Annotated in this window: 54 protein-coding genes, 1 tRNA gene and 1 riboswitch (1 of these 56 running past the window's edge); of the genes, 32 read left to right on the plus strand and 23 right to left on the minus strand. The window is 69.0% G+C overall.

Annotated elements, in window-relative coordinates; all coding sequences use genetic code 11:
- Positions 1-110 precede the first annotated feature (110 nt).
- The 4 genes from ddaH (at position 111) to K2F54_RS09495 (ending at position 6,556) form a co-directional block, all read left to right on the plus strand.
- Positions 111-944 carry a dimethylargininase gene (gene ddaH, locus K2F54_RS09480; protein ID WP_220605624.1) on the plus strand — a complete coding sequence of 278 codons (834 nt, stop codon included), beginning with the start codon at positions 111-113 and terminating at the stop codon, positions 942-944.
- 477 nt (positions 945-1,421) lie between these two features.
- Entirely contained in the window at positions 1,422-3,263 is a 1,842-nt protein-coding gene (locus K2F54_RS09485; RefSeq protein WP_220605625.1) for an ABC transporter ATP-binding protein, read from the plus strand.
- Positions 3,260-5,065 (plus strand): ABC transporter ATP-binding protein, encoded by a 1,806-nt coding sequence (locus K2F54_RS09490; RefSeq protein ID WP_220605626.1) that lies wholly within the window; start codon positions 3,260-3,262, stop codon positions 5,063-5,065. The genes K2F54_RS09485 and K2F54_RS09490 overlap by 4 nt, the downstream gene beginning before the upstream one ends.
- Positions 5,066-5,281: 216 nt before the next feature.
- On the plus strand, positions 5,282-6,556 hold the full coding sequence (locus K2F54_RS09495) for an NAD(P)/FAD-dependent oxidoreductase (protein ID WP_220605627.1): 1,275 nt from the start codon (positions 5,282-5,284) through the stop codon (positions 6,554-6,556).
- On the opposite strand, the gene K2F54_RS09500 is transcribed toward K2F54_RS09495, so the two are convergent.
- The gene (locus K2F54_RS09500) at positions 6,531-6,851 is read right to left on the minus strand and encodes an MGMT family protein (protein WP_220605628.1); all 321 of its coding nucleotides are present in this window, start codon (positions 6,849-6,851) and stop codon (positions 6,531-6,533) included. The genes K2F54_RS09495 and K2F54_RS09500 overlap by 26 nt on opposite strands.
- 2 nt (positions 6,852-6,853) lie before the next feature.
- Complete coding sequence (locus tag K2F54_RS09505) at positions 6,854-7,306, minus strand: GNAT family N-acetyltransferase (RefSeq protein WP_220605629.1); 453 nt, start codon at positions 7,304-7,306, stop codon at positions 6,854-6,856.
- Positions 7,307-7,470: 164 nt separating this feature from the next.
- On the opposite strand from K2F54_RS09505, the gene K2F54_RS09510 reads away from it, so the two are divergent.
- Both K2F54_RS09510 and K2F54_RS09515 read left to right on the plus strand, forming a co-directional pair.
- Positions 7,471-8,685, plus strand: coding sequence for an NADP-dependent isocitrate dehydrogenase (locus tag K2F54_RS09510; RefSeq protein WP_220605760.1), 1,215 nt, complete (start codon positions 7,471-7,473; stop codon positions 8,683-8,685).
- Positions 8,686-8,907: 222 nt separating this feature from the next.
- Positions 8,908-10,803 carry a heavy metal translocating P-type ATPase gene (locus K2F54_RS09515; protein ID WP_220605630.1) on the plus strand — a complete coding sequence of 632 codons (1,896 nt, stop codon included), beginning with the start codon at positions 8,908-8,910 and terminating at the stop codon, positions 10,801-10,803.
- 2 nt (positions 10,804-10,805) lie between these two features.
- Here K2F54_RS09515 and K2F54_RS09520 read toward each other — a convergent pair whose 3' ends face one another.
- Positions 10,806-11,054 carry a hypothetical protein gene (locus K2F54_RS09520; protein WP_220605631.1) on the minus strand — a complete coding sequence of 83 codons (249 nt, stop codon included), beginning with the start codon at positions 11,052-11,054 and terminating at the stop codon, positions 10,806-10,808.
- A 103-nt stretch (positions 11,055-11,157) separates the two neighbouring features.
- Between K2F54_RS09520 and K2F54_RS09525 the strand changes: the two genes are divergently transcribed.
- The 3 genes from K2F54_RS09525 to K2F54_RS09535 are packed head-to-tail and all read left to right on the plus strand — an operon-like array spanning position 11,158 to position 13,791.
- Entirely contained in the window at positions 11,158-12,426 is a 1,269-nt protein-coding gene (locus K2F54_RS09525; RefSeq protein ID WP_220605632.1) for an MFS transporter, read from the plus strand.
- Positions 12,427-12,471: 45 nt separating this feature from the next.
- Positions 12,472-13,344, plus strand: coding sequence for a helix-turn-helix domain-containing protein (locus K2F54_RS09530; RefSeq protein ID WP_220605633.1), 873 nt, complete (start codon positions 12,472-12,474; stop codon positions 13,342-13,344).
- Positions 13,345-13,398: 54 nt separating this feature from the next.
- On the plus strand, positions 13,399-13,791 hold the full coding sequence (locus K2F54_RS09535; RefSeq protein WP_220605634.1) for a DUF1761 domain-containing protein: 393 nt from the start codon (positions 13,399-13,401) through the stop codon (positions 13,789-13,791).
- A 3-nt stretch (positions 13,792-13,794) separates the two neighbouring features.
- Here K2F54_RS09535 and K2F54_RS09540 read toward each other — a convergent pair whose 3' ends face one another.
- Together K2F54_RS09540 and purU are read right to left on the minus strand one after the other, a co-directional pair.
- The gene (locus K2F54_RS09540) at positions 13,795-14,154 is read right to left on the minus strand and encodes a YrdB family protein (RefSeq protein ID WP_220605635.1); all 360 of its coding nucleotides are present in this window, start codon (positions 14,152-14,154) and stop codon (positions 13,795-13,797) included.
- A gap of 22 nt (positions 14,155-14,176) precedes the next feature.
- A complete protein-coding gene (gene purU, locus K2F54_RS09545) occupies positions 14,177-15,052 on the minus strand; it encodes a formyltetrahydrofolate deformylase (protein WP_220605636.1) in 876 nt (291 codons plus the stop codon).
- 209 nt (positions 15,053-15,261) lie between these two features.
- On the opposite strand from purU, the gene K2F54_RS09550 reads away from it, so the two are divergent.
- Positions 15,262-15,693, plus strand: a complete 432-nt coding sequence (locus tag K2F54_RS09550; protein ID WP_220605637.1) for a riboflavin kinase — start codon at positions 15,262-15,264, stop codon at positions 15,691-15,693.
- Positions 15,694-15,940: 247 nt separating this feature from the next.
- On the plus strand, positions 15,941-17,203 hold the full coding sequence (locus K2F54_RS09555; protein ID WP_220605638.1) for an MFS transporter: 1,263 nt from the start codon (positions 15,941-15,943) through the stop codon (positions 17,201-17,203).
- 99 nt (positions 17,204-17,302) lie between these two features.
- On the opposite strand, the gene K2F54_RS09560 is transcribed toward K2F54_RS09555, so the two are convergent.
- Positions 17,303-18,733, minus strand: a complete 1,431-nt coding sequence (locus K2F54_RS09560; protein ID WP_308287606.1) for an amino acid permease — start codon at positions 18,731-18,733, stop codon at positions 17,303-17,305.
- A gap of 261 nt (positions 18,734-18,994) precedes the next feature.
- On the opposite strand from K2F54_RS09560, the gene K2F54_RS09565 reads away from it, so the two are divergent.
- From K2F54_RS09565 to K2F54_RS09600, 8 genes are all read left to right on the plus strand, one after another.
- Positions 18,995-22,066 carry a Na+/H+ antiporter subunit A gene (locus K2F54_RS09565; RefSeq protein ID WP_220605640.1) on the plus strand — a complete coding sequence of 1,024 codons (3,072 nt, stop codon included), beginning with the start codon at positions 18,995-18,997 and terminating at the stop codon, positions 22,064-22,066.
- Complete coding sequence (locus K2F54_RS09570; protein WP_220605641.1) at positions 22,063-22,557, plus strand: sodium:proton antiporter; 495 nt, start codon at positions 22,063-22,065, stop codon at positions 22,555-22,557. The genes K2F54_RS09565 and K2F54_RS09570 overlap by 4 nt, the downstream gene beginning before the upstream one ends.
- Entirely contained in the window at positions 22,554-24,113 is a 1,560-nt protein-coding gene (locus K2F54_RS09575) for a Na+/H+ antiporter subunit D (RefSeq protein WP_220605642.1), read from the plus strand. The genes K2F54_RS09570 and K2F54_RS09575 overlap by 4 nt, the downstream gene beginning before the upstream one ends.
- A complete protein-coding gene (locus K2F54_RS09580) occupies positions 24,110-24,754 on the plus strand; it encodes a Na+/H+ antiporter subunit E (protein WP_220605643.1) in 645 nt (214 codons plus the stop codon). The genes K2F54_RS09575 and K2F54_RS09580 overlap by 4 nt, the downstream gene beginning before the upstream one ends.
- Positions 24,751-25,023, plus strand: coding sequence for an MrpF/PhaF family protein (locus tag K2F54_RS09585; protein WP_308287597.1), 273 nt, complete (start codon positions 24,751-24,753; stop codon positions 25,021-25,023). The genes K2F54_RS09580 and K2F54_RS09585 overlap by 4 nt, the downstream gene beginning before the upstream one ends.
- Positions 25,020-25,358 carry a monovalent cation/H(+) antiporter subunit G gene (mnhG, locus tag K2F54_RS09590; RefSeq protein ID WP_220605644.1) on the plus strand — a complete coding sequence of 113 codons (339 nt, stop codon included), beginning with the start codon at positions 25,020-25,022 and terminating at the stop codon, positions 25,356-25,358. The genes K2F54_RS09585 and mnhG overlap by 4 nt, the downstream gene beginning before the upstream one ends.
- 5 nt (positions 25,359-25,363) lie before the next feature.
- Positions 25,364-25,453: riboswitch (ZMP/ZTP riboswitch) on the plus strand.
- Between the two features lie 46 nt (positions 25,454-25,499).
- Positions 25,500-26,783, plus strand: coding sequence for a serine hydroxymethyltransferase (gene glyA, locus K2F54_RS09595; RefSeq protein ID WP_255576965.1), 1,284 nt, complete (start codon positions 25,500-25,502; stop codon positions 26,781-26,783).
- A gap of 164 nt (positions 26,784-26,947) precedes the next feature.
- The gene (locus K2F54_RS09600; protein WP_220605646.1) at positions 26,948-27,832 is read left to right on the plus strand and encodes a bifunctional methylenetetrahydrofolate dehydrogenase/methenyltetrahydrofolate cyclohydrolase; all 885 of its coding nucleotides are present in this window, start codon (positions 26,948-26,950) and stop codon (positions 27,830-27,832) included.
- Between the two features lie 179 nt (positions 27,833-28,011).
- Here K2F54_RS09600 and K2F54_RS09605 read toward each other — a convergent pair whose 3' ends face one another.
- Positions 28,012-28,545, minus strand: a complete 534-nt coding sequence (locus tag K2F54_RS09605) for a gamma carbonic anhydrase family protein (protein WP_220605647.1) — start codon at positions 28,543-28,545, stop codon at positions 28,012-28,014.
- Between the two features lie 231 nt (positions 28,546-28,776).
- On the opposite strand from K2F54_RS09605, the gene K2F54_RS09610 reads away from it, so the two are divergent.
- A complete protein-coding gene (locus tag K2F54_RS09610) occupies positions 28,777-29,259 on the plus strand; it encodes a YbaK/EbsC family protein (RefSeq protein WP_220605648.1) in 483 nt (160 codons plus the stop codon).
- Between the two features lie 22 nt (positions 29,260-29,281).
- Here the strand turns inward: K2F54_RS09610 and K2F54_RS09615 are convergent, their stop codons facing one another.
- The 3 genes from K2F54_RS09615 to galT form a co-directional block, all read right to left on the minus strand.
- Complete coding sequence (locus K2F54_RS09615; RefSeq protein WP_220605649.1) at positions 29,282-29,884, minus strand: hypothetical protein; 603 nt, start codon at positions 29,882-29,884, stop codon at positions 29,282-29,284.
- A gap of 113 nt (positions 29,885-29,997) precedes the next feature.
- On the minus strand, positions 29,998-31,155 hold the full coding sequence (galK, locus tag K2F54_RS09620) for a galactokinase (RefSeq protein WP_220605650.1): 1,158 nt from the start codon (positions 31,153-31,155) through the stop codon (positions 29,998-30,000).
- Entirely contained in the window at positions 31,152-32,342 is a 1,191-nt protein-coding gene (galT, locus tag K2F54_RS09625) for a galactose-1-phosphate uridylyltransferase (RefSeq protein ID WP_220605651.1), read from the minus strand. Before galT ends, galK begins: the two co-directional genes overlap by 4 nt.
- A gap of 85 nt (positions 32,343-32,427) precedes the next feature.
- On the opposite strand from galT, the gene K2F54_RS09630 reads away from it, so the two are divergent.
- The 5 genes from K2F54_RS09630 to K2F54_RS09650 all read left to right on the plus strand — a co-directional run bounded on the left by K2F54_RS09630 (position 32,428) and on the right by K2F54_RS09650 (position 37,299).
- A complete protein-coding gene (locus K2F54_RS09630; protein ID WP_220605652.1) occupies positions 32,428-33,255 on the plus strand; it encodes a DeoR/GlpR family DNA-binding transcription regulator in 828 nt (275 codons plus the stop codon).
- A 14-nt stretch (positions 33,256-33,269) separates the two neighbouring features.
- A complete protein-coding gene (locus tag K2F54_RS09635) occupies positions 33,270-34,235 on the plus strand; it encodes an aldose 1-epimerase family protein (protein WP_220605653.1) in 966 nt (321 codons plus the stop codon).
- 69 nt (positions 34,236-34,304) lie between these two features.
- A complete protein-coding gene (locus K2F54_RS09640; protein WP_220605654.1) occupies positions 34,305-35,618 on the plus strand; it encodes a DUF445 domain-containing protein in 1,314 nt (437 codons plus the stop codon).
- 64 nt (positions 35,619-35,682) lie between these two features.
- Positions 35,683-36,276, plus strand: a complete 594-nt coding sequence (locus tag K2F54_RS09645; protein WP_220605655.1) for a hypothetical protein — start codon at positions 35,683-35,685, stop codon at positions 36,274-36,276.
- 15 nt (positions 36,277-36,291) lie between these two features.
- Positions 36,292-37,299, plus strand: a complete 1,008-nt coding sequence (locus K2F54_RS09650) for a serine hydrolase domain-containing protein (RefSeq protein ID WP_220605656.1) — start codon at positions 36,292-36,294, stop codon at positions 37,297-37,299.
- A gap of 100 nt (positions 37,300-37,399) precedes the next feature.
- Here K2F54_RS09650 and K2F54_RS09655 read toward each other — a convergent pair whose 3' ends face one another.
- Positions 37,400-37,636: a hypothetical protein gene (locus K2F54_RS09655; protein ID WP_220605657.1), complete on the minus strand. Its 237-nt coding sequence runs from the start codon at positions 37,634-37,636 to the stop codon at positions 37,400-37,402.
- Positions 37,637-37,718: 82 nt separating this feature from the next.
- Here K2F54_RS09655 and K2F54_RS09660 point away from each other — a divergent pair, with 82 nt between their 5' ends.
- A complete protein-coding gene (locus K2F54_RS09660; RefSeq protein ID WP_220605658.1) occupies positions 37,719-38,195 on the plus strand; it encodes a MarR family winged helix-turn-helix transcriptional regulator in 477 nt (158 codons plus the stop codon).
- An 80-nt stretch (positions 38,196-38,275) separates the two neighbouring features.
- Here the strand turns inward: K2F54_RS09660 and K2F54_RS09665 are convergent, their stop codons facing one another.
- Entirely contained in the window at positions 38,276-38,551 is a 276-nt protein-coding gene (locus K2F54_RS09665) for a DUF6457 domain-containing protein (RefSeq protein ID WP_220605659.1), read from the minus strand.
- 4 nt (positions 38,552-38,555) lie between these two features.
- Complete coding sequence (locus K2F54_RS09670; RefSeq protein WP_220605660.1) at positions 38,556-39,380, minus strand: HesA/MoeB/ThiF family protein; 825 nt, start codon at positions 39,378-39,380, stop codon at positions 38,556-38,558.
- Between the two features lie 194 nt (positions 39,381-39,574).
- Between K2F54_RS09670 and fdhD the strand changes: the two genes are divergently transcribed.
- Entirely contained in the window at positions 39,575-40,423 is an 849-nt protein-coding gene (fdhD, locus tag K2F54_RS09675; RefSeq protein WP_220605661.1) for a formate dehydrogenase accessory sulfurtransferase FdhD, read from the plus strand.
- 49 nt (positions 40,424-40,472) lie between these two features.
- Here the strand turns inward: fdhD and K2F54_RS09680 are convergent, their stop codons facing one another.
- Together K2F54_RS09680 and K2F54_RS19555 are read right to left on the minus strand one after the other, a co-directional pair.
- The gene (locus tag K2F54_RS09680; protein WP_220605662.1) at positions 40,473-42,767 is read right to left on the minus strand and encodes an FdhF/YdeP family oxidoreductase; all 2,295 of its coding nucleotides are present in this window, start codon (positions 42,765-42,767) and stop codon (positions 40,473-40,475) included.
- Between the two features lie 80 nt (positions 42,768-42,847).
- A complete protein-coding gene (locus K2F54_RS19555) occupies positions 42,848-43,270 on the minus strand; it encodes a hypothetical protein (RefSeq protein WP_220605663.1) in 423 nt (140 codons plus the stop codon).
- 213 nt (positions 43,271-43,483) lie between these two features.
- On the opposite strand from K2F54_RS19555, the gene K2F54_RS09690 reads away from it, so the two are divergent.
- The gene (locus K2F54_RS09690) at positions 43,484-43,870 is read left to right on the plus strand and encodes a VOC family protein (protein WP_220605664.1); all 387 of its coding nucleotides are present in this window, start codon (positions 43,484-43,486) and stop codon (positions 43,868-43,870) included.
- Between the two features lie 42 nt (positions 43,871-43,912).
- Here the strand turns inward: K2F54_RS09690 and K2F54_RS09695 are convergent.
- Positions 43,913-43,985, minus strand: a tRNA-Lys gene (locus K2F54_RS09695).
- A gap of 137 nt (positions 43,986-44,122) precedes the next feature.
- Between K2F54_RS09695 and K2F54_RS09700 the strand changes: the two genes are divergently transcribed.
- The 4 genes from K2F54_RS09700 to K2F54_RS09715 all read left to right on the plus strand — a co-directional run bounded on the left by K2F54_RS09700 (position 44,123) and on the right by K2F54_RS09715 (position 47,631).
- A complete protein-coding gene (locus K2F54_RS09700) occupies positions 44,123-44,752 on the plus strand; it encodes a DNA-directed RNA polymerase subunit beta (RefSeq protein ID WP_220605665.1) in 630 nt (209 codons plus the stop codon).
- Between the two features lie 290 nt (positions 44,753-45,042).
- The gene (locus K2F54_RS09705) at positions 45,043-45,624 is read left to right on the plus strand and encodes a sigma-70 family RNA polymerase sigma factor (protein ID WP_255576941.1); all 582 of its coding nucleotides are present in this window, start codon (positions 45,043-45,045) and stop codon (positions 45,622-45,624) included.
- The gene (locus tag K2F54_RS09710) at positions 45,621-46,598 is read left to right on the plus strand and encodes an anti-sigma factor (RefSeq protein ID WP_220605667.1); all 978 of its coding nucleotides are present in this window, start codon (positions 45,621-45,623) and stop codon (positions 46,596-46,598) included. The genes K2F54_RS09705 and K2F54_RS09710 overlap by 4 nt, the downstream gene beginning before the upstream one ends.
- Positions 46,599-46,740: 142 nt before the next feature.
- Complete coding sequence (locus K2F54_RS09715; protein ID WP_220605668.1) at positions 46,741-47,631, plus strand: aminodeoxychorismate lyase; 891 nt, start codon at positions 46,741-46,743, stop codon at positions 47,629-47,631.
- A 106-nt stretch (positions 47,632-47,737) separates the two neighbouring features.
- Here the strand turns inward: K2F54_RS09715 and pstB are convergent, their stop codons facing one another.
- The 7 genes from pstB to mshD all read right to left on the minus strand — a co-directional run.
- Positions 47,738-48,517, minus strand: coding sequence for a phosphate ABC transporter ATP-binding protein PstB (pstB, locus tag K2F54_RS09720; protein WP_220605669.1), 780 nt, complete (start codon positions 48,515-48,517; stop codon positions 47,738-47,740).
- 49 nt (positions 48,518-48,566) lie between these two features.
- The gene (gene pstA / locus K2F54_RS09725; RefSeq protein WP_220605670.1) at positions 48,567-49,658 is read right to left on the minus strand and encodes a phosphate ABC transporter permease PstA; all 1,092 of its coding nucleotides are present in this window, start codon (positions 49,656-49,658) and stop codon (positions 48,567-48,569) included.
- Entirely contained in the window at positions 49,658-50,602 is a 945-nt protein-coding gene (pstC, locus tag K2F54_RS09730) for a phosphate ABC transporter permease subunit PstC (RefSeq protein WP_220605671.1), read from the minus strand. Before pstC ends, pstA begins: the two co-directional genes overlap by 1 nt.
- 152 nt (positions 50,603-50,754) lie before the next feature.
- Entirely contained in the window at positions 50,755-51,855 is a 1,101-nt protein-coding gene (gene pstS / locus K2F54_RS09735) for a phosphate ABC transporter substrate-binding protein PstS (RefSeq protein WP_374107283.1), read from the minus strand.
- 162 nt (positions 51,856-52,017) lie between these two features.
- Positions 52,018-52,959 carry an NUDIX hydrolase gene (locus K2F54_RS09740; RefSeq protein WP_220605672.1) on the minus strand — a complete coding sequence of 314 codons (942 nt, stop codon included), beginning with the start codon at positions 52,957-52,959 and terminating at the stop codon, positions 52,018-52,020.
- Positions 52,956-55,130: an RNA degradosome polyphosphate kinase gene (locus K2F54_RS09745; RefSeq protein ID WP_220605673.1), complete on the minus strand. Its 2,175-nt coding sequence runs from the start codon at positions 55,128-55,130 to the stop codon at positions 52,956-52,958. Before K2F54_RS09745 ends, K2F54_RS09740 begins: the two co-directional genes overlap by 4 nt.
- Before the next feature lie 56 nt (positions 55,131-55,186).
- Positions 55,187-55,988, minus strand: partial view of a mycothiol synthase gene (gene mshD / locus K2F54_RS09750; protein ID WP_308287599.1) — the 3' portion only. It continues 83 nt past the right edge of the window; 802 of the gene's 885 nt are visible here — the last part of the coding sequence; its start codon lies beyond the right edge, outside the window — the gene reads right to left on this strand; the stop codon is at positions 55,187-55,189.

Below are 55,988 nucleotides of genomic sequence, written 5' to 3' on the forward strand. Positions count from 1 at the left end.
ACAGTCGGCATCAACATCCCCAAAGAAACCGTCAATATCTAACCCAAGTGACTCCACTCAGCTTGACATCGCCCGTTTGGGAACAGTTGCTCGCTGGTTAGGCTGTCCGCATGGCAACCTCCAGCAACTCTCGGCGCCCTGCTGAGTCGACCGGCCCGACCTCGGCGAGCCTGCCGATCCGGCCCGGACGGCGGGCGCTCGTGCGTCGTCCGGTCGACAGCCTCGCCGAGGGCCAGATCACCCACATCGAGCGGATGCCGATCGACCTCGACCTCGCCCGCGCCCAGTGGGACGGCTACGTCGCCGCGCTCGAGGCGCAGGGCTGGGCCACCACCGCGGTGGAGCCGGCCCCCGACCAGCCCGACTCGGTCTTCATCGAAGACGCCGTGATCCTCTTCGGTGACACCGCCGTGCTCTCCAGCCCCGGGGCGCCCAGCCGCCGCGGCGAGACGGCCGGCGCCGAGGCCGCGGTGCGCACCCTGGGCCTCACGGTGCGCCGCATCGAACTGCCAGGCACCCTCGACGGCGGCGACGTGCTCAAGGTCGGCACGACCGTCTACGTGGGTCAGAGCCTGCGCACCAACACCGACGGTGCGGCGCAGCTGGCCGCCATCGCCGAACCGCTCGGTTACACGGTGCTCACCGTGCCGGTGACCCGCGCCCTGCACCTGAAAACCGCCATCACCGCACTGCCAGACGGCACCGTCATCGGCTACCCGCCGCTCGTCGACGACGCCGACCGGTTCGAGAGCTTCCTGCCGGTGCCGGAGGCCGAGGGCACGGCGGTCGTCATTCTCGACGAGCGCACCCTGCTGATGTCGGCGGCGGCACCGCGCACCACCGCGCTGCTCACGGGGCTGGGCTACACGGTGGTCACCGTGGACATCACCGAGTTCGAGAAGCTCGAGGGCTGCGTCACCTGCCTGAGCGTGCGGGTGCGCTGACCAGCCCGTGGCGGATGCTCGACGGCCGGTGCGCGCCGAAAAGTCATGCTTGCGCCCGCGCCGCCCCTGGCCCTATCCTGAAAGGCTGCCTGAACAGGGGGGCACACGACGACAGACAACGCTCAGGAGGCCGACATGACCAAGACAGCTCGCATCAGGTACGCATCGATCGCGACCGGCGCTGCCTTCGTCCCGGCGCTCCGACTCGCCTCCGCCTAGGAGCCCGACCAGAGACCTCCGCCGCCCGCCCCACGCGGGCCGGCACAGTTCAGCGGGAGACACGGCCCGCATTCTCTGCGCACGCCGCCGCGCCGTCGCCGGGCGCCGCCACCGTCGGCTGTCGACGCCGCCGGGATCCGCTGCCCCGCGGCTGCCGCGCCCACCCGTCACGCACCATCCCGTCACGCACCATCCCGCCACGCATCATCCCGCCCATCGGCGCCACCGCGCCGCGGCCGGCCCAGCCAGAAATTTCTCATGACCACGACCGCTCCGCAGCATCCGCCCCACGTCGCGCCAGAACCCGCCGCGCGCCCCAACACCTTCCGCACCCTGCTGCGGCTCTACCCGTACGCCAAACCGGCCCTGCCCCGCCTGGGCCTGGGCATGCTGGCGGCGCTGTTCGCGTCGTTGATGGCCCTGGCTATCCCGCAGGTGTTGCAGCAGCTCGTCGACGGTGCTCTCAGCCAGGGCGACACCGCCCCGATCTGGCCCGCCGTGCTCACGGTGCTCGGCCTCGGCGTGCTCGAAGCGGGCATGATCGCCCTGCGCCGCTGGTTCGTGCTCGTGCCGGGCACGCACATCGAGTCCCGGATGCGCAACGCGCTCTACGCCAGGCTGCAGGACCTGCCCGTGACCTTCCACGACCGCTGGCCGAGCGGGCAGCTGCTCTCGCGCGCCGTGAGCGACCTCAACATGATCCGCCGGTGGATCTCGTTCGGCCTGGTGCTGCTCGTGGTCAACTTCCTCACCATCGTCGCCGGGGTGGTGATACTCGTCTCGATGAACTGGATCCTCGGCCTGATCTTCCTGGTCTGCTCCATCCCGATCTGGATCTACGGTTACGTCTTCGAGGAGAAGTACTCGGTCATCGCCCGGCGCAGCCAGGACCAGACCGGGGACCTGGCGACCGCCGTGGAGGAGTCGGTGCACGGCATCCGCGTGCTCAAGGCCTTCGGCCGCGGCAGTTTCGCGCTGAAGAGCTTCACCAACCAGGCCGAGGAGCTGCGCGGCACCGAGATCGAGAAGGCCCGCGCCATCGCCGGCATCTGGCTGTGGCTGCTGCTGGTGCCCGACGTGGCGTTCGCGCTCTGCCTGGTCGCCGGTGTCTGGCTCACCAGTCAGGGCCAGCTCAGCGTCGGCGAACTGGTGGCGTTCTTCGCCACCGCCACGGTGCTGCGCTTCCCGGTCGAGTCGATCGGCTTCCTGCTGTCGATGACGTTCGACACCCGCACCGCCACCGACCGGTTCTTCGACATCCTCGACACCCCCAACACCATCACCGACCCGCCACGCCCGGTCACCATCACCAGCCCGCGCGGCCGGCTGGCGTTCGAGAACGTGCACTTCCGTTACGCCGACTCGCCCGAACGCTTCCCCGACCTGCTCAACGGGGTGGACCTCGTGCTCGAACCCGGCGAGACCATGGCCCTGGTCGGGCTCACCGGTTGCGGCAAGTCCACCCTCACGGCCCTCACCACCCGGCTGTACGACGTGACGGATGGCTCGGTGACCCTCGACGGGGTCGACGTGCGCCGCGGTGAGCTGCGCCGCCACATCGCGATGGCGTTCGAGGATGCGACGCTGTTCTCGGCATCCGTGCGCGACAACGTGCTGCTCGGCCGGCCGGAGTTCGCCGAGCGCAGCCCCGAGGCCGACGCGGTGCTCGCCGAGGCGCTGGACATCGCCCAGGCCGGGTTCGTGCACGACCTGCCAGACGGTGTCGACACCCTCGTCGGGGAGGAGGGCATGAGCCTCTCCGGCGGCCAGCGGCAACGCGTGGCGCTGGCTCGGGCCGTGGCCGCGGCGCCCGCCGTGCTCGTGCTCGACGACCCGCTCTCCGCGCTCGACGTGAACACCGAATCGCTCGTCGAGGCGGCGCTGCGCCGGGTGCTGGTGAAGACCACGGCGCTGATCGTGGCGCACCGCCCGTCCACGGTGATGCTCGCCGACCGGGTGGCGCTGCTCGAGGACGGCCGCATCACCGCGGTCGGCACGCACTCCGAGCTGCTCGCCACCAGCCCGCACTACACCTTCGTGATCTCCAGCCTGGAAGACGAAGAACGCCGAGAGAGCAGCCGAGCGGAGGAATCCCTGTGAGTGTCACCGGAGTCGAGGGCGAAGAACGCGTCGACTACACCAAGGCCGAAAGCGCGCAGATCCGCCGGCGGTCGCTGCGGCTGCTCGGTTCGCTCCTGTTCCCGCTGCGCGGCTCGGTGGTCATGGCGATGCTCGTCGTCATCGTGTCCACCGCCGCGCAGGTGGCCGGCCCGGCGCTGATCGCGTTCGGCATCGACCGGGGCCTGCCAGCCCTGCTCAACCAGGACTGGGTGCCGCTGGCGGCGACCGGCGTGATCTACCTCATCACCGGCATCACCGGCGCCCTCCTGATCGCCTGGTACACGGTGCTCTCCGCGCGCATCAGCCAGGCCGTGCTGATCGACCTGCGCAAGCGGGTCTTCCTGCAGACCCAGCGGCTCAGCCTCGAATTCCACGAGTCGTACACCTCCGGGCGCATCATCTCCCGGCAGACCAGCGACCTGGATGCGATCAGGGAACTGTTGGATTCCGGCATCAACCAGCTCGTGCAGGGCCTGCTCTACATGGTCTTCACCGCCATCGCGCTGGTCACCCTCGACGGGGTCAGCGGCCTCGTGCTGCTCGTCGCGCTGGTGCCGCTGCTCGCGCTCACCCGCTGGTTCCAGGTGCGCTCGCAGCACCTGTTCCGCCAGTCCCGCACCGCCTCGGCCAGCCTGATCGTGCAGTTCGTCGAGACCATGACGGGCATCCGCGCGGTCAAGGCGTTCCGCACCGAGAAGCGCAACGAGGGGGTCTTCGGCAAGCTGGTGGAGTCGTACCGGCTGGTCAACGCCCGGGTGATCCAGCTGTTCGGGGTGTTCGACCCCGGGCTGATCCTGATCGGCAACGTCACCGTCGCCGCCGTGCTGCTGGTCGGCGGGTTCCGGGTCGCCGACGGCCAGCTGGCCATCGGCGCACTGCTGGCCGCCCTGCTGTACACCCGCCGGTTCTTCGACCCGATGGAGGAGATGGCGATGTTCTACAACTCCTACCAGTCGGCCGCGGCAGCGCTGGAGAAGATCTCCGGGGTGCTCGAAGAGCAGCCCGGCGTGCCGGACCCGGCGAAACCGGTGGACCTGTGGACGTCGACCGGAGCGGTGCACTTCGACAACGTGCAGTTCGAGTACCAGGCCGACCGGGTCATCCTGCCGCGTTTCGACCTCACCCTGGAGCCCGGGCAGACCGTGGCCCTGGTCGGTTCGACAGGAGCGGGCAAGTCCACCCTGGCGAAGCTGATCTCCCGGTTCTACGACCCGTCTGCCGGCCGGGTGCTGCTGGACGGCGTCGACCTGCGCGACCTGCACCCCAAGGACCTGCGTCGGGCCATCGTGATGGTGACCCAGGAGGCGTACCTGTTCAGCGGCAGCGTCGCCGACAACATCTCCCTCGGTAAGCCGGAGGCGACCAGGACGGAGGTGGAGGCGGCCGCCCGTGCGGTGGGCGCGCACGACTTCATCGTGGGGCTGCCAGGGGGCTACGACACCGACGTGAACAAGCGCGGCGGCCGGGTGTCGGCCGGTCAGCGTCAGCTGATCTCGTTCGCGCGGGCGTTCCTGGCCGACCCGGCGGTGCTGATCCTGGACGAGGCGACCAGTTCGCTGGACATCCCCAGCGAACGCCTGGTGCAGGAGGCCCTGCAGACGCTGCTCAGCGACCGCACCGCGGTGATCATCGCGCACCGGTTGTCGACCGTGGCGATCGCCGACCGGGTGCTCGTGATGGAAAACGGTGTGATCGTGGAGGACGGCACCCCGGCGATGCTCATCTCCGGCACCGGCCGGTTCGCCCGCCTGCACGCGGCCTGGCGGGAATCCCTGGTCTAGTCATCCGCGGGCGCTATGAGTCCGGGGTGTTACCGGGATGTTGAGGGCGGGCAACCTTCTGCCGGGAAGGCGCCTGACACGCTTGACTCGCCCCTGGCGGACGGGGAATCTGGAGCCAGAACACACCAACCGTCCGAACGAGCGCGCTCGTTCCCGGTCGGCGCCGGTGGACATCCGTACCGGCGCCGGCCTGTCTGATCGGGGGATCAACCCAACATGGAGTCAGTTACCATCGTCGGCGCTGGGGTGGTCGGGCACGCCAGTGCCGTCGCCCTGCGTGGTCTCGGCTACACCGGCAGCATCACGATCCTCGGCAGTGAACGTCACCGCCCATACGACCGGCCTCCGCTCGGTCGCGGTTTTCTCACCGGGCAGACCACGATCGGCGAGCTGGCCCTCGAAGCGCCGCACGAAGACCTCGACGCCGACTGGCGGCTGGGTGTCGGCGCGGTCGCCCTCGACGCGGCCGCGCACCGGGTGACGCTGGCCAACGGGCGCACCGTCGACTCCGATGCCGTCGTGCTCGCCACCGGGTCCGCCGCCCGCCGTCTGGGCGAGCCGTGGCACGGGGTGCACACCCTGCGCACGGTCGAGGATGCCCTCGCCCTGCGCGAAGAACTGTTGCCAGGTGCCCGCATGGTCGTCGTCGGTTCCGGCGTGGTGGGCCTCGAGGTGGCGTCGACGGCGCACGACCTGGGCTTGCAGGTGACCGTGCTCGGCAGCACCACGGATTCGCTCTGCACCACCTTCGGTGCCACCGTCGCCGACGCCGTGTTCGGCTTGCACCGGCGGCGGGGCATCACCGTGCGCACCGACCTCCGGGTCGCCGAACTGATCGGTCCCGGCTGGGTATCCGGCGTGAGGCTGACGACGGGGGAGGAGATCGGTGCTGACGTCGTGTTGCTCGACATCGGTGCGGAGCCGATCGTCGGTTGGCTGGCCGGCTCCGGGCTGGACCTGTTCGGTGTCGATCCCGGCTCGGCTGATCCCGGCCCGTCCGGTTCAGACCGGCCAGCGCCCGACGACCGCGGTGCGGTGCTGTGCGACACGGTCGGCGCCACCGCGGTGCCCGGCGTGGTCGCGGTCGGCGACTGTGCGGCCTGGCTGGACCCGGTGTCCGGCAGGCACCGGCGCATCCCGCACTGGAGCGACACCCGCGACCGGCCGGGCATCGCCATGGCCGCTCTGCTCGGTGTCGACCCCGGGGCGGCGCTGGCCCCTATCACCGTGACCTCACACCAGGCCGGCGCCCTGGTGCAGTTCGCCGGCCGGCTGCACGGCGACGAGCTGCTCACGATCGAGGCGGGCAGCGTGAACACGGGCGACCTGCTGGCCGTCTACCGCCGCGGTGACCTGCCGGTGGCGGTGCTGGGCATCGACCAGGCCGTGCAGGTGGCCAGCTGGCAGGCCAGGCTCGCGGCGACCGCGCCCACGACCACGCCCACCCCGGCCCCGGACGAGCCGGTCAGGGACGCCAGCGTGCGCGGCTGAGGTCGACCCGGTAACCGGACTCCTGGTCGGCACCGGGCAGCAGCGGTGTCCGCTCCGCCCGGTAGTGCTCCAACGCCCGCGCCTCGTGGCCGGTCGGCGGGTGGCCGCCGGCGCGGATCACGCGCCACCACGGCGCATCCGCCCCGAATTGCGCCATTGTCTGGCCCACCACCCTGGCAGCGCGGGAGCCGAGGGTGGCGGCGACGTCGCCGTACGTCATCACCCGGCCGGCCGGGATGGAGTCGACGATGTCGAGGACCGCCGCCACGAACGGGCTGTCGGGGCTGAGCCGCACGCTCAGAGGGTGAGCGCGCCGATGACCTCGCCGAACTCGGTCTCGCCGATGTCGACGAAGCCGATGCGGTGGAAGAAGGCCTCTGGGCCGTCCTCGCCGGGCTCCCAGATCACCGTGATGCGCTCGAAACCGCGGTGCCTGGCCTCCTCGGCCAGGGCGTCGGCGGCGAACTTGCCCACGCCCAGACCCTGTGCGTCGGCGTCCACGTTGATGCGCCAGAGGCAGGCACGGAATTCTTCCTGGGCGGACTCCGGGTCGAAGTTGCCGTGGATGAAGCCGGCGACCTGGCCGTCGAGCAGCACCACTCGCTGCCAGGCGGTGGCCGGGTTGATCACCGACGCCGCGACGGAGTACGAGACCGGGGCGATGAATTGCTCCTGACCGGGCTTCAGGCTCAGGTTGTTGGCCGCGACGATGTTTCGCGCGGACAGTTCTTCCAGTCGGAGTTCAGGCATACAACCAAGGTTATCGCCCGGCAGACAGCGCAGATAGTCGGGATTATGGAGGACCGGGGACCGCCGGCGACTGCACCGGTCAAGTCTCTCGATGTCGAGATAATTACCCCCCTCGGCTAGGATTGTCCACGGCCCCCATGCCCCGACTCACTGAGGAGAATCCATTGTCGAAGATCAAGGTTGCAGGTACTGTCGTCGAGCTGGACGGGGACGAGATGACCCGCATCATCTGGCAGGCCATCAAGGACTCCCTGATTCACCCGTACCTCGACATCGATCTCGAGTACTACGACCTCTCGATCCAGAAGCGTGACGAGACCGACGACCAGATCACGGTCGACGCGGCCCGCGCCATCCAGAAGCACGGCGTCGGCGTGAAGTGCGCCACCATCACCCCCGACGAGGCCCGTGTCGAAGAGTTCGGTCTGAAGAAGATGTGGGCGTCGCCCAACGGCACCATCCGCAACATCCTCGGCGGCACCATCTTCCGCGAGCCGATCATCATCTCCAACATCCCGCGCCTGGTGCCGGGCTGGAACAAGCCGATCATCATCGGCCGCCACGCGTTCGGCGACCAGTACCGTGCCACCAACTTCCGCTTCGAGGGCGAAGGCACCCTCACCATGACCTTCACCCCGAAGGACGGCGGCGAGCCGCAGCAGTTCGAGGTCTTCCAGTCGCCCGGCAGCGGAGTCGCGATGGGTATGTACAACCTCGACAAGTCGATCGTCGACTTCGCCCGCGCCTCGCTCAACTACGGTCTCGAGCGCAACTACCCGGTCTACCTGTCGACCAAGAACACCATCCTCAAGGCGTACGACGGCCGGTTCAAGGACATCTTCCAGGAGATCTTCGACACCGAGTTCAAGGACCGCTTCGAGGCTGCCGGTCTCACCTACGAGCACCGCCTGATCGACGACATGGTCGCATCCGCCATGAAGTGGGAGGGCGGCTACGTCTGGGCCTGCAAGAACTACGACGGCGACGTGCAGTCCGACACCGTGGCCCAGGGCTTCGGCTCCCTCGGGCTGATGACCAGCGTGCTCTCCACCCCAGACGGCAGCGTCGTCGAGGCCGAGGCCGCCCACGGCACCGTCACCCGGCACTACCGCCAGCACCAGCAGGGCAAGCCCACCTCGACCAACCCGATCGCGTCGATCTACGCCTGGACCCGTGGCCTGAGCCACCGTGCCAAGCTCGACGGCAACCCGGCGCTGGCCGAGTTCGCGCACACCCTCGAGGATGTCGTCGTGAAGACCGTCGAGAGCGGCAAGATGACCAAGGACCTCGCGCTGCTCGTCGGCCCCGACCAGGGCTACCTCACCACCGAGGAGTTCCTGGCCGCGATCGCCGAGAACCTGCAGACCCGCCTGGCCTGACCCGCCCGCGGCCGCGCGCCCGCATCCGCCCGCCCGCACTGAGCCCGCACAGAGAAGGCCCCGCCCACCCGGCGGGGCCTTTTCTCTGCCCAACTGGTCCCCATGCGGACAACTGCGCCCGGTGTGCCGGGACCAGTTGTCCGTATCGGTAACAGTTGGGCGGGCGATCAGGCGAGCCTGTCCTTGCTAGTCTGCGGGCGCATCCGAGGTGAGAATGGTGCCATGTCCACGCTCAGGGGAGCATTCCGCCGGTATCCGGTTGTGGCGGCAACCATCGTGATCGGCCTGCTCGGGTTGCTGCTCTGGGCCGCCGGGCTCACCGTGGCGGTGCAGTGGCTGTTCTCCGGCCTCGGCCTGGTCGTGGTCGGCATCCAGGGTGCTGGCATGATCAGACGGATGCGCCAGGGCTCGTTCGGCGTGGACCTGCTGGCGATCATGGCCATCATTGCCACCATCCTGGTGGGCGAATACGTCGCCACCCTGCTGATCGTGCTGATGCTCTCCGGCGGGGCGGCCCTCGAGGATTACGCGGCCGGCCGGGCCCAGCGGGAGCTGAAAACCCTGCTCGACCGGGTGCCGCAGATCGCCCACCTGCTGCGCGACGGCGAGTCCGACGTCGACGACGTGCCGGCCACACAGGTGCGGGTCGGCGACCTGCTGCTGGTGCGACCGGCCGAGATCGTGCCCGTCGACGCCGAACTGGTCTCCGCCGCGGCCGCGTTCGACGAGTCCTCGCTCACGGGCGAGAGCCTGCCGGTCGAGCGACGAGCCGGCGAGGCCGTGCTCAGCGGGTCGATCAACGGGCAGGCCGCGGCCACCGTGCGCGCCACCGCCCTGGCCGCCGACAGCCAGTACCAGCAGATCGTGGCCCTGGTGGCGGAGGCCGCCGCGAGCAAGGCCCCGGTCGTGCGTCTCGCCGACCGGTACGCCGTGCCGTTCACCGCGGTGGCCCTGCTCATCGCCGGCCTGGCCTGGTTCGTTTCCGGTGACCCGGTGCGGTTCGCCGAGGTGCTCGTGGTCGCCACCCCATGCCCGCTGCTGCTCGCCGCCCCGGTCGCGTTCATGGGCGGCATGAGCCGTTCGGCCCGCAACGGCATCATCGTCAAGGGCGGCGGAGTGCTGGAGAAACTCGCCCGGGCGCAGACGGTGGTCTTCGACAAGACCGGCACCCTCACCTACGGCACCCCGACCATCACCAGGGTGAACCCCGAACCACCCTTCGACGACAACGAGCTGCTCACCCTGGCTGCATCGGCCGAGCAGTACTCGTCGCACGTGCTCGCCGCATCCGTCATCGCCGCCGCCGACGACCGCGACCTCACACTGCTACGAACCGACACGGCCACCGAGGTGCCCGCGCACGGCGTGACCGCGAGATTCGAGAACCGCGAGGTGGTCGTGGGCAAGCTGGCGTTCGTGGCCGAGCACGCTGCCGACGCCTACCCGGCCGACCTGGCGGGTGGTGAATTGGCCATCTACCTTGCCGTGGACGGCCGCTTCGCCGGCTGCATCGTCGCCAGCGACCAGGTGCGCGACAACGCCCGCGCCACCGTGCAGGCGCTGCACCGGCTCGGTGTGCGCGAATCGGTGATGCTCACCGGGGATGCCCGCCCCACGGCCAACCACATTGCCCGGCTGGTGGGCATCACCCGGGTGCGCGCGGACTGTCTGCCGGCCGACAAGGTCGACGCGGTGCGGGCCATCCGGGAGCGGCCGGTGATCATGGTCGGCGACGGTGTCAATGACGCGCCGGTGCTGGCCGTGGCCGACGTGGGCATCGCCATGGGCGCCAAGGGGTCGACGGCGGCGAGCGAGTCGGCGGATGCGGTGATCCTGCTCGATGACCTGTCTCGCGCCGCCCGCGCGGTCGGCATCGGCCGCGACACCGTGCGGATCGCCCTGCAGAGCATCTGGCTGGGCATCGCGCTGAGCATCGGCCTGATGTTCGTCGCCGCATTCGGGCTGATCCCGGCCACGGTCGGCGCTCTGCTGCAGGAGCTGGTCGACCTGGCCACGATTCTCAACGCCCTGCGGGCCATCGGCGGGCGCCGCGACGTGCGTGCCCGCGGGGTGGCGGCGCGCGTGCCGGCGGCGACCCACCCGGTGCCGACCGGCTGAACTCAGCGCCCGGAGGCGCGTGACATCAGCGCCGCACCGCCGAAGAGCGGGAACACCCCCAACAAACCGATGAACACGATCGCCGAGCCCTGGGTTCCCATGGAGTGGCCGAATCCGACCTTCTCGCCCACATCGAGACCACCGAAGATCAGCATGGCCAGAAAGAACAGCACCCACAGGCCACCGACCACCAGACAGACCAGCCCGCCCACGGTGAGCAGCACCCGCACGAGCGGGCGTGGCGGTTTCACCGGTCTGGCACGTTTCCCCATGGGCCGAGCCTCGGGGGTTCCAGCAGGCGGTGGCGGCGCCTCGCGGGCGACCGGATGCGTGCCGAGCGCCTAATCTGGAGGGATGCGACGCATCCGTTTACCGTTCGGGCCCACCATCGGCCGAACGGCGAACGAACCCCGCCTGAGCCGGGACGTGTACGTGCTCGGCGTCATCGCCTTCTTCGTGATGGTGGGCTTCGGCGTGGTCGTGCCGGTGCTGCCGGTGTACGTGAAGAGCTTCGGCGTGGGCAACCTGGAGATCGGCGCGGTGGTGTCGGCGTTCGCGCTGATGCGCTTCGTCGCCAGCCCGGTCTGCGGCAAGCTCATCGACTGGGCGGGCGAGCGCACGATCCTGGCGATCGGCATCGGCATCGTCGCGGTGTCCAGCGGGCTGGTCGGCATCGCCGGCAGCTACCCGCAACTTCTGCTGCTGCGCGGGGTCGGCGGCATCGGCTCGGCCATGTTCACCGTCGCGGCGATGACGCTGCTGCTGCGCACCACCGCCCCGGGCATCCGCGGGCGTGCCGTGGGGTTCTACCAGGGCGGTTTCCTCATCGGCGGCATGGCCGGACCGGCTCTCGGCGGCCTGCTCGCCACCATCTCGCTCACCGCGCCGTTCTTCTTCTACGCCGGCACCCTGGCGGTGGCCGGAGTGGTCGGTCTGGTATTGCTGCAGCCGGCCACCCGGGCTGCCGCCGGCGGCACGGGCGCCGCGGCCCCGCTGCTGCCGCTGCGCACGGTGCTGCGCGACCCGCGCTTCCGGGCGGCCTGCCTGGCCAACTTCTCCCAGGGCTGGTCGTCGTTCGGTGTGCGCGGCGCCCTGGTGCCCGTGCTCGTCGTCGAGGTGCTCAAGGGACCGAGCGCCTGGACCGGCATCGCCTTCGCCATCGCCGCCGTCGCGCAGACCCTCGCCCTGGCGCCGGCGTCCCGGTTCGTCGACACCGTCGGGCGCAAACCCGCGATCATCGGGTCATTCCTCGTGGCCGCCGTCACCATCACGGCGATCCCATTCGCCCCCAACATCGTTGTGCTCACGACGTTGCTGGCGGTGTACGGCGTCGCCGCGGCGTTCATGGGCACCGCGCCGGCGGCATCCGTCGGTGACGCGGCCGGTACCGCGGGAGGACGCCCGGTGGCGATCTTCTCGATGTTCTCCGACTTCGGCGCCATCGTCGGGCCGCTCGTGGCCGGTCTGCTCGCCGACACAGTCTCGTACCCGGCCGCGTTCCTGCTCGGCGGCCTGCTCTTCGTGGCGACCTCGCTCTACGCGCTGCGGATGCCCGGCGGCCTGCCCGCGCAGCCCACCGCCACGCCCCAGGGGCCAGCGGTCACCGATCCCCTCGACCGCTGATCAAGCTCGGTAGCCAACTGCAGGCGTCGGTCCTACGGTGGGGGCATGGCCTACCTCGAGGTGCCCGTACCGGCCGACCTGGCCCCGGACGTGCTGCGGCTGTGGCACCTCGAGCAGCCCGTCGAGCGGCGCTATGAACGGATCTTCCCGCAGCCGGCCCTGCACCTGATCCTGAACCTGTCCGACCCGTATCGGGTGTTCGACCTGCAGACCGGGGCGGCGCGCACCTTGGGGGCCGGCTTCCTGTCCGGGCTGCAGCCCAGGTTCCTGATGACCGAGAGCCCGCCGGTGATCCGGCACGTCGCCGCCGAGCTGGCGCCGTTCGCGGCCGCCCGGTTTCTCGACCTGCCCGCCGCCGAGCTGACCGGCACCGTGCGTGAGAGCCAGGGCCTGCTCGGTGACACCGATGCGCTGCGGCAGGCGGCGAGGCGGGCCACCGACCCTGCGGCCGCGGTCGGGCTGCTGGTCGACCACCTGCGCGCCCAGCTTCGGCCCGCCGTGGTGCCGCCGGCGGTGGTGCGGGCCTGGGCAGGCATCCAGCAGAACCCGGATGCGCCGATGCCGGTGATCGCGGCGACCGCCGGTCTCAGCCACCACCGACTGATCGACGAATTCAGGTCGTGGTGCGGGGTCACCCCGAAGGTCTACGCGGACATCGTGCGGTTCCGCCAGTTCATTCAGGCGCTGCCGTTGCAGGGGCCGATGCCGAGTTGGGCAGAGCTGGTGGCCACATCTGGCTACTACGACCAGCCGCATTTCATCAGGGTTTTCCGCGCGTTCACCGGGTTCTCACCCAGCCGGTATCTCGACATCGTCGCCCGGTACGGCGCCGAATACGCCGCCTTCGTGCCGCTGGACGAGCCGGACGGCGTACCGGGGCCGGTGCCGGAATTTTCTACAAGACGCCCCGCGCCCTGAGGTCTAGCGTGACAGTGTCCCGGACCGGCCGGGACCAGGCATCCGGGAGCAGACATGGACGTGTCATTCAACTGGCTGGCGATCGCGCTCGCCGCACTCTCGTCGTTCGTGATCGGCGGGCTCTGGTACTCGGTACTGTTCGCCCGCCCGTGGCAGCGCGCGGCGGGTGTCACCGACGAGCAGCTGACCCGCGGCACGGCGCGGGTGTTCATCGGTTCGGCGATCCTCGCGATCGTGATGGCCATCAGCCTGGCCGCGTTCATCGGCCCGAACGGGCCCGGCTTCGGCGTGTTCGCCGGATTCGCCACCGGCGCGACGTTCGTGGCGGCCGCCTTCGGTGTGAACTACCTGTTCGAACGGCGCAGCCTCCTGCTGTTCGCCATCAACGGGTCGTACAACGTGGTGACCTTCACCGTGATGGGTGCCATCATCGGCCTGATGCAGTAGGGCTCAGGCGCTGAGTTCCCTGCGGCCGGAGAGGATGCCGCTGATGGTGGCGACCACGGCGAAGACGCCGGCCACGATCGGCTGGCCGAGGTCCCACCAGGCCAGGGCGGCGGCACCGAACACGAAGATCTCCACGATCGCCTTGCCGAACGGGTCCAGCCGGAAAACGGCCTTGGGCGAACGAAACAACGCCCACACCAGAATCGCGAACGCCGGCGCGAGAATGCCCACCAGGATGCCCGGCCACGGCAGCGGCCACGACAGGAACCCCCAGATGCCCAGGCTCACGAAGGCGAACAGCTCGAGGACGAAGCGCAGGATGTCGTTGGCGCCGATGGCAGGGGTGGGGCGGGTGTCGTTCACCCGCCAATCCTACCCACCGGGGTTACTTGAAGATGATGGTGCGGGCGCCGTCCAGCAGCACCCGGTTCTCGGCGAACCACTTCACCGCCTGGGTGAGGGTGCGGCTCTCCTCGTCCTGCCCGATCGCGACAAGCTCGCCCGGGGTGCGGGAGTGATCCACCCGCACCACGTTCTGCTCGATGATCGGGCCCTCGTCGAGGTCGCTGGTGACGAAGTGGGCGGTAGCGCCGATGAGCTTCACCCCGCGGGCATGCGCCTGCTTGTACGGGTTGGCGCCCTTGAACCCGGGCAGGAAGGAGTGGTGGATGTTGATCGCCCGTCCCTCCAGGTATGCGCAGAGTTCGGGGGAGAGGATCTGCATGTACCTGGCCAGCACCACCAGTTCGATGTCGTGCGCCTCGACGGCTTCGACCACGCGGGCCTCGAACGCGGCCTTGCTGGCGGCATCCGTGATCGGCAGGGACTCGAACGGCACCCCGTAGAAGCCGACCAGATCGCGCAGGGTGCCGTGGTTGCTGAGCACCAGGGGCACCTGCACCGCCAGCTGCCCGCCGCGCTGGCGGAACAGCAGGTCGTTGACGCAGTGCCCGGCCGTCGAGGCGAGCACGAGAGTGCGCAGCGGCCGGCCGACGACGTCTATGACGGATGCCATGGCGTACCGTTCGATGATCGGCGCCAGGGCGGCCTGCAGTTCGTCGCGGTTCGCGGGGGACTCCACCTGCAGGCGGATGAAGAACCGGCCGGTGTCGGCGCTGGAGAACTGCTGGCTCTCGGTGATGTTGCCGCGGGCCTCGACGATGGCGCCGCTGACAGCGTGCACAATACCGGGCTGATCGGGGCAGACGAGGGTGACGACCAGGTGGTGATGGTGGCTCGGCACCGGAAGGCTGGAGTTCATCGCACCAGATTACCCGCCCCTGGGTGGTCCGCTGCCCGCGTAATGGCGGTGCGGGCCGCGAGAACCCGGGCCGGGCAACCGGCAGAAGCGGCGCAATCATTCCGCAATGTCACGGTTGCCCGGGCGAAACGCCCGCGTGTTGAGATTGACACCAGGCAGCAGGACTGCCGACGCACCCGGCACGACGCGACGTTGAAAGGCAGCCCACCATGACCGATTCACCCCTGCAGGCTCTCGAGACCAAGCCGACCTCGATCACGGGTACCGTCATCCACGGCAACGCCTGGGGGCGGGTGATCGGGTTTCCCACCGCGAACATCGAGGTGCCCGGCCTGATGGCGCACACCGGCATTTGGACGGCGATCGTGCACGGCGCCGAACTGCCCGCGGGCGGTGTGCTAGCGGCCGTGTCGGTGGGCACCCGGCCGACCTACTACGCGGATGCCGGCCATCCGCTGCTCGAAGCGCACCTGGTGGACTTCACCGGCGACCTGTACGGGCAGGAGCTGTCCGTGGAACTGCGCCTGTTCCTGCGGGCCGAGGTGGCCTTCGTGGACACCCCGGCGCTGGTCGACCAGCTCGCCATCGATGTGCAGAACACCCGCGACTGGTACGCCGCCGAGGCGCGCTCCGCGTCCTGACCGACCCCGATCGTCGAGGAGGACCCACCAGGCCCTCGCCGAGCACAGCGGCCTGCCGATCGGCTGGTTGCGCTGGGCATACCCCTCGTTGGAGGACATACTCGGCTAGGCTGGTGTGTGGTCGGTACGATTCTCACCGGCCCCGGGCGCGCACGTCGGCGCGCACCGCTTGATCAACCCCGCGCAGCCAGCCGTGACAGCCGCTGGCCTCGGGCAAGCGGCATCCTGTCTGTGAGCCACAGCACCCATGTCATTTACCGCGCCCATCTCGCTGCCGTCCTCCGGTCTTCCCCACTCGGGCGAGAAGCCCCCAGCCGGCCCGTTCCCCTGGATCGGGCTGATCGCCCTCTCCGCCGCCGTGTTCCTCTCGGTCACCTCCGAGATGCTGCCCACCGGCCTGCTGCCCGAAATGAGCGACTCGCTCGGCGTCAGCCAGTCCGACGTGGGCCTGCTGGTCTCCTGGTTCGCGTTCACGGTGGTGCTCACCAGCACGCCGTTGGCGCTGCTGACCAAACGGATGCCCAGGCACGGCCTGATCGTCGGCGTGCTCGTCGTCTTCGCGCTGAGCAACGTCCTCACGGCGATCGCCCCTGACTACACCTTCGTGGTGATCTCCCGGGTGATCGGTGGCCTCGCCCACGGCCTGTTCTGGGGTGTCGTCGGCGCCTACTCCGCCCATCTGGTGCCCAAGGACCAGATCGCCCGCGCGGTGTCGATCACCATCGCCGGCGGTACGCTCGCGTTCGTCTTCGGCGTACCCCTGGGTACCTTCCTCGGCCACCTGCTCGGCTGGCGGTTGTCGTTCGTCGTTCTCGCCGGGCTGATGCTCGTGGGCGCCGTGGTGATCTGGCGGTTCCTGCCCAAGGTGGAGCACTACACGGGGACGCGCAGCGAAACCGTCACGACGGCCACCGGCACCATCACGACCGCGAAACTGCCCCGCGACCCCACGATCGGCCCGGTCGCCCTGGTCTGCGTGATCACCGCGCTCACCATGATCGGGCACTACACCTTCTACACCTACATCGCCCCGTTCCTCAGCGACACCCTCGGGGTGGGCAGCGACGCCGTCGCGCCGCTGCTCTTCGCCTACGGCATCGCCGGGGCCGTCGGCCTGTTCATCAGCGGGGTCGTGTTCAGCAAACGTCCGCAGCTCGGCCTGGTGCTCGGCATGTCGGTGACCGTGGTCAGCGTGACCGTCCTGGCCCTGTTCACCGAGACGCTGCCCGTCGCGATCGTCGCGTTCCTGGTCTGGGGCCTCGCCTTCGGCACGTTCCCGCCGCTGCTGCAGACCCGGTTGCTGCACACTGCGTCGGTGCGCATCCGCGACACCGCCAGCGCCGTGTACACCACGGCGTTCAACATCGGCATCGGCCTGGGCGCCTTCGTCGGCGCGTTCCTGCTCGCCCAGGTGGGCCTGGGAACGGTGCCGTTCGTCTACGTGGGCATCCTGGTCGTCGCCCTGCTGCTGGTGCTGCTCAGCGACCTCGTCATCCGCCGCCGCGCCTGACCCGCACCCGCCGCCCGCGGCCCGTTAACTGTTGCCAGAACGGACAATTGCGCCCGGCGTACCGGGCGCAATTGTCCGCATCGGGAACAGTTGGGCCGGTCAGGGCTTGGGGGCGCGGGCCGGGGCGGGCAACGGCGGCCGGGCGGCCGCGATCGCGAGAATGCGACCGCGGCAGGCGAACCAGCCGAGCACCAGCGCCGGGATGATGAGGCCCAGCGAGCTGATGGTGAGCGTGCCGACGGGCCAGTCGAAGGCCATCAGTACGAGCACGGTGGCCAGGAAGGCCAGGGTGAGGTAGCCGGTGAACGGCGCACCGGGCATCCGGAACGCCGGCCGGGTGAGGATGCCCGCCTTCGCCCAGGCCTGCAACCGCAGCTGGCAGAGCACGATCATGCCCCACGCGCTGATGATGCCGATCGCGGCCATGTTCAGCACGATCTCGAATGCCTCCTCCGGCACCAGCGCGTTCAGGCCCACGCCGAGCAGGGTGACGACGCCGGTGAGCAGGATGCCGCCGAACGGCACCCCGTTGCGGCTCACCTTGTCGGCGAACCGGGGAGCAGACCCCGCCAGCGACATCGACCGAAGGATGCGCCCCGTGGAATACAAGCCGGCGTTGAGCGACGACAACGCCGCGGTGAGCACGACCAGGTTCATGATCACGTCCACACCGTCGATGCCGATCGATCCGAAGAACGTGACGAACGGGCTCACCCCGGCCTCATATGCCGTGTACGGCAACAACAGCGAGAGCAGCAGCACCGAGCCCACGTAGAAGACCGCGATGCGCACGATGACGGTGTTGATCGCCTTGGGCATCACCTTCTCCGGGTTCTCGGTCTCGCCGGCGGCGGTGCCGATCAGCTCGATCGACGCGTAGGCGAAGACCACGCCCTGCACCACGAGCACGGATGCGAGAACACCGTTGGGCAGCCAGCCACCGTTGTCGGCGATGAGGGAGAAGCCCACGGTGGCACCGTCCACCGGGGTGCCGAAGATGACCATCCAGGTGCCCACGATGAGGAACAGCACGATCGCGACGACCTTGATCAGCGCGAACCAGAACTCGAGCTCGCCGAACACCTTCACCGAGAGCAGGTTGAGGCCGAGCACCACGGCCAGGGCCAGCAGCGCGAACAGCCACTGCGGCACATCGCCGAACGGCGCCCAGTACCTGCCGAAGAAGTTCATGTACAACGCCACCGCGGTGACGTCCACGATCGCCGTCATCACCCAGTTCAGCCAGTACAACCAGCCGGTCACAAACGCTGTCTTCTCGCCGAAGAACTCGCGGGCGTACGACACGAACGAGCCGGAGGTGGGCCGGTGCAGCACCAGCTCACCGAGCGCCCGCAGGATCAGGAACGCAAAGAATCCGCAGATGGCGTAGACGAACACCAGCGCGGGACCGGCGCTGGCCAGCCGGCCGCCCGCGCCGAGGAACAGGCCGGTGCCGATGGCGCCGCCGATCGCGATCATCTGCACGTGCCTGGCTTTGAGGCCCTTGTGCAGGCCCGCATCCTCGTGCACGCTCAGGGCGTCGTCGATGTGCTCGAGCGGGGTTTCCTCGCGCCCGGTGTGGTGCGGTGCGGCATCGGGGTGCACGGGCGAGTTCTCGGGCCGGTTCGGCCCGGTGGTGCGAGGTGTCACGTGGAGCATCCGATCTGGGGGTTGCGGCAACACTAGCCGACCGCTAGAGCGCGGTCAGGGTCGAAAGGCCCACCCGTATAAGATGTACGAGAAACTCTGACCGTAGAGACGACACTCCTTCACGGAGAGCCGGGAGGCCCCATGGCGACAATCCTCCTGGTCTTCCTGCTCGTTTCCGTCATCACTCCCACGCTCACCCGGCTGATCGGGTTGCGCGTTTTTTATGTCGTGGCCGTCCTGCCCGCCGCGGCCTTCGTCTACACCCTCACCCAGACCGGCGTGATCACCGCGGGTGACGCCGTCGTACAGACCCTGCCGTGGATCCCGCAGCTGGGCATCAGCCTCACCTTCCGGGTGGATGCGCTCGCCTGGCTGCTCTCGCTCGTCGTGACCGGGGTGGGCGCCCTGGTGTTGATCTACTGCGCGAGGTACTTCGACGCCGACGAGCCCAGCCTCGGCCGGTTCGCCGCGCTGCTGCTCGCATTCGCCGGCACCATGTACGGTCTCGTCACCGCGGACGACATCCTGGTGATGTTCATGTTCTGGGAGATCACCAGCGTGCTCTCCTACCTGTTGATCGGGCATTACACCGCCAAGCGGGAGAGCCGCGGTGCTGCCCTGCAGGCCCTGTTGGTCACGACCTTCGGCGGCCTGGTGATGCTGGTCGGCGTGGTGATGATCTCGGTGGATGCCGGAACCACGTCGCTGGCCGACATCGTCGCCAACCCGTCCGACAGCCCCGTCGCGATCTGGGCCGTGCTCCTGATCCTGGTCGGCGCCCTGTCCAAGTCCGCGCTGATCCCGTTCCACTTCTGGCTGCCCGCCGCGATGGCCGCGCCCACCCCGGTGAGCGCCTACCTGCACGCCGCCGCGATGGTGAAGGCCGGCATCTACCTCACCGCCCGGTTCGCGCCCGGCTACGCCGACTCGCCGGGCTGGCTGCCGGTGCTGGTCACCATCGGCGTGTGGACCATGCTCATGGGCGCCTGGCGGTCGTTGCGCCAGCACGACATCAAGCTGATGCTCGCCTACGGCACGGTCAGCCAGCTCGGCTTCCTCATGGTCGTCGTGGGCTTCGGCACCCGTGACGCCGCGCTGGCCGGGGCGGCACTGCTGCTCGCGCACGCGCTCTACAAGGCCACCCTGTTCCTCGTGGTGGGCATCATCGACCACCGGGCCGGCACCCGCGACTGGCGCAAGCTCTCCGGCATCGGCCGCCGTGAACCGGCCCTCGCCGTCATCGCCCTGATCGCCGTCGCGTCGATGGCCGGCCTGCCGCCGCTGCTGGGTTTCGTCGCCAAGGAGTCCGTGTTCACGGCATTCCTCGAGGCCGGCCTCGCCGGCGACGGCTGGGGCTGGATCGCCCTGGCCGGCACCGCGCTCGGGTCGGTGCTCACCGTGGCCTACAGCGCCAAGTTCTTCTGGGGCGCGTTCGGCACCCGCCCGGCGATCAGCGACACGCCCCTGCACGCCAGCCGGTGGGACTTCGCGTTGGCCCCGGGGATCCTCACCGTGGCCACCGTGCTGCTCGGCCCGTTCGTGATGCTGATCGACCCGATGCTGGCCGCATACGCCGACACCGTGCCCGGCGAAGGCGACTACCACCTGGCGCTCTGGCACGGCTTCGAACCGGCCCTGTTCCTCAGTGCGATCGTGGTGCTGCTCGGCCTGGTCATCTTCGCGCAGAAGAAGCGCGTGGCCCGCTGGCAGGCGTCGGTGCCGGCCTGGGTCGACGCCGGTCACGGCTACGGCCACACCGTGCGCTTCATTGACCGGATCGCCGCACGCACCACCCACCTCGCCCAGAGGGGCGGGCTGCCGCAGTACCTGTCCACGATCCTCGTGGTGTTCGTGCTCGCGCTGGGCGCGGCCTCCTTCGTCAACCGCACCTGGCCGGACACCGTGGTGCTCTGGGACTACCCGGCTCAGGTGATCATCGGCCTGGTCATGATCATCGCCACCGTGATGGCCGCCAGGGTGGGGCAGCGGATGACCGCGGTGCTGCTGGCCGGCGTCACCGGTTACGGCCTGGTCACCCTGTTCGCCTTCCACGGCGCCCCCGACCTCGCACTCACCCAGGCGCTGGTGGAATCGATCACCCTGGTGGTGGTGGTGCTCGTGCTGCGCCGGCTGCCCAGCCGCATCGCCCAGCACAACAAGCCGATGCACCGCCGTCGCCGCGCGGTGATCGGCGCCCTCGTCGGTCTCACCATGGGCACCATCGCGATCATCGCGCTCGGTGCCAGGCAGTGGCCGGACATGGCCGCCGAATTCGCGCGCCTGGCCGTCGAAGAGGGCCACGGCAACAACATCGTCAACGTGACCCTCGTCGACATCCGCGCCTGGGACACCATGGGCGAGATCATGGTGCTCATCGTCGTGGCCACCGGTGTCGCCAGCCTGTTGTTCGTCTCCGGCCGTAGCGAGCAAATGCCGCGGCTGCGCGAGTCGCGTAAGCGCCGTGAACCCCAGAACCGCCGCCGCATCGTGGCCGATCCGCACGCGAGTTCCGCCGGCCACGCCGTGACCCGGCAGTCCTGGCTGCTCGGCGGACGCACCCAGTCTCCCGAGAACCGGTCGATCATCATCGAGGTGCTCGTGCGGCTCCTGTTCCACCCGGCGATCATCGTGTCGATCTACCTGCTCTTCGCCGGCCACAACCTGCCGGGCGGCGGCTTCGCCGGCGGCCTGCTGGCCGGCCTGGCCCTGGTCGCCAGGTACCTCGCCGGTGGCCGGTACGAACTTGGCGAAGCGGCCCCGATCGACCCGGGCAAGATCCTGGGCCTCGGCGTCGTCCTCGCGGTGGGCACGGCCGTGGGGTCGTTGTTCGTCAGCGGAATCCCGTTGGAGTCGGCGTACTTCGAAGCCGACCTGCCCGTGCTCGGGCACCTCTCCTTCGGCACGTCCAGCATCTTCGATATCGGGGTGTACCTCGTCGTGATCGGCCTGACCCTCGACATCCTCCGCAGCCTCGGCAGCGAGATCGACCGGCAGAGCGAACTCGACGAGCCCGGTGATGACGACCCTGAGCACCCCACGGTGCCGCCGATCGGCAACGCCTCCAGCGACGCCGGCGACGCCATCGGCTTCGACGCCTCGTCGGATTGGGTGCAGGCCGAGGCGCCCGCGCCGGGGGAGGGCCCGCAGACCGCCCCGATCACGCAGCCGGACCACGCCGCCGACGAAACCAGCCCGACGGGAGGACAGCGATGAGCGCCTCTCTGACCCTCGTGATCGTGATGGCCGTGATGTACGCCGCTGGCATCTACATCATGCTCGAACGCAGCCTGACCCGGGTGCTCATCGGCTTCCTGCTGGTGGGCAACGCCACCAACCTGCTGATCTTCATCATGAGCGGCCGGCCGGGCAGCTCGCCGATCGTCACCGGCACCGCGCTGGACGAGACCATCGTCGACCCGCTGCCGCAGGTGCTGATGCTCACCGCGATCGTGATCAACTTCGGCATGACCGCGCTGCTGCTCGCCCTGATCTACCGCTCCTGGTGGCTCGCCCAGCTCGGCGACGAGGGTGACACCCTCACCGACGAGCACGCGGCCGAGACCAGTGCGGACTCCGAGGTCACCTTCCGGTCGTCCAGCGATGACGAGGCGGCCGTGCAGGCCTCCCTCGACGCCAGTGAGGATGGCAGCGACGACGACAGCGGCAGCACCGGCAGCAGCGACCAGGAGGCCGGCACCCGATGAACGTACTCGTCCCCCTCGTCGTCGCCATCCCGCTGCTCGGCGCGGCCCTCGCGCTCGCCCTCGGCCGGCGCTCGCGCTACCAGGTGGCAGTGAGCGTGCTCTCCCTCACCGCGGTCGTCGTGATCAGCAGCATCCTGTTGGTGCTCGTCGACACCGAAGGACCAGCCGTGGTGCACGTGGGCGGCTGGCAGGCCCCGTTCGGCATCGTCCTGGTCGTCGACCGGCTGTCGGCGATCATGCTCATCGTCTCCGCTCTGATGCTGCTGGGCGTGCTGCTCTTCGCCGTCGGGCAGGGCATCGTCGAGGGTGAGCGGGAAACCCCGATCTCGATCTTCCACCCCACCTACCTGGTCCTGGCCGCAGGCCTGTTCAACGCGTTCATCGCGGGTGACCTGTTCAACATGTACGTGGGTTTCGAGATGCTGCTCTCGGCCAGCTACGTGCTGCTCACCCTCGGCGGCACCGGGGCGCGCATCCGGGCCGGCGTCACCTACATCGTCGTGAGCCTGGTCTCGTCGATCCTGTTCCTGTCGGCCATCGCGCTGATCTACGGCGCCACCGGCACCGTGACCATGGCGCTGCTGGCCGAGCGGATCCCGCAGCTGCCCGGCGACGTGCAACTGATCCTCGGCCTGATGCTGCTCCTGGCGTTCAGCGTGAAGGCGGCGGTGTTCCCGCTGTCGTTCTGGCTGCCGGACTCGTACCCCACCGCGCCCGCGCCCGTCACGGCCGTGTTCGCGGGTCTGCTCACCAAGGTCGGCGTGTACGCCATCCTGCGCACCCAGACCCTGATGTTCCCCGACAACCAGCTGCAGGTGCCGTTGATGATCGTGGCCCTGCTCACCATGGTGATCGGCATCTTCGGTGCCCTGGCGCAGGCGGACATCAAACGACTGCTCTCGTTCACCCTGGTCAGCCACATCGGCTACATGATCTTCGGCATCGCCATCGGCACCGAGGCGGCGATCGCGGCCACCATCTTCTACGTGGTGCACCACATCATGATCCAGACCACGCTGTTCCTCTGCGCCGGGCTGATCGAGCGCATCGGCGGCACGACCTCGCTGGCCAGACTCGGCGGGATGCTCAAGGCCGCACCGTTCGTGGCCATCCTGTTCTTCATCGGCGCGTTGAACCTCGGCGGCATCCCGCCGTTCTCCGGGTTCCTCGGCAAGGTCGCCCTGTTCGACGCCGGGGTACAGGTCGGCGGTGGGCTGAACTACCTGCTCATCGCCGGGGGAGCGGCCACGTCGCTGCTCACCCTCTACGCCCTGGCCCGGGCCTGGAACATGGCGTTCTGGCGGCCCCGCCGCGATGTGGAGAACTACGACTCCGCGGTGCTCGATGCCCTGCAGGACGACCCGCACGACGAGGGCACCGTCAAGACCAAGACCACGTCGCCGCTGATGACCGCCGCCACCGCCACCATGCTCGCGCTCACCGTGAGTCTCACCGTTTTCGCCGGGCCGGCCTTCGGTCTCGCCTCCCGCGCCGCCGCGAACATCGAGGAACCGGCCACCTACATCGACGCAGTATTCCCCGGAGGTGCCCCGTGACGACGGTGAAGCAACGGGTCGGTGGGTTCCTCAGTCAGCTGCCGCTGTTCCTCGGCCTGGTTCTGCTCTGGGCGCTGCTCTGGGGCAAGTTCTCCTGGCTGAACCTCGTCACCGGCGTGGCGTTCGCCGCGGTCGTCTCCATCGTGTTCTACCTGCCCGCGGTGCAGCTCAGCGGCCGGGTCAACCTGTGGCGCAGCGCCTGGCTGTTCGGCAAGCTGATCTTCGACATCGTGCGCGCCTCGATCGACGTGTCCTGGCTCGCCCTCGGCCCCACCTACCGCCCCAGCAACGCGATCGTGGCGGTGCACCTCCGCACCCGTAGCGACCTCATCCTCACCTGGACCGCCGTGGCCACCTCGATCGTGCCCGGCTCGATCGTGGTCGACGTCGAACGGATCGACTCCACGCTGTACCTGCACGTGATCAATATGCGCAGCACCGCCCAGACCGACAGATTCCGGGACCGGGTGCTCGCGACCGAGCGACGGATCGTGCTGGCGTTCGGCTCCGCCGAAGACGTGGAACGGGTCGGCCGGGTGCGTGCCGAAGAAGACGACGCCGGCCTTGACCAGACGACCGGACCGCACTCGCCGGTTGATCCCCAGAAGCCCGTCGACCCCCAGAACGGAGCCCAGGCATGACACCCATGGACATCGTCGCCGTCGTGGCCGGACTCATGTTCGGCGTCGGCGCGCTGGCCGCCGTCTACCGCATCATCCGCGGCCCGAGCGTGCTCGACCGGGTGATCGCCTCCGACGTGCTCGTGTCCACCATCATCTGCGCGCTCGGCGCCGAGATGGCGTTCAACCGGCACACCGACAACCTGCCGGTGCTGCTGGTGCTGGCCCTGTTCGCGGTGCTCGGCTCGCTCAGCGTGGCCCGGTTCCTGCCAGGACGGGACCGCGCATGAGCGCCCTCTGGAGCGACGTGGTCACCGCCGTGCTGGTGCTGCTCGCCGCGCTGATGTGCCTCGCGGCCGGTGTCGGCCTGCTCCGTTTTCCCGATGTGCTCACCCGGCTGCACTCGGCGACCAAGCCCCAGATCCTCGGCCTGATGGCGGTCACCCTCGACATCGCGGTGACGAATTTCAGCGTCGGCACGCTCACCCTGGTGGTCGCGATCGTGCTCTTCCAGGCGCTCACCGCGCCGATGGCGGCGCACCTCGTGGCCCGCGCGGCCTACGTCACTGACCACCTTCGGCCGGATCTGTTGATCCTGGACGAGCTACGGGACGTGCGCGGCTGATACCATGTGAGGGTCGCGACTGGCGTAGCACGAAAGATGGGTCACCATCGGGGAGCGACTGACACGGTTAGTGGCCGCACGCCTGGGCCACGACACATCCATCGATATGTCCCAAGGAGTTATCCCGTGTCCGACACTGTGCTGACTGATTCTGTAGCGTCCACCTTCAACGAACCGCTCGAGGTCGTCGACCCCGAGATCGCCGCGATCCTCGAGCAGGAACTCGGTCGCCAGCGCGACTACCTCGAGATGATCGCCAGCGAGAACTTCGTGCCCCGCGCCATCCTGCAGTCGCAGGGCTCGGTGCTCACCAACAAGTACGCCGAGGGCTACCCCGGCCGCCGCTACTACGGCGGCTGCGAATACGTCGACGTTGCAGAGCAGCTCGCCATCGACCGGGCCAAGAGCCTGTTCGGCGCCGAATACGCCAACGTTCAGCCGCACTCCGGCGCCACCGCCAACGCCGCGGTGCTCTCCGCCATCGCCACCCCCGGCGACACCATCCTGGGCCTGGAGCTCGCGCACGGTGGGCACCTCACCCACGGCATGAAGCTCAACTTCTCCGGCAAGCTCTACAACCCGGTCGCCTACGGTGTCGACCCGGAGACATTCCGCGTCGACATGGACGTGGTGCGCGATGCGGCCATCGAGCACAAGCCGCAGGTCATCATCGCCGGCTGGTCCGCCTACCCCCGCCAGCTCGACTTCGCCGCGTTCCGCGCGATCGCAGACGAGGTCGGCGCCAAGCTCTGGGTGGACATGGCCCACTTCGCCGGGCTCGTCGCCGCCGGCCTGCACCCGTCGCCGGTGCCGTACGCCGACGTCGTCTCCAGCACCGTGCACAAGACCCTCGCCGGCCCGCGCTCCGGCTTCATCCTCTCCCGCGACATGCAGCTGGCGAAGAAGCTCAACTCCAACGTCTTCCCCGGCCAGCAGGGCGGGCCGCTCATGCACGTGATCGCCGCCAAGGCCACCGCGTTCAAGCTCGCCGCCTCCCCGGAGTTCAAGGAACGCCAGGAGCGCACCCTCCGCGGCGCCCGCATCCTCGCCGACCGCCTCACCGCCGACGACTCGCGTGCCGCGGGCATCGACGTACTCACCGGCGGCACCGATGTGCACCTCGTGCTCGCCGACCTGCGCAACTCCGAGATCAACGGCCAGCAGGCCGAAGACGCGCTGCACGAGGTGGGCATCACCGTCAACCGCAACTCGGTGCCGTTCGACCCGCGCCCGCCGATGGTCACCTCCGGCCTCCGCATCGGCACGCCGGCTCTGGCCACCCGTGGCTTCGGCGACGCCGAGTTCACCGTCGTGTCCGACGTCATCGCCGAGGCGCTCAAGCCCGGCGCCGACATCCAGGGCCTCCGTGCTCGGGTGAAGAGCCTCACCGACGCGTTCCCGCTGTACCCCGGCCTCACCCAGTAGGCCCTCTGGCGGTGACGGATGCGTAGCCCTCGCGTGAGCGCATCCGTCACCGCCGGCACCCCGCATCGCGTCGCCCGGCCCCTCGATGGGGCGGGCGGTGCGGATGCCCGATTGGCGCGAGGCCCCAGGCCGCCGCGCAGCATCACCAACAGATCGGATCTCGCATGACCGCACTCACCCTCGACGGCGTCGCCACCGCGACCCAGGTCAAGCTCGAACTCACCGAGCGCGTGCGCGCGCTGGCCGCGCAGGGCATCGTGCCAGGGCTCGGCACTCTGCTCGTCGGCGACGACCCTGGCTCGCGCTCCTACGTGGCCGGCAAGCACCGCGACTGCGCCGAGGTCGGCATCGAGTCCATCCGCGTCGACCTGCCCGGCTCCGCCACCAGCGCGGATGTGCGCGCGGCGATCAAGGACCTCAACTCCGCCCGCGAGGTCACCGGCTACATCATCCAGCTGCCGCTGCCCGTCGGGCACAACGAGAACGCCATGCTCGAGCTGATGGACCCGGCCAAGGACGCCGACGGCCTGCACCCCACCAACCTCGGCCGGCTCGTGCTCGGCATCGAGGGCGAGCTCAACTCACCGCTGCCCTGCACCCCGGCCGGCATCGTGGAACTGCTGCGCCGCTACGAGGTGCCGATCGCCGGCCAGAACGTCGTGGTCATCGGCCGTGGCCTCACCGTGGGCCGCCCGCTGGGCCTGCTGTTCACCCGTAAGGGCCTGGACGCCACGGTCACCCTCACCCACTCCCGCACCGTCGACCTGGCCGCAGAGGTGCGCCGCGCCGACATCGTCGTGGCCGCCGTGGGTGTGCCGCACCTGGTGCAGGCCGACTGGATCAAGCCCGGCGCCGCGGTTCTCGACGTGGGCATCACCCGGGTGGAGAACCCGGAGACCGGCAAGGGCCAGCTCACCGGCGACGTGCACCCCGACGTCGCCCAGGTGGCCGGCTACCTCTCGCCCAACCCGCGCGGGGTGGGCCCGATGACCCGCGCCATGCTGCTCGCCAACGTAGTCAAGGCCTCCGAGCGCCTGCTCAAGCCCTAGCCTCGGCCGCCGTCCGTCCGTCCGTCCGGCCGCCGGGATTCCTCCGGGCGCTCGGTGTGCATAACTCCTGCAATTTCTGAGATGCACGCCACCGCATGCCGAAAACAGGCGGATCTGCACAGCGTCGAGCAAAAATTGCAGGAGTAATGCTCGGCGGCTCGGCGGCTCGGGGGTGGCGGCTAAGTCGCCAGGCGGTGCAGGGCCGCGTGGCCCAGATAGGCGACGGCGTTGTGACGGATGCCGTCGATCTCGTCGGGCGTGAGCTCGCGTCGCACCTTGCCCGGCACGCCGGCCACGAGGGAGCCCGGCGGCACGATGGTGCCCTCGAGCACGACGGCGCCCGCGGCCACGAGTGAGCCAGCGCCGACGACGGCCCCGTTCAGCACCGTCGCGGCCATGCCGATGAGGGCGCCGTCTTCGACCGTGCAGCCGTGCAGCACCGCTCCGTGGCCCACCGACACGTCGCGGCCCACGGTCAGCGGGAACCCCTGGTCGACGTGGCACGACACGTTGTCCTGCAGATTCGAGCCCGCGCCGATGCGGATCGGCTCGGCCTCGGCGCGCAGCACCGCGTTGTACCAGACACTCGAGTTCTCGGCCAGGCTCACCTGGCCCACCAGCACGGCGCCGGCGGCGACGAACGCGCTCTTGGCCACATCCGGTGCGGACCGGTCGGGCAGGGTGATGAGGCGGGCGGCGCTGTCGGCGGTCATGTGCCCACCCTAGCCATCCGGCACGGGGTGCGGCTGAAGCCAGCCCCCGCAGGCTAACGGGTGCAGGCGGGCGCACCGGAAAAAAGGCAAAAGTGAGCTAAAAAGGCAAAAGTGAGCTAAAAAGGACGGAATCCGAGGGAGCATCCTTTTTAGCGGCCTTTATCCTTTCGTGCGACCCATCCGCGGTCCGGGCGACGTGCGCGGGCGGATGCGGGGCTCTAGGATTTGGGCATGGTGAACACCGCGCATCCGGCCGTCGACAGAGTGCGCCTGGCGCTGAACGCGCAGGGGGTCGACCCCGAGATCCGCTGGTTCGACGATGCGACCACGACCGCGGTCGCCGCCGCGGCGGCGCTCGGCATCGAGGTGGGCGCCATCGCGAACTCGCTGGTCTTCACCCTCGACGGCGCACCGCTGCTGGTGCTCACCTCCGGCGCGCACCGGGTGGACACGGCCTGGCTGGGCCGGCGGCTCGGCGGCGCCATCGGGAGGGCATCGAAGGACCTCGTGAAGGAGGCCACCGGGCAGGTGATCGGCGGGGTCGCGCCCCTCGGGCATCCGTCGCCGATTCGCACCCTGGTCGACGAGGACCTCGGCGGCTACCCCGTGGTCTGGGCCGCCGCCGGGCACGCGCACACGGTGTTCCCCACCACGTTCGCCGAACTGCTACGCCTCACCGGCGGCACCGCGACCCCGGTGGTTCCTCCCGCCTGACCCGCGGCCCGCGAAATGGTGTTCAGTCCCGGGGTTCTCCCGCCTGATCACCGTCCTTCGGCGCCGGTTGGCCGGCCGACGGCGGGCTATTGCGTGCGGTGAGTCCGGCGATACGCCGTTCCATGAGTTCGATGCCCTCCCGTTCTCGCGGCGACATCTTCGCCACCTCCCTGGCCCACGATTGCTCGCGTCGCGCACGCTTGAGCTCGTGGCGGGCCCTGAACACCGCGAGGCGGAGATCCCGTCGAATGCTACTGGAGTCGTAATTCCGCAACACCTCAAAGGCGACGTATCCGGCGAGAGCATCGACCAGGTCGAGCTGCACTCGTCGGAGCAGCAGATCGGCTGCGAGGAACGGCGGGGTGATGAACCCCACCAGGGCGACGAACAGCATCTCGGCCTCGAGCACACGACAGCCTGCGCCGTTCGGATCGAATTCCTGCTCGGCAGACAGGATGGTGCGTTCGTCATCGGTGATGTATCGGTCGGCCTCCGCGTCGATAAACGCTCGCAATTCGTTCTCGACCTGCACAGTGCGCCTGCGCTTGACGCCGGTACTGAGCGCGGCGGCCTCACCGAAGACTGTCGAGATCACTTCGTCGATTTTCGGTAGTCGCTCGTCCATGCGGACAGTGTCACCTGCACCACCGACACCACGGATCACGAATCACGAATGCAGACATCCCGCCGTCGAAACGAAGGCGGGAAGTCCGCAACTCGATCGCGGACGGGGCCTCGTCAGGAGAGGCGGCCGGCCCCGGCCGCGGCCCGCACCACGAACATGTCGGGGGCGGTGAAGCCGGCGGCCGTGAAGGCGTCGGCGACGGCCTGCTGCACCGCGGGGATCAGTGCGTGCGGGGTGAGCGCGATGGCCGAGCCGCCGAAGCCGCCACCGGTCATGCGGGCGCCGAGGGCACCTGCGGTACGGGCGGTCTCCACCGCGAGGTCAAGCTCGGCGACGGAGATTTCGAAGTCATCGCGCATGGACGCGTGCGACGCATCCAGCAGCGCACCGAGGGCACCGGGGCCGTCTTCGCGCAGCACCCGCACGGTGTCGAGCACGCGCTGGTTCTCGGTGAGGATGTGCCGCACCCGACGGTGCGTCTCCTCGTCCAGCACCGATTCGGCGCGCGGCAGGTCGGCTACAGTGAGGTCGCGCAGCGACGCGACACCCATCAGCCGGGCCCCGGTCTCGCAGGAGGCCCGCCGGTCGGCGTAGCCGCCGGTGGCGTGCGCGTGGCTGACCTTGGTGTCGATCACCAGCAGCTCAAGGCCCGCGGCGTCGAAACCGAGCGGGATGACCTCGGACTCGAAGCTGCGGCAGTCCAGGAACACCGCGGCATCCGTCTGGCCGAGCAGTGACGCCGACTGGTCGAGGATGCCGGTGGGAGCGCCGACGACCTTGTTCTCGGCCAGCTGCCCCACCCGCACGAGCACCTGCTTGTCGAAGCCGAGGTTCCAGACCTCGTCGAGGGCAACGGCGGTGGCGCACTCGATCGCGGCCGAGGAGGAGAGCCCCGCGCCGATCGGTACGTCCGAGTCGATGTAGGCATCGAAACCGGCCACAGCGGCCAGGTCGGCGCCCTTCTGGCCGAGAGCCCAGGCCACGCCCAACGGATACGCCGACCAACCAGACACGGTTTCGGGGGAGAGGTCATCGAGGGAGATCTCGACGATCTCCTCGGTGAACGAGCTCGCGACCCGCAGCATCCGGTCGTCGCGGAGCGCCAGGGCCACGACGGCGCGGCGGTTGATCGCGAACGGGAAGACGAAGCCGTCGTTGTAGTCGGTGTGCTCGCCGATCAGGTTGACCCGGCCGGGGCCGGACCAGAGTGCGTCGGCGTCGCGGCCGAACCGGCCGCGGAAGCCGCTGAGAATGCTCTGCTGGTCGCTCACGAGTGGGCCTTTCCGGTGGTGCTGTCGGTGGATTCCGCGGCCGCGTCGGCGGCGTCCGAGCGTGCGATGGCGGCGCGGATGTTGTCGGCAGCCTGTTCGGGTGTGACGTCGCCGATCCAGGCGCCCATGGCGGCCTCCGAGCCGGCCAGGAACTTCAGCTTGTCTTCCGCCCGACGGGGGCTGGTGAGCTGCAGCATCAGCCGGATGTCGTCGCGGTGCACGTTCACCGGGGCCTGGTGCCAGGCGGCGATGTACGGCGTGGGCGTCGTGTACAGCTGGTCGATGCCACGCAGCAGTCGGCGGTAGAGCACCGCGAGTTCGTCGCGTTCGGCCAGGGTGGTGCCGGCGAAGTCGGCCACGTGGCGGTGCGGCAGCATGTGCACCTCGACGGGCCAGCGGGCGGCGAACGGCACGAACGCGGTCCAGTGCTCGCCTCGCAGGATGACCCGCTCGCCGGCCTGCTCGCTGGCCAGGATGTCGGTGAACAGGGTGGGGCCGTAGCTGTCGATCGAGTCGATCAGCCGCTGGGTGCGCGGGGTCACGTACGGGTAGGAGTAGATCTGGCCGTGCGGGTGGTGCAGGGTGACGCCGATGGCCTCGCCGCGGTTCTCGAACGGGAACACCTGCTGAATGCCGGGCATCTGCGAGAGCGCGTGGGTGCGCTCGGCCCAGGCCTCGATCACGGTGCGGGCGCGGGTGACCGACAGGCTGCCGAACGAGCCCTCGGTGGCGGGGCTGAAACAGACGACCTCGCAGCGGCCGACCGAGGTGCGGATGCGCCCCAGCCCGATCTCGCGCAGGTCGTCGAGTCCGGTGGGCGCGTCGGCGTCTTCGAGCAGCGGGCCGAACGACGGCGACTTGTTCTCGAAGACGGCGACGTCGTAGTTGCTGGGCACCTCGGAGGGGTTTTCCGGTGTGGACGGCGCGAGCGGGTCGAGGTGCGCCGGCGGCAGGAACACCCGGTTCTGCCTGGCGGCGGCGATGGAGACCCACTCACCGCTGAGCGGGTCCTGGCGCATGCGGGCGTTGGCCGGCCTTGGCGCGAGGTCGCGCAGGTCGGGCGCCCGGTCGGGCGACAGAGTGGTGTCTGGGTCATCGAAGTAGATGAGGTCACGGCCGTCGGCCAGCGTGTGCGCCTGGCGCGCGATGGCGGTGTCGGCGACGAAGTCGGGGAGTGGAGGAATCATGATGGCCTCCACGCTAGCCGATTTGCGTAACCGAAACCAGTGCTTGCGTATTGAAAAGCGACACAAACTAAGTGAAGATCAAAGCATGGCCTCAGCTGAGCATCCGACCGACCGGGACGCGCTGCCCGCGCACCAGCGCCGGGAACAGATCCACCGGCTCGTCGACGAGCGCGGTTTCGTGCGGGTGAGCGAGCTCAGCGACACCTTCGGCGTCTCCGGGGTCACCGCCCGCGCCGACCTCGACCAGCTGGAAAGCGCCGGCGTGCTCACCCGCATCCACGGCGGCGCGGTCCCGGCCGGCATCTCCACCACCAGCCGCCCCGACCGGGAATTCTCCTTCGAGGAAGCCCTCGTGTCCTCGGTCATCCCCAAACAGCAGATCGGCGAGCTCGCCGCCGGCCTGGTCGCCAGCGGGCAGAGCGTGATCCTCGATGTCGGCACCACCACCCTCGCCATCGCCAGGGCGCTGGTGGCCCGCACCGACCTCACCGATGTCGTCATCATCACCAACGGGCTGAGCATCGCCCTGGCCCTGGAGAGCGCGATTCCACGGTTCACCGTGATCGTCACCGGCGGGTCGCTGCGCCCGCTGCAGCACTCGCTCGTCGACCCCCTCGCCGCCACCGTTCTCGGCCAGGTGCACGCCGACCTGGCCTTCATTGGCTGCAACGGCGTCGACACCGAGGGCGGCGTCACCAATATCAACCTGCCGGAGGCCGGTGTGAAGACCCTTATGCTCGCCGCCGCGGCGCGCGCGATCATCGTGGCCGACGGTGCCAAACTGGGGCAGGTGCACCTGGGCCGGATCGGCCCGCTTGCCGCCTTCGACACCCTGGTGACGGATGCGGCCGCCGACCCGCTCACCCTGGCCCCGCTTCGCGAGGCCGGACTCGCCGTGCTCCAACCGAACTGACCCGAAGAGACCCCATGCCGCTGCCCGCCGCCACCGGAACCCAATACCCGCTCACTCTGCAGACCCCGCAGGGCACCGCGACCGCGACCATCACCGAGGTCGCCGCCGGCATCCGCGAATATGCGCTGAACGGCATAGACCTGGTCGAGGGCTTCGCGGCCGAGAAGGTGCCGCCGTTCGGCGCCGGTATCGTGCTGGCACCCTGGCCCAACCGCATCCGGGACGGCATCTGGACCCAGAACGGCGTGCGGCACCTGCTGGCCCTCACCGAACCGGTTCTGCTGAACGCCATTCACGGCCTCCTCACCCACGCCGCCTACCGGCTGGTAGCGCAGAGCGAGACCGCAGTGACCCTGGCCGCCACGGTCTACCCGCAGGCCGGCTACCCGCACCAGCTCGACACCACCGTCGGCTACGAGCTCACGGCAGAGGGGCTGTCGGTCACCCACACCATCCGAAACGTCGGCACGACGGATGCCCCGGTGGCGCTCGGCAGCCACCCGTATCTGAAGATCGGCGACGTGCCCACCGGCGACCTGGTGCTGCGGCTGAACGCGACCACCCACATCGACGTCGACCACCGGCTCAACCCCGTCGGCGTCACGCCCGTCGAGGGCACCCGGTTCGACCTGCGCGCCGGCGCCCGGGTGGCCGACCTCGACCTCGACGACGGCTTCGGCGGCGTTGACGCGGGCAGCGGCCGCGGCGAGCACTCCCTCACGGCGCCGGACGGCCGCCGGGTCACGCTCTGGGGAGACGAGAACATGGCCTACGTGCAGGTCTTCACCCCGCGCATCTTCCCGGTGCGCAGCCGCAGCGCAACCGGCGCTGAGGCCACTGAGTTCGGCCAGGCCGTGGCGATCGAGCCGATGACGGCGCCGGCGGATGCGTTCAACTCCGGTGACGGCCTGCGCTGGTTGGCTCCGGGTGAGGAATGGGTGGTTCGCTGGGGAATCACCCCGTCGGGTTTCGCCGACTGAGCGAGGCGGCTTAGGGTGGCGAGAGTGCAGATCCTGCCGCCTACGGACCGACGAGGAACGACCAGAGCCATGGCATTACCGTCCCTGAGCACCACCCCGCACCAGCCCGGCATCCGGGCACCCCTCAGCCCGGCCGATGAGGCGCGCCGGATCGCGCTCGTCGGCATGAAGCGGCTCGCCCTGGGCCTGCTCGTGGCCATGGCCGTGATCTTCGCGGTGTCGTTCGCGCTGCAGGACCGCTACCCGTGGCTGGAGTACGTACGCGCCGCGGCCGAGGGCGGCATGGTCGGGGCGATCGCCGACTGGTTCGCCGTGACGGCGCTGTTCCGCTACCCGCTCGGGCTGCGCATCCCGCACACCAACATCATCGCCAACCGCAAGGACGAGATCGGCGAGAGCCTCGGCGAGTTCGTGGAATCGAACTTCCTCTCCGACGCCGTGGTGCGCGGCAAGCTGGAATCGATCGGCATCTCCCGCCGGGTGGGCACCTGGCTGGTGCAGCCGCAGAACGCCGAGCGGCTCACCGACGAGATCGCGCACGCCGGCACCGGGTTGCTCGACCTGCTCAGTGACGACGACGTGAAGGACCTGCTCGAGGGCGTCGCCAGGGAACACCTGCTCGAGCCGGAGTGGGGTCCGAGCCTGGGCCGGTTGGGCGAGCACCTGGTCGAGGCCGGCCGGCACCACGCCGCCGTCGACCTGTTGCTGGACAAGGCGCACTCCTGGCTGGAATCCCACCCCGAGGCGTTCGGTCAGTCCGTCTCCACCCGACTGCCCCGGTGGTTGCCCGGCTTCGTCGGCGAGATGGTCGACGACAAGGCCTACCGCGAGGTGCTCTCGTTCGTGTCGACGGTGCAGACCGAGCCGGACCATCCGCTGCGCGCGGCCATCGACCACTACCTCGCCGAGCTGATGGGCGACCTGCAGAACGATGCGGCGATGGTCGAGCGGGTCGAGGTGCTCAAGCGTGAACTCGTCGACAACGCCAAGCTGCGCGAGTTCGCCGGCGACGCCTGGGAGTCGCTCAAGGAGACCCTGCTGACGGCCCTGGCCGACCCCACCAGCGCACTGCGGCTCGGCATCACCTCCACGGTGCTCGACATCGGCCGCCGGCTCGCCGGCGATGAGTCGCTGGGCGCGCGCATCGACCGCTGGCTGGCGGATGCGGCGGGGTACGTGCTGCAGAAGTACCGGCACGAGATTGCCGGTGTGATCACCGAGACCGTGGAGCGCTGGGACCCGGCCGAAACCACCGAGAAGATCGAGTTGCAGGTGGGCAAGGATTTGCAGTTCATCCGCATCAACGGCACCGTGGTCGGCTCGCTCGCCGGCCTGCTGATCTTCTCGCTCGCGCAGGGCGCCGTGCTGCTCTTCGGCCTGTGACCTGAGCCCGCCGGAGGCCGACAACGCCCCGGTTCCGCCGGGCCGGATGAGCCATACTTGAGGGGTGGGCTCCAGTTCGCACGACTCCGATGACGGCACAACCGCTCGTGCCGCCGTGCCGTCCACCGCGCGCATCGTCGACGAGGGCATGCTCATTGCCATGGCCGCCGTGCGGATGGCGCTGAAGAACCGCATCATCGTGGGCGCCCTGCGCGAGCACACCGATTACGACACCGCCGATTACACCGCGTTGGCCCGGCGGGAACTGCTCGAGGTGGCCAAGCAGAACGACGAGGATTCCGTCAGGGTCGAACGGCTCGGCTCGCACCTGTCCCGCACCACCAAGACCGGCAAGGGCAGGGAGGTGGAGAACAAACGCCGCGACGTCGTGCGCCTCGGCCGCCGACAGACGCTGCACGACAATGTCGCCGAGCGGCTGCGCGCCCTCGCCGACGACGACGACCGGGTCGCCGAGATCGTGCAGAAGGCCAGGGCGGATGCCCTGCAGGAGATCAACGAGGCGCTCGCCGCCCGGCTGTTGGCCCAGAAGATCGACCCGAACCAGCCCGGTTACGCGGCCGCTCGCGCCGAGCGGATGCGCGCCGTCGGCAACATCGACCTCGCCGCGCTGGCCAAGAAGACCCGCAGCACCGACTGACGCTACGCTCAGATGGTGGATACCCAGGCAATACAGACGTTCCTTGACGACAGCGATTTCTCCGGAGTGGTGCTGGTGCGCGACGGCGACCGCACGATCTTCGAGGCGGCCAGGGGCTTCGCCACCCCACGCTGGCAGGTGCCCAACACCCTCGACACCCGGTTCGACACCGCCTCGATCACCAAGCTCTTCACCAGCGTCGCCGTGCTGCAGCAGGTGGATGCCGGTCGGCTCGACCTCGAAGCGTCCATCCACGACTACGTCGACCTGGGTGGAAGCAGCATCGGCACCGACGTCACACTGCTGCACCTGCTCACGCACACCAGCGGCATCGCCGACGACGTGGACGAAGAAGCCGGAGAGGACTACAACGAGTTCTGGGCCGCGACCCCGAACTACTCGCTGATCGAAACGATCGACTTCCTGCCGCTGTTCGCCGACAAGCCGCGACTGGCCCCGCCCGGGGTCCGGGTCGAAGATTGCAACGTCGGCTACATCCTCGCCGGCCTCGCCGTCGAGCGGGCATCCGGCCTGTCTTACCGGGACTACGTGCGCGAGGAGGTCTTCGCCCGCTCCGGCATGACCGACTCCGGCTTCTTCGACCGGCGCGACGCCGTCGAGCGGGTTGCAGAGGGTTGGGACCGCCGCGAAGACGGCAGCTGGGTGTCCAACATCTACAGCTCCCCGGCGATCGGCTCGCCCGACAGCGGCGCACACACCACCGCAGGCGACCTGATGAACTTCCTCAACGCCGTGCGCGGCGGCACGCTGCTCTCCAAGGAGTACACCGAGGAGTTCTTCACCCCGCAGGTGGAGTACGACGAGGACGTGAAGTACGGCTTCGGTCTCGAGTTCGACCTGGACGACAACGGCGCCGTGCGCTCGTACTACAAGGACGGCGTCAATGCCGGCGCCAGCGGCATCCTGCGGCACTACCCCAAGAGCGGCCTCGACGTGGTCGTGCTCAGCAACGCCGAAGAGGGCGCCTGGGACCTCGTGGTGGAGATCGACGCCCAGTTCTAACCGCTGTGCCTGGGGCATAACTCCTGCTATTTTCGAGCAGGCCTAGCGGATGCCCGGAATTCCGCGGGTGAGCACCGGCACCGGGGCAGAATTGCAGGAGTTATGCCGCCGGGAGCGGACAGCGTAGCTGGGTGCGCTCGCCGCTGCGGTCGATGTCGTGGTCGGTCATCGGTGCGCCGCAGAGCGGGCAGCGCGCCACCGGACGCTCCTGCACGGGCACTTCGTCGTCGTACGGGCCGAGCGGCGGCGGGCCGATGAAGGGCAGCAGCCGAGAGTTCAGCCAGCCGCCGAAGCCGGCTTCTCTCATGGTTGGTTTGCGCTTCTTGCCTGACGTCATAATGGTTAGTGTACTAACTAAATGTTGATGAAACCATGTGCGTCCCGGTGATCGGATGCCCGGAGCACCGCCCGCACGCCGCATGGCTGCCGACCGAGGAGATGTGTTGACCGAACTGAACGTTCTCGCCCTGGAGAACCAGGTCTGCTTCGCGCTCACCGTGGCGGCGCGCACCACCGTGGCCCTGTACAAGCCGATCCTGGAGCCGCTCGGGCTCACGCATCCGCAGTACCTGGTGATGCTGGCGCTGTGGGAGGAGCACCCGCGTACGCTCCGCAGCTTGGCCGAGGCGCTCCGGTTGGAGCCGGCCACGCTGTCGCCGCTGCTGAAGCGGCTGGAGGCGACCGGCCACGTCCGTCGTGAGCGGTCGGCGACCGACGAACGTGCGCTGCAGGTGACCCTCACCGAGCACGGCCTACGGCTGCGCGAGATCGCCGAGACCATCCCGGAGCGGGTGGCCCGCACCCTGGACATGTCCCCGGCGAGCCTGATCGCCCTGCGGGACAACCTGAACGCGGTCATCGAGGCGAGCACGGCCCCATCCCGCGAGCTGCCCTGACCCGGGCACGTCGCTCTGCTCGGCCGGGGCGGCTTGAGCACACAGGGCAGCTCGCCGGCGCCTCGCCCGGCGGACGGCGGCTACTCCGCGGCGGCGGGCCAGCCCAGAGCGAGCTCGGTCGCGGCAGCGCTCGCCGCGGAGATGTCCTCGGCGCTGCCGCCGTTTCGAGCCGCGGCCAGACCCACCAGAAACAGGCTCAGCGGCGCGGCCGGCCTGGCCACATTGTGGGCCACGTCCCTGGCCACGTCGAGCAGCAGGCCGGTGGGTACCACGGCCGGATCCAGGTCGAGCCGGGCCGCGAGAGCGGCCAGCCACTCGTCGAGGGCTTCTGGCGGCAGCGGAACGTTCGTGCTCATGGGTTCACTCCTCGGTGACGGCACTGACTGCGGCGCCGCTCGCGGCCGCGGCGTCATCACTTTCCATCCTGTCACCGGCGGCGCCGGGCTGGGCCACCGGCAGCGGGGCGGCGTCGAACCGGCCGCTGTCGGCGTCGATGGTGAGCACCCGTCCGATCAGCGGTTCACCGGTGCCGGTGATCAGACGGATGGCCTCGGCGGCCAGCAGGGCCCCCGCCTGACCGCGCAGCGCGCCCAGCACGCCGGGGTCGGCCGGGCTGGAGGCGGGGCCGACCGCATCCGTGCCGAAGAAATCACGCAACCGGGTGGCCCGCTGGCCGCTTCGCCGCGGCGGGCTCGACCAGAACAGTGACAGTTCGGCGTTGCCGCGCGCCACCGAGCCCCAGACAAGGGGCAGGCCGAGCGCGGCGCAGGTGTCGCCGACCAGGAACGGCTGCGGGCTCAGGTCGCTGCCGTCGATCACCAGGTCGTAGCCGCCCAGGATGCGCGCGGCCGACTCAGCCGTGAGGTCCTCGTCGTGCGCGGTCACGGCGGTGTCGGGGGAGAGGGTGAGGATGGTGGTGGTGGCCAGCACGAGCGCGTCGACGTCGAGTGGTCCCACGTCGGCGAGCCCGATCGTGCCCACGCCGGAGGCGGCGAGGGTGCGCAGGGCCGGGGCGCTGAGGCCGGTGGTGCCGAGCACCAGCACCCGGGCGGCCGCGAGACGGCGGTGCCCGATGTCGTCGATCGGGGGCAGCCGCAACTGGGGCAGGGTGCGCACCCGCTCCAGGCGCGCGGTTTCGGTGGGGCTGAGCGGCCCGGTGGGCTCGACGAGAGGGGGAAGTGCCATGACACCACGGTACGCGGCATTCGCACCCGTCCCACCCACGCACCCCCGCGCCCGCGCCGCCCCGCGCCCGCTCTCATGTGCTGCACGTCAGGGCCGGTCGCTGCGGCTACCCGCGGAACCGGATGGAGGATTAGGCTCGAATCAGGTTCCGCCGACGAACCACCCGCGGCGGGCCACTCGTCAGGAGGGCACCCATGAGCAGAGTCACGGCACGACGCAAGATCACCCGGTTGACCGTGGGTCAGCCGCCCATTCGCCGCGAAGACGTGCTCGCGGCCGAGGAGCCGCTGGAGATGCGCGTCAACGGCCGCTCCCTCGCCATCACCATGCGCACGCCGGGCCATGACGTCGACCTCGCCGCCGGGTTCCTTGTCTCCGAGGGCATCATCAGTGCGGGGGAGCACCTCGCCACCGCGCGCTATTGCGCCGGTGCCACCGCCGAGGGCGTGAACACCTACAACGTGCTCGACCTGCGCCTGGCGCCCGGTGTCGCCGCGCCAACGCCCAGCATGGAGCGCAACCTGCTCACCACCAGCTCCTGCGGCCTGTGCGGCAAAGAGAGCATCGACGCCGTGCGCACCAAGTCCACCTGGGACGTCCGGGCGGATGCGGCGCGCGTCGACGCCGAACTGCTCACGACCTTCCCCGACACGCTGCGCGCGGCGCAGGCGGTCTTCGAGAAGACCGGCGGCCTGCACGCGGCCGCCCTCTTCGACGCCGCGACCGGTGAGATGCTCGTGCTGCGTGAAGACGTCGGCCGGCACAACGCCGTCGACAAGGTGATCGGCTGGGCGGTCAAGGAGAACCTGCTGCCGTTGCGCGGCACCGTGCTGATGGTGTCGAGCCGGGCCAGCTTCGAGCTCGCGCAGAAGGCCCTGATGGCGGGCATCCCGGTGCTCGCGGTGGTGTCGGCGCCGTCTTCGCTCGCCGCCGAGTTCGCGACCGAGGTTGGCCTGACCCTGGTCGGTTTCCTCCGCGGCGACTCCATGGTGATCTACGCGGGCGAGGAACGCATAACGCAGGGCGCGCTCGCCGCCGTGTAGCCCGGCATCCGCCCGCCCCCAGGCCCGGGCGCCTCGGTCACGGCCGGGCTCAGGCCTCGTGCGGTATGAACCGCACGCTCATGGCCTTGTAGCCGGGCGTGTTCGACTCCCGCGCCACGAGCTCCCGGTGCATCAGCTGGTTGGCCTCGGGGAAGTACGCCGCCGCGCAACCCCGCGGGGTGGGGTACACCACGAGCCGGAACTTGTCGGCCCGGCGTTCCTGCCCGCCGAAGGTGCTGATCACGTCGACCAGGTCGCGGTCCTTAAAGCCCAGCTCGGTGACGTCGTCGGCGTGGATGAGGATCACCCGGCGGCCGTCCTTGATGCCGCGGTAGCGGTCATCCAGCCCGTAGAAGGTGGTGTTGTACTGGTCGTGGCTGCGCATGGTCTGCAGAATCAGGTGCCCGGGCGGCGGGGTGAGGTACTCCAGCGGGCTCACCGTGAACCGGGCCCGGCCGATGTCGGTGGCGAAGCTGCGGGTGTCGCGCGGCGGGTTGGGCAGCACGAACCCGTTCTTGTCCCGTAGCCGCTGGTTGAAGTCGGTGAAGCCAGGCAGCACCCGGGCGATGTGGTCGCGGATGACGTCGTAGTCCTCCGCCATCGCCTTCCAGTCCACCGGATGCTCGTCGCCGAGCGTGGCCTGGGCCATCCGCGCCACGATCACCGGTTCGGCCAGCAGATGCTCGGACACCGGACTGAGCCGGCCCTGGGTGGAGTGCACCATCGACATCGAGTCCTCCACCGACAGAATCTGTCGGCCGGTCGGATGCTTGTCATCGGTGTCGGTGCGGCCGAGCGTGGGCAAAATGAGCGAGGTGACCCCGTGCATCACGTGCGACCGGTTGGGCTTGGTGGAGATGTGCACGGTCAGGCCCACCCGCTGCATGGCGGCTTCGAGGGCGTCGGTGTCGCTGCAGGCGAGGGCGAAGTTGCCGCCCATCGACACGAACACGTCCACGTCGTCGTTCTCGAACGCCTCCACGGTGTTCACCGAGTCCAGGCCGTGTTCGCGCGGGGAGACGATGCCGAACTCGGCGTCGAGCGCGGCGAGCATGGCTTCCTTGGGCTTCTCCCACACGCCCATGGTGCGGTCGCCCTGCACGTTGGAGTGGCCGCGCACCGGGCAGGCGCCGGCGCCCGGCTTGCCGAAGTTGCCCTGCAGCAGCAGCAGGTTGATGATCTCCTTGAGCGTGTTCACCGAGTGCGGCTGCTGGGTGAGGCCCAGCGCCCAGCAGATGATGGTGGCGTTGGAGGCGGCCATCATTCTCGCGACCCCGCTGATCTGCGACCGGGACAGCCCGGTGGCCTTCTCGGTTTCGACCCAGTCGATCGCGGTGCGTGCGGCCCGGTACGCCTCGATGCCGTCGGTGTTGGCGTCGATGAACTCCTGGTCCACGACCGAGCCGGGCACCCGAGCCTCCTCCTCGAGCAGCAGGTGGCCGAGCGCCTGGAACAGGGCCAGGTCGCCGCCGACCTTGATCTGCAGGAACTCGTCGGCCAGCGGCACCCCGCCGCCGACGAGGCCGGTGGGCGTCTGCGGGTCCTTGAAGTTGAACAGCCCGGCCTCTGGCAGCGGGTTCACGGCGACGACCTTGCCACCATTGGCCTTGCACTCGGCCAGCGCCGACAGCATCCGGGGGTGGTTGGTGCCCGGGTTCTGGCCCACCACCAGAATCAGTTCGGCCACGTGGATGTCGTCGAGCGAGACGGTGCCCTTGCCGATGCCGATGGTGGGGTTCAAAGCCGAGCCGCTGGACTCGTGGCACATGTTCGAGCAATCCGGCAGGTTGTTGGTGCCGATCGACCGGGCGAACAGCTGGTAAAGGAACGCGGTCTCGTTGGCGGTGCGGCCCGAGGTGTAGAACACCGTGCGGTCGGGGGTGGTGGCGCGGATCTTCTCGCCGATCAGCTCGAACGCGTCGTCCCAGGTGATGGGGGAGTAGTGCGTGTCGCCGGGGCGCACCACCACGGGCTGGGAGATGCGGCCCTGGTTGCCCAGCCAGTACTCGGTCTTGCCGGCCAGCTCGGCCAGGGAGTGCTCGGCCCAGAACTCTGCGCCCACGGTGCGGAGGGTGTTCTCCTCGGCCACGGCCTTGGCGCCGTTCTCGCAGAACTCGGCGGTTTTGCGGTGCCCGGTCGATTCCGGCCAAGCGCAGCCGGGGCAGTCGGTGCCGTTGCGCTGGTTCAGCCGCAACAGCGCCCGGGCGGTGCGGCCCACACCGGCCTGTGCGATGCCGCGGTCCAGCGCCACGACCACGGCCTCCAGGCCGGCGGCGGCCTTCTTCGGGGTGCCGATAACGAGGTCGTTCTCGTTGATGTCCTTGACCGGTGCGCGACGTGTCATGGGTCCATCCTGCTCCTGCCCGGGCAGAAAGCGTGCACCGGTCTCGCCAGTTTTGGCGCTCTAACCGGCCGAAACCCGCGTCATGCGGCGAGTCCGTGCGCGTGTCGGGCGGTGCGGCCGCGTGTTCCGCCGCCCAGGTCGGTGCCGTCTGGCACCTGCGCATCCCGTTCCAGGCGCACGCCGGCGGCGATGCGCACGTTGCGACCGATTCGAGCGTGGCTGCCCAGGTGTGCGCCTCGAGCGACCAGGCTGCCCTCACCGATGTGCACATTCTGGCCGATGAAGACCTTGTCGCCGATGATCACATCGTGGTCGATCCAGCTGCCCGGTCCGATCCAGGCGTCCCGGCCAACCTCGGCACCGGATTCGATGTAGGCGGATTCGGAGATGAACGCGCTGGGTTGCACGCTGGACTTGCCGGACACCCAGCCGTTGCCGTTGGGGTGCCTGCGGTACTTCTCGATGACGCCGGACTCGACTTCCACGTCGATGTTCTTTCGCACTGGGGCTCCTCCCGTGACGCTCGTTGTGTGCGCCGCCCGCCACCGAAGTGCGGATGATACGCCTGAGGCCGAAGTTCAGCACATCAGAATGAGCGCCAACACAATCGGAAACACCGAATACTCGCAGGACATTCCGTGCGCGTGCCCAGTCTCACGGGCCCGGTGTGGCCGCAGCCGCTTGCGAGGGAGACCGCACGAACTTAGGGTGGCGGCATGTCGCCAGGAGAGGTGTTCCCCATCGTCAATTGTGTTGATCTGGCCGTCACCTCGGCCTGGTACCTCAGCGTGTTCTCTGGCACCGTCGGCTACACATTCCCGGAGGAGGGCGAGCCGGACTACCTGACCCTGCGCATCGGCGCCGGGCAGATCGCCTTCGGCCGGGGTACGGCGCCCGCCAGCTACGGCGACATCCCGCGACCGGCGACCGGGCACGCGGTCGATCTCTGCGTGTACGTGCCCGACCTCGCCGCCGTGGCTGCGGCGGCGGACCAGGCCGTGGTCGTGCCGCCGACCGACATGCCGTGGGGTGAACGCGTGGCCTATCTGCGCGATCCCGAAGGCACCATGATCCTGGTCATCCAGGATCCAGACCCTGATTGACCAGACCCTGATTGAGCGGATGCGTCCCGTCACGACTGAAAGTGGGCCCCGTCGGGCTCGAACCGACGACCCAAGGATTAAAAGTCCTTTGCTCTACCAACTGAGCTAGAGGCCCGCGGTTAATAACTTAGCGTGGATTGCCGGACGGTTTTTCTTGTCTAGCGTGGGAGCATCCGCCATTGACGTCGGGCACCACCCACCCACGACCGACAGCAGCCGCCTCACCCAGCCGAGAAAGCCAGGAGAAGAACGATGGTCGACGATTTTCACAAGCCCACCCAGTTCTCGGGCGCCAAGTTCGAGTCGATGATGGGGGGTGAAGACCCCGCCCAGATCAGCCGCATCGCGCACGAGACCGCTCAAGCGCTGCTCAACCGGGTGCGCGACAACCCCGACCCCGAGGTGGTTGAACGGCTGGTCGCGTACACCGACGAACACGGCGTTGATGCCGTCGCCGAGCTGTGGTCCCGGGCGACGCCGCGCAGCCTGCCAGGCGCGCTCTGGCGGATCTACCTGGTTCGGTTGCTGATCAGGCAGGATGCCGCCGGCACGGCCTTCCTCTACCAGCGCGGCATCGACGTGGCCGTGAGCATCGACCCGGTGGTGGCGGGAGCGGCGGTGCCGACGGGCCCGACCGAGATCATTCTGCTGGCCGACGAGATCCTACGTGGCCTGTTCACCGGCGACTTCGCGGTGGCACTGGACCGGGCCGCCGCGTTCTGCCGGGTGATCGGCGCCGGCTGCGCGAGCGTCGCCGACGACTTCGACAGCACCGAGCCCGGCCGTTCGAGCGAACTCACCACGCGCGCGCTGCGGTTCTCCACCACCGCCCAGGAGTTCGCGTCCTGCGCCAGGCTCTGGCGCAGCGACTCCCTGGAATAGCCGCCGCCGGGCGAACCGGAGCCCGGTGCGGGCATCCGGGAATGAACTCTCGGCCGATGTCGTTTACACTTGATGTTGGCCGGACCGCAGTAACCCCGGGCTCCAATATTCGCCGTCTAGAACGGCCTCGCGCCGAGAGGCGTTCTGCGGTCCGGCCTTCACTCTGCCCCGCCACTGCCCGCACGGCAGGTAACGGGGGCGCAACTATTTCTCGCTTCAGACCAAACCAGCAGCGACTCGGTACCGAACCCTCTGCATGGAAGGGGACTGGACCTGACATGCTGGATCTCATGACTGCTGAGTTCGACCTCGACGCCTCGTCGACAGCGCCTTCGAAAGAAGAGCTGCTCGCTCGGGTAGCCGAAGGCGATCAAATGGCTTTCGGTGAGCTTTACGACCAGATTGCTCCGCGCGTACTTGGCCTGGTCAAGCGCGTGCTGATCGATCACGCACAGTCGGAGGAAGTGACCCAGGAGATATTCCTGGAGATCTGGCAGACGGCGTCGCGGTATGAGTCACAGCGTGGCGGGGCCTCAACCTGGATCATGACCATGGCGCACCGACGTGCGATCGACCGGATTCGGTCGTCGCAGGCCGGACGCGACCGGGATACCAAGATCGGCATCCGCGACCTCGCGGTGCCGTATGACCACGTCGCCGAAACTGTCGAGGTGAAAATCGAGCATGAAAGGGTGGAAAAGGCGATGTCCAGACTGACCGAGCTGCAACGGCAGGCCGTGAGCCTGTCGTACTTCAGTGGCTTCAGTCATCGTGAGGTCGCCGACCACCTGCACATTCCGCTCGGTACCGTCAAAACCCGACTCCGCGACGGGTTGATTCGCCTGAGAGACGAACTGGGGGTTGCGTCATGAGCAACACCGACAAGCCAGACACCAACCTGACCGGCAACGCATCCGCTGACAACCCTGCTGACCTCGCCGGAGCCTACGCTCTGAACGCGCTCAACGCCGACGAGACCGCAGAGTACGAGCGCTACCTCGCCCGGTCGGAGCAGGCGCGCATCGAGGCCGCCGAACTCAGCGACACCGCCGTGGCCCTGGGCCTCGCCGTCGCTCCCGTGCAGCCGTCCAGCGCGCTCAAAGCCAATCTGATGGCCCAGATCGCCTCCACCCCGCAGCTGGCCCCGCTGGCTGCTCCCGCCACTCCCACGACGGTCGACCCGGCTCGCCCGGTCGAGACCGCCGCCACAACGGATGCGCCGGCCGCCGTCACCCCGATCGGCACGACCACGCCGTCCGGCCCCGCAGCCACTGCCGGGGACGCTCCTGCCGCGACCCCGAGCTCGGCCTCAGCGCCGGGCGCACTCCCGTCTGCCGGCTCCGGGTCCGCCGGGAGCGCGTCCGAGCGGGCCCAGCGGCGCTGGTTCCAGCGCCCCGCCGGGTACCTCGTTGCGGCCGCGGCGGCCGTTGCCATCTTCGCCGGTGGCACCTTCACCGGCCAGGCCCTGTTCGGTGGCTCAGCGGACCAGTCCGCCAAGCAGGCGGCCAGCCTCGCCGAGATCAACGCGGCAGCAGACAGCCAGCGGGCCTCCACCGAAACCGCCGGCGGCCAGGAGGCCACCCTGGTCTGGTCGGGCGAACTCGGCCTGTCCGCCATCATCGTCGAGGACCTTCCCGCTCTCGGTGACGACGAGGACTACCAGCTCTGGTACATCGGCGAGGGCGGTCCGGTTGCCGCCGGCACGTTCGACTCCGACGGCTCGGGCACGGTGTGGCGGGTGCTCGACGGCACCATGTCCGCCGGGGATGCCGTCGGCGTCACCGTCGAACCCGCGGGTGGCTCAGACCAGCCCACCAGCGACCCGATCGTCGCCATCCAGAGCTAGCCGCCACGGCGCGGGTCGACGTGCCGCACGGCGCCCGCTTCCGGGCGCCGCATAGGGCGCCACGTGGCAACTCGCGCTCGCACATCCGTTGCGGTCGCACAGCGCCCAGGGCACGCATCCGGCAAGTCGGTAGGCTCGGGGCATGACCCTGCCTTTCACGCTGCTCATCGACCCGGAGCCGGCCGACTCCACCCGCACCGACTTCGTCGACACGTTCCATGAGATCGACTCCGGCGCCCCGGCCTTGCGGGTCGCCGAGCTGAGCACACAGCGCGGCGACGGTATCTTCGAGACCCTCAGTGTGGTCAATGGACACCCGCAGGAGGTCGAGCCGCACATCGCCCGGCTGATCAACTCCGCGCAGATCTGCGACCTCCCCGTTCCCAATCCCGCCCAGTGGCGCGCCGCCATCGCCTACGCCGTTGAGCGCATCCCCGGTGAGGGCGAGCTGGCGCTCAAGTTCGTGCTCAGCCGTGGCGTCGAGCACGGCCCCGCACCCACCGCCTGGCTGCACGCCACCCGCGCCGCGGACTTCTCCGCCGTGCGCGAGCACGGCATCAGGGTGATCACCCTCGACCGCGGCTACCCGCGCGGTGTCGCCGAGCAGGCCCCCTGGCTCCTGATGGGTGCCAAGACCCTCAGCTACGCCATCAACATGGCGGCCCTGCGTGAGGCCAAGCGCCGCGGCGCCGACGACACCATCTTCCTCACCCACGACGGCTACGTCATGGAGGGCCCCACCTCCAGTGTGATCATGCGCATCGACGGTCGCTACGTCACGCCGGCGCCGAGCGGGGCCATCCTGCACGGCACCACCCAGCAGAGCGTGTTCGAGCACCTCGAGGCGCACGGCGAGAGCGTCGAGTACCGCGACGTCACCGTCGACGAGCTCCGGGCGGCGGATGCGGCGTGGCTGGTCTCCAGCGTGCGCCTCGCCGTCGCTGTGACCGCTCTGGACGGCGTGGAGTTCCCGCACGACACCGAGCTCACCCGAGCCCTCAACGCGGCCCTGCTGGCCCGCACGGGCTCCTAGCGCCCTGCCGCCCCAGACCCGGTGACGGTGTCTCGTTCCGCAGGCAGACAAAACGCCCGGCAGACCGTGAGGGTCGCCGGGCGTTCGAAATGCGGTGAGTGGAGGCTTAGCCGAAGCGGCCGGAGACGTAGTCCTCTGTGGCCTGCACGGTGGGGTTGGAGAAGATCGTGGTGGTGTCGTCGTACTCGATGAGCTTGCCCGGCTTGCCGGTGCCCGCGATGTTGAAGAACGCGGTGCGGTCGGAGACCCGGGAGGCCTGCTGCATGTTGTGCGTGACGATGACGATCGTGAAGTCGGTCTTCATCTCTTCGATGAGGTCCTCGATCGCGAGGGTGGAGATCGGGTCAAGGGCCGAGCAGGGCTCGTCCATCAGGATCACATCGGGCTGCACGGCGATGGCGCGGGCGATGCACAGACGCTGCTGCTGCCCACCGGAGAGGCTCGAGCCGGGCTTGTCCAGGCGGTCCTTCACCTCGTTCCAGAGGTTGGCGCCGCGCAGCGACTTCTCGATCAGGTCGTCGCCCTCGCTCTTGGGCATCCGGCGGTTGTTCAGCTTGACGCCGGCGAGCACGTTGTCGCCGATCGACATGGTGGGGAACGGGTTGGGCCGCTGGAACACCATGCCCACCTGACGGCGCACGAGCACCGGGTCGACGCCGGGGCCGTAGAGGTTGTTGCCGTCGATGAGCACTTCACCGTCGACGCGGGCACCGGGGATGACCTCGTGCATGCGGTTCAGGGTGCGCAGGAACGTGGACTTGCCGCAGCCGGAGGGGCCGATCAGCGCCGTCACGGTACGCGGTTCAATGGTCAGTGACACGCCCTCGACGGCGAGGAATTTGCTGTAGTAGACGTCGAGGTCGTTGACTTCAATGCGCTTGGACATGTGTTCCTTCGAATCTGGGTGAAGCTGGAGAGTCTGGGCGGCGGCGGCGTCAGCGGCCGAGTTTGGGGGAGAAGACCCGCGCGATGAGGCGGGCGGCCAGGTTGAGCAGCATCACGATGAGGATCAGGGTGAGCGCTCCGGCCCAGGCGCGGTCCACGTAGGCCTGCGCGTCGGTGCCCTGGCTGGCGTACTGGTTGTACACGAACACCGGCAGGGTCATCATCCGCTCGCTGAACAGGTCGTAGTTCATGCTGGCGGTGAAACCGGCGATGATCAGCAGCGGGGCGGTTTCTCCGATCACCCGGGAGATGGAGATCATCACACCGGTGACGATGCCCGCCAGCGCGGTGGGCAGCACGACCTTGACGATGGTCAGCCACTTGGGCACGCCGAGCGCGTACGCGGCCTCGCGCAGCTCGTTCGGAACCAGCTTGAGCATCTCCTCGCTCGAGCGCACCACCACGGGGATCATCAGCACCGAAAGGGCGATCGAGCCGCCGAAGCCGAAGCGGATGCCCGGGTCGTCGAAGAGCAGCGAGAACAGCGCGTAGGCGAACAGCCCGGCCACGATCGAGGGGATGCCGGTCATCACGTCGACGAAGAAGGTGATGCCCTTGGCGAGTCGGCCGATGCCGTACTCGGTGAGGTAGATGGCCGTGAGCAGCCCGATCGGCACCGAGATCAGGGTGGCGAGTCCGGTGACGAACAGGGTACCGACGATCGCGTGCAGGGCCCCACCGCCGGCGCCCACGACGTTGCGCTGTGACTCGGTGAAGAAGGTGGGGGTGAGGAAGGCGGGCAGTCCGTTGATCACGGTGGTGCCCACCAGGGAGATCAGTGGGATCAGTGCCACGACGAACGCGATGGTGACCAGCGCGGTGACCAGGCGGTCCTTGGCGCGGCGGATGCCCTCGACGAAGTAGGAGAACAGGAACAGGGCGATGCAGTAGAGCACGGTGCCGAAGAACAGGGTGCCGGCCCAGTTGAAGCCGTCGGTGACGCCGGCGAGGTTGATCACCAGGAAGAACGCGGCGACGACCAGCCAGCTGGCCAGGAGCACCATCAGGGAGGAGTTCTTGGGCAGTTTGCCGGCGGTGAGGGAGTTGGTGACGGGTGCGGACACGGTCAGGGTGGTGCTCATCAGTTCGCTCCCGAGAAGGCCTTGCGGCGGTTGATGATCAGACGGGCGATCATGTTCACGATCAGGGTGATGACGAAGAGCATCAGGCCCGTTGCCAGCAGGATGTTCACGCCGACGCCGTGTGCCTCGGGGAAGTTGAGGGCGATGTTCGCGGCGATCGTGGTGGGGTTCTGCGAGGTGAGCAGCTGGAACAGAATCTGCGGGCTGGGGGAGAGCACCATGGCCACGGCCATGGTCTCGCCCAGGGCGCGCCCGAGGCCGAGCATGGCGGCGGAGATGATGCCGGCGCGGCCGAAGGGCAGTACGGCCATGGTGATCATTTCCCACCTGGTGGCGCCGAGCGCGAGGGACGCTTCCTCGTACAGAACCGGGGTCTGCAGGAAGATCTCCCGGCAGATGGCGGTGATGATGGGCAGCACCATGACCGCGAGCACGATGGCGACGGTGAAAATGGTGCGGCCGGTGCCGGAGACCGGGCCGGCGAAGAGCGGGAACCAGCCGAACCACTCGACCAGGTTGGCGTAGAACGGTTGCAGCATCGGGGCGAGAACGCCGATACCCCACAGGCCGAAGACCACCGAGGGCACCGCGGCGAGCAGATCGATGATGTAGCCCAGGCCCGCAGCGAGCTTGCGCGGGGCGTAATGCGAGATGAACAGCGCAATGCCGATGGCGACCGGGATGGCCATCAGCAGCGCCAGGAACGCCGACCAGAGGGTGCCGAAGGCGAGCGGGGCGACGTATGACCAGAAATTGGTGAAGTCGCCCTTGAAATCGTCGGGTTCCGCCACGAAGGCGGGAATGCTCTGGATGAGCAGGAATGCGGCGACAGCGGCCAGCACACCCAGGATCAGCCCGCCTGCGACGAGGGTGGCCGTGGAGAAAATCCGGTCGCCCGGTCGTTCCTTGGCCTTGATCGCAATACGGTCAACTGCGGTCGTCATTCCGAGCGTCTCCCTGGAGGGGTGGGTGTTACCGGTAAAAGTGGATCTTGATCCGGACCCCAAGCCTCAGTGTGCCCGACCGGGCGACCGCGTGCAACGCGCTCGCCCGATCGGGCAGGTTCACCGAGGCGCAGGGCCCAGCGGGTGTTGAGTTACTTGATGGTCTCGAGGACCGCGGCGACCTTGGTCTGCTGGTCGGCGGAGAGCGGTGCTGCTCCCGCGGACTCAGCGGCCTCGGCCTGGCCCTCTTCACTGGCCATGTAACCAACGTAGGCCTTCACGAGTTCAGCCTGGTCGGCATCCGCGTACTCGGTGCAGACGATGGCGTAGCTCACGAGAACCAGCGGGTACTCGGCGGGGTTGGTGGTGAGACGGTCCAGCTTGATGGCCAGATCGTTGTCGGCGCGGCCTTCGACCAGCGGCGAACCGTCGACGACGGCTGCGGCGGCCTCAGCGGTGTAAGCGACGAATTCCTCGCCGACCTTGATGTTGGCGACACCGAGGTCACCGGCGCGCGAGGCGTCGGCGTAGCCGATGGTGCCGGTGCCGTTGGTGACGGCGTCGACGACGCCTGAGGTGCCCTGGGCGCCCTCACCGGACTGGTACGGGAACGGGTCGGCCGGCTTCTCGGTCCACACGTCTGGCGCTGCCTGGAACAGGTAGTCGGCGAAGTTCTTGGTGGTGCCGGAGTCGTCCGAGCGGTGCACGGCGGTGATCGCCAGGTCCGGCAGGGTGGCGTCCTCGTTGAGGGCGGCGATGGCCGGGTCGTTCCAGTTGGTGATGGCGCCGGTGAAGATCTTGGCGAGGGTGTCGGCATCCATGTTGAGGTCGGTGACGCCCTCGACGTTGAAGATCACGGCGATCGGGGAGATGTAGACCGGCAGGTCGACGGCGAGAGTGTCGGGTGCGCAGCTCTCGAAGGTGCCGGCGAGTTCTTCGTCGCTCAGGTAGGAGTCTGAGCCGGCGAAGGCGGAGCCGCCGGCGATGAAGGTTTCGCGGCCGGCGCCGGAGCCCGACGGGTCGTAGTTGATGGTGACATCCGGGTTGGCGGTCTGGAACGCTGAGTACCAGGCTTCCTGGGCGGACGCCTGCGAGGAGGCTCCGCCGGCGTTCAGCGTGCCGGACAGGCCGGTCTCGACGGCGCCTTCGTCGGTGCCCGTGCTGCCGGGACCTTCGTTGGTTGCGCAGGAGGAGAGAACGAGTGCTGCGGCAATAGCAATGACCGCCGGGCGGCCAAAACGCATGAGATTCACAAGGATCCTTTTCAGGTTGACTACAGAGAATGCGATCACAGGAGAATCCTGCGAACAAAGGCCGGTGCTGGCCCTCGTCAGACGCTATTCCGTGTGGTTAACGACACTCCCCCGCCTTGGTGAACGGGAGGTAAACGACATCCGTCCACTCGATGGTGCGGATCAGGACCGGGGCGGGTGGGTTTCGATCGCCAGGATGCCCGCGCTCGGGTTGTCGCTGGAGAGGTGTACGACGGTGAACCCGCTGGGCGCGAGCGCGGCGGCGTTGGCCAGCCGCTGCGTCACCGGTGAGCCGGTCGCCAGGGCGATCTCGCGCAGGATGTCCGGCAGCACAGGTCCGTGGCTGCACAGCACGGCCGTCTTGCGGGCGCGGATGCGTTTGCCGACGTGGTGTCGCACGTCGCTGCTGCCGTCTTCCCAGGCGTCCTGGCTGATCAGGTCGGTGCGTTTGAACGGCACCCCGGTGGCCGCGGAGAGCGGGGCGACCGTGGTCACGCAGCGGGTGGCGGTGCTGGTGAAGATGCGCTGCGGCTGCCAGGCGCGCACCGGGTCGACCAGGGCGGCGGCCTGGGTCACCCCGCGTTCGCTGAGCGGTCTGGTGGCGTCGGCGCCGGGCCAGTCGTGCGGGGAGGTGGCCTTGGCGTGGCGCAGAGCGATGATCGCGAAGGTGCTCGTGATGCCCTGGGCCACCAGGCGGGCGAACGCGTCGATGATCTCCCCGTCCGGCGCGTAGCTGAGGTAGGTCCTGGCCTTCTTGATGGTCACCCATTCCAGGGCCGCCACCTCGCCGTTGGGCACGAAGGTGGACTTGAGGATGTGCTCCGGGCGCACCTCAGCGGCCCAGTAGTGCACGATCTTGGCCTTTCCGCCCGGCATCGCGTACTCGGACACGCCCAGCGGCACGCCGAGGGCGATGGCCAGCCCGGTCTCCTCTTCGACCTCGCGCACGGCCGTGACCGGCAGCGTCTCGCCTGGATCGACCTTGCCCTTGGGGATGGTGATGTCGCCGTGCACGGTGCGGTGGATCAGCAGGACGTGCATCTTGCCGTCGATCAGACGCCAGCAGACCGCCCCGGCCGCGTACACGGCGGTGGGGTCGCTCATCGGCGGCTCACCGGTCGCTTGCGCTGACCGATCTGCTGCATCAGGCGGTTCTGCATGTCATCCAGCGGCAGGCCGCTCGCATCCTGGTGGTGCCTGGTCCACTCACCGTTCTCGTCGAGCCACCACGACGAGGTGCGCTCGTCCATGGCGCGGGTGAACAGCGCGTCGACCTCGGCGAGGTGCCTGGGGTCGACGAGGCGCACCAGCGCCTCCACCCGGCGGTCGAGGTTGCGGTGCATCATGTCGGCGCTGCCGATGAACACCTGCGTCTCGCCGAGGGTGTGGAAGCTGAAGATGCGGGAGTGCTCGAGGTAGCGGCCCAGGATCGACCGCACCCGGATGGTCTCGCTCAGGCCGGGCACGCCGGGCTTGAGGCTGCAGATGCCGCGCACCCACACGTCCACGGGCACGCCGGCCTGGCTGGCGCGGTAGAGCGCGTCGATGATGTCCTCGTCCACCATCGAGTTGACCTTGATGCGGATGCCGGCGGGCTTGCCGGCCAACGCGTTGGCGGTCTCGTCGGCGATGCGCTTGAGCAGGGCCTTGCGCAGGTGCAGCGGGGCCACCAGCAGACGCTTGAACTTCTTCTCGATGGCGTAGCCGGAGAGCTCGTTGAACAGCCGGGTGAGGTCCTTGCCGACCTGGTCATCCGCGGTCAGCAGGCCCATGTCTTCGTAGATCCGGCTGGTCTTGGGGTTGTAGTTGCCGGTGCCGATGTGGCTGTAGTGCCGCAGCACGCCCTTCTCGTAGCGCACCACGAGGGCGAGCTTGCAGTGCGTCTTGAGCCCGACGAGGCCGTAGACCACGTGCACGCCGGCCTTCTCGAGCTTGCGCGCCCAGGAGATGTTGGCCTGTTCGTCGAAGCGGGCCTTGATCTCCACCAGGGCCAGCACCTGCTTGCCCGACTCCGCGGCGGCGATGAGCGCCTCCACGATCGGGCTGTCGCCAGAGGTGCGGTACAGGGTCTGCTTGATGGCGAGAACGTTCGGGTCGGCCGCGGCCTGCTCGAGGAACGCCTGCACGCTGGTCGCGAACGACTCGTACGGGTGGTGCAGCAGCACATCGCCGCGGCTGATGGCGCGGAAGATGTCGGGGGTCTCGTTGGGCTCGCCGGTGAGCAGCTGGGCCGCGGTGGTGGGAACGTGCTTGGTGTAGTGCAGGTCTGGCCGGTCGATGCGCAGGTCGAACAGACCGCCGAGGTCGAGCGGTGCGGGCAGGCGGTAGACCTCCTGCTCGGTCACGTCCAGCTCGCGCACGAGCAGGCCGAGGGTGACCTCGTCCATGTCCTCGGTGACCTCGAGGCGGATGGGCGGGCCGAACCGGCGGCGCAGCAGCTCCTTCTCGAGGGCCTTGATCAGGTTCTCGGTGTCGTCCTCTTCGATGACGACGTCCTCGTTGCGGGTGACCCGGAACACGTGGTGTTCGAGGATGTCCATGCCGGGGAACAGGTCTTCGAGGTGGTTGGCGATGAGGTCTTCGAGGGTGATGAAGCGCACCTTGTCGACGGATTCGGTGCGGTCCACCCGCACGAAACGCGGCAGCATGGACGGCACCTTGAGGCGGGCGAATTCCTGTTTGCCGGTCTTGGAGCTGTGCAGCCGCACCGCCAGGTTGAGCGAGAGCCCGGAAATGTACGGGAACGGGTGGGCCGGGTCGACGGCCAGCGGCATCAGCACCGGGAAGATCTGGTTGGAGAAGTAGCCCCGCAGTGATCGGCGGTCGGTGTCGTTGAGGCTGTCCCAGGTGACGATGTCCACGCCGTGCTCGGCCAGGGCGGGGCGCACGAGCTCCTGGAATGCGTGCGCGTGCCGGTCCTGCAGCACGTGCGCGGCCGTGGAGATGTCGGTGAGAACATCGTGCGGCGCACGGCCGACGTTGGTCGGCACGGCCAGTCCGGTGAGGATGCGGCGCTTGAGCCCGGCGACGCGCACCATGAAGAACTCGTCCAGGTTGCTGGCGAAGATGGCCAGGAAGTTCGCCCGCTCCAGCACCGGCAGGGCCGGGTCTTCGGCCAGTTCCAGCACCCGCTGGTTGAACGCCAACCAGCTCAGTTCACGGTCGAGGTAGCGCTCGACCGGGAGTGCGGGATCGTTTTTGCCGATCTGAGGGTCAAAATCGTCGTCGAGTTCGCTCTCGAGACCGGAGCTGCCTGGGATGTTGTCGCCGTCCATCTGTCCATCTTGACACTCGGCGCCGAGCGGGCGCGACGCCCACGGTGAACGGAACGTTAACGGGGCCAGCGGTGGTACTGCACATCCACCGTGCGATCGGCGAATCCGAGGCTGCGGTACAGGCCGACCGGCCCGGTGCTCTCGGCCTCCACGTACAGTTCCACGGCCGTGCAGCCCCGCTCGCGCAGGCGTGCGAGCCCCGCCAGCATGAGGGCGCGACCGAGGCCGGCGCCGGCGGCATCCGGGTGCACCCCGAGCACGTAGATCTCGCCGAGGGTGGAACCCGGTTCGACCTTCAGCCAGTTGTAGCCGAGGATCGGCCCCGTGCCTGAGCGGGCCAGCAGTAGGTCGTCGGCGTCGAACCAGGGTTCGGCCTGCCTGGCGGCGAGGTCATCCTCGGTGAGGGCGCCCTGTTCCGGATGCCTGGCGAAGACGAGAGCGTTCAACCGCACCCACTCCGCGGCGTCGCCCGGCGTGAACGGGGTGATGCTCACCCCGTCGGCCAGGGTGGGAACGGCGGACGCGTCGGCGTCGGTCAGGGGGCGTTCGAGCTGCAGGAGGGTGCGCGCGGCGCTGAAGCCGAACCGGTCCGCCAGGGCGCGGGCGCCGGGGTGGTCTCCGTGCGCCCAGGCGGTGAGGTCACCCGACATGCCGCCCTCGTCCTCGAACAGGCGGCGGAGCGCGGCGGTGGCGTGCCCCAGGCGGCGGTAGCGCGGGTGCACGACCAGGTCGACCTGCCCCCGCCCGAGGATCACTGCGCCGACGGCGTCTTCGCCCTCGAGCAACAGCTGCGGGCTGCGCCGACCTGAGCGTGCGTCGAGCAGGGACTGCTCGTTGAACGGCCGATAGCCGTCGGTG

This window comes from Cryobacterium inferilacus (genome assembly GCF_019599185.1).
GTDB lineage: Bacteria > Actinomycetota > Actinomycetes > Actinomycetales > Microbacteriaceae > Cryobacterium > Cryobacterium inferilacus.

Bases quoted from the DNA above. Each gene is read 5' to 3' on its own strand.
- pstC (WP_220605671.1), bottom strand. From the start codon at position 50,602: ATGACGACCGCAGTTGACCGTATTGCGATCAAGGCCAAGGAACGACCG.
- K2F54_RS09715 (WP_220605668.1), top strand. From the start codon at position 46,741: ATGACCCTGCCTTTCACGCTGCTCATCGACCCGGAGCCGGCCGACTCC.
- K2F54_RS09710 (WP_220605667.1), top strand. From the start codon at position 45,621: ATGAGCAACACCGACAAGCCAGACACCAACCTGACCGGCAACGCATCC.
- K2F54_RS09670 (WP_220605660.1), bottom strand. From the start codon at position 39,380: ATGGCACTTCCCCCTCTCGTCGAGCCCACCGGGCCGCTCAGCCCCACC.
- K2F54_RS09575 (WP_220605642.1), top strand. From the start codon at position 22,554: ATGAACGTACTCGTCCCCCTCGTCGTCGCCATCCCGCTGCTCGGCGCG.
- K2F54_RS09630 (WP_220605652.1), top strand. From the start codon at position 32,428: ATGGCCTCAGCTGAGCATCCGACCGACCGGGACGCGCTGCCCGCGCAC.
- fdhD (WP_220605661.1), top strand. From the start codon at position 39,575: ATGAGCAGAGTCACGGCACGACGCAAGATCACCCGGTTGACCGTGGGT.
- K2F54_RS09680 (WP_220605662.1), bottom strand. From the start codon at position 42,767: ATGACACGTCGCGCACCGGTCAAGGACATCAACGAGAACGACCTCGTT.
- K2F54_RS09585 (WP_308287597.1), top strand. From the start codon at position 24,751: ATGACACCCATGGACATCGTCGCCGTCGTGGCCGGACTCATGTTCGGC.
- K2F54_RS09665 (WP_220605659.1), bottom strand. From the start codon at position 38,551: ATGAGCACGAACGTTCCGCTGCCGCCAGAAGCCCTCGACGAGTGGCTG.
- K2F54_RS09485 (WP_220605625.1), top strand. From the start codon at position 1,422: ATGACCACGACCGCTCCGCAGCATCCGCCCCACGTCGCGCCAGAACCC.
- K2F54_RS09660 (WP_220605658.1), top strand. From the start codon at position 37,719: ATGGCTGCCGACCGAGGAGATGTGTTGACCGAACTGAACGTTCTCGCC.
- K2F54_RS09655 (WP_220605657.1), bottom strand. From the start codon at position 37,636: ATGACGTCAGGCAAGAAGCGCAAACCAACCATGAGAGAAGCCGGCTTC.
- K2F54_RS09635 (WP_220605653.1), top strand. From the start codon at position 33,270: ATGCCGCTGCCCGCCGCCACCGGAACCCAATACCCGCTCACTCTGCAG.
- K2F54_RS09690 (WP_220605664.1), top strand. From the start codon at position 43,484: ATGTCGCCAGGAGAGGTGTTCCCCATCGTCAATTGTGTTGATCTGGCC.
- K2F54_RS09530 (WP_220605633.1), top strand. From the start codon at position 12,472: ATGGCCTACCTCGAGGTGCCCGTACCGGCCGACCTGGCCCCGGACGTG.
- K2F54_RS09705 (WP_255576941.1), top strand. From the start codon at position 45,043: ATGACTGCTGAGTTCGACCTCGACGCCTCGTCGACAGCGCCTTCGAAA.
- K2F54_RS09700 (WP_220605665.1), top strand. From the start codon at position 44,123: ATGGTCGACGATTTTCACAAGCCCACCCAGTTCTCGGGCGCCAAGTTC.
- K2F54_RS09745 (WP_220605673.1), bottom strand. From the start codon at position 55,130: ATGGACGGCGACAACATCCCAGGCAGCTCCGGTCTCGAGAGCGAACTC.
- K2F54_RS09495 (WP_220605627.1), top strand. From the start codon at position 5,282: ATGGAGTCAGTTACCATCGTCGGCGCTGGGGTGGTCGGGCACGCCAGT.
- pstB (WP_220605669.1), bottom strand. From the start codon at position 48,517: ATGTCCAAGCGCATTGAAGTCAACGACCTCGACGTCTACTACAGCAAA.
- K2F54_RS09550 (WP_220605637.1), top strand. From the start codon at position 15,262: ATGACCGATTCACCCCTGCAGGCTCTCGAGACCAAGCCGACCTCGATC.
- K2F54_RS09525 (WP_220605632.1), top strand. From the start codon at position 11,158: ATGCGACGCATCCGTTTACCGTTCGGGCCCACCATCGGCCGAACGGCG.
- K2F54_RS09535 (WP_220605634.1), top strand. From the start codon at position 13,399: ATGGACGTGTCATTCAACTGGCTGGCGATCGCGCTCGCCGCACTCTCG.
- K2F54_RS09505 (WP_220605629.1), bottom strand. From the start codon at position 7,306: ATGCCTGAACTCCGACTGGAAGAACTGTCCGCGCGAAACATCGTCGCG.
- mnhG (WP_220605644.1), top strand. From the start codon at position 25,020: ATGAGCGCCCTCTGGAGCGACGTGGTCACCGCCGTGCTGGTGCTGCTC.
- pstA (WP_220605670.1), bottom strand. From the start codon at position 49,658: ATGAGCACCACCCTGACCGTGTCCGCACCCGTCACCAACTCCCTCACC.
- K2F54_RS09605 (WP_220605647.1), bottom strand. From the start codon at position 28,545: ATGACCGCCGACAGCGCCGCCCGCCTCATCACCCTGCCCGACCGGTCC.
- K2F54_RS09640 (WP_220605654.1), top strand. From the start codon at position 34,305: ATGGCATTACCGTCCCTGAGCACCACCCCGCACCAGCCCGGCATCCGG.
- K2F54_RS09600 (WP_220605646.1), top strand. From the start codon at position 26,948: ATGACCGCACTCACCCTCGACGGCGTCGCCACCGCGACCCAGGTCAAG.
- ddaH (WP_220605624.1), top strand. From the start codon at position 111: ATGGCAACCTCCAGCAACTCTCGGCGCCCTGCTGAGTCGACCGGCCCG.
- purU (WP_220605636.1), bottom strand. From the start codon at position 15,052: ATGAACTCCAGCCTTCCGGTGCCGAGCCACCATCACCACCTGGTCGTC.
- galT (WP_220605651.1), bottom strand. From the start codon at position 32,342: ATGATTCCTCCACTCCCCGACTTCGTCGCCGACACCGCCATCGCGCGC.
- K2F54_RS09740 (WP_220605672.1), bottom strand. From the start codon at position 52,959: ATGAGCGACCCCACCGCCGTGTACGCGGCCGGGGCGGTCTGCTGGCGT.
- K2F54_RS09565 (WP_220605640.1), top strand. From the start codon at position 18,995: ATGGCGACAATCCTCCTGGTCTTCCTGCTCGTTTCCGTCATCACTCCC.
- K2F54_RS09615 (WP_220605649.1), bottom strand. From the start codon at position 29,884: ATGGACGAGCGACTACCGAAAATCGACGAAGTGATCTCGACAGTCTTC.
- K2F54_RS09570 (WP_220605641.1), top strand. From the start codon at position 22,063: ATGAGCGCCTCTCTGACCCTCGTGATCGTGATGGCCGTGATGTACGCC.
- K2F54_RS09515 (WP_220605630.1), top strand. From the start codon at position 8,908: ATGTCCACGCTCAGGGGAGCATTCCGCCGGTATCCGGTTGTGGCGGCA.
- K2F54_RS09555 (WP_220605638.1), top strand. From the start codon at position 15,941: ATGTCATTTACCGCGCCCATCTCGCTGCCGTCCTCCGGTCTTCCCCAC.
- K2F54_RS09610 (WP_220605648.1), top strand. From the start codon at position 28,777: ATGGTGAACACCGCGCATCCGGCCGTCGACAGAGTGCGCCTGGCGCTG.